Raw genomic sequence first — 47189 nt, 5'->3', positions numbered from 1 at the left:
TATCCCTATGCCCTTCTATACTAGGCCATAACTGAGCAACGATCTCTCCCTCGCTGGGGGAGGTCACTCCAGCACATCCCCCTCCGACCAGCAACTGCACCAAAACCACTGGGGCACTAAACGGGGGCATTCCGGCACAACTGGTGCCCGGATCCGCATGTTCCATTCTCAGGGAGAGTACTGGCTGGGGTGGTAGGAAGCCTTGCCCTCCGATGATTGTTATCGGCTTTTCTCGGTCGGTGGACGGTCTGGGGCGGTTACTGGGGCAAAACGAGACCGAAGGACGAGTGAAGCTGTGGCTTGGGGCTGTGTGGGGTAGTAAAAGGCAGGACCGCTCACCTGCGCTAGCTACGGATGGTTTTCGCTTAGATTAGCCACGTGAAAGTCAGGCCGGTTACTCTGGCAAACCTTGGCTCTTAAAGATTGAAGCGCATGTCGTGTTGGTCAAAGCGACGAAACGATCCTTGTGGTACATGTCTCTGCAAACTTCAATGGTGGCGAGCCAGTATCGCCGCTCCCTCTTTTCCTGTTCAATTCGCTCCAAAAGCGCAAGCCTTTCTTGCTCCGCTGTTTTTTTCTCGGCCCTGCGCTCAGCCTCTTCAATTTGACGCGCTAGGTCTGCATCTTTCTCTCTTGATATGAATCTACCGCCTTCAAAGGTATACGTGAATCCGAATGCGCCTTTGAGGCATCGCCTACCTCTCTCCGCATTCTCTGGACCTAAGTTAAACCGGCTCCGCGAGATCAGTTCCTTCGCATAAGCATCAACGCTTTGGCCAAGTTCAAGTGCTTCCACACACGCGTTAACCAAATCGCCATGCGAGATTTGTTCAAGGTCATCAGCGGCACGCGCCGAAGTTGCCAATGCCACGGTAAGAACCGTGATGTGAAGTAAGTATCTCATCGAGTTTCCTTTGGTGTGTCGAGCGAAGCGCCGGTGAAGCCATGCTCCCATGTCGCGTGTAGTCTGTCTTTGAAGATCAATCGTACCTGAAGTCAGCTTCCACAAGGTGATCAAAACCGGTGTGATTAAAGAGCATTTCGCTAGTCGCCACATGGCGGCGCTCGTCCGTAAGGTCAGTTTGGGTGGGTGTTTAGGGGAGTGAACTAGCTGGATCCGGTGAGACGGGGCGCTCGCGAGTCGAGTAAATTCAGCTATTCATGACTTTGTTCCAGTCTACTTCTAGACCAGCCGCTTGGAGCTCTTTGGCGAGCGCCTGTTTCCATCCGCCGCTTGGGTCAAATTCAGTCCAGACCAATCCAAGAATGTCAGAAGGAAGTTCCAATTGCCCGACCTTCAAAGCACATACTCGGTCTCTCCCAAGTCGGCCCGTAAAATAACCTAGTTCGAGGATGACGTTCTGCCGCGCTCGCTTGGCGAACTTGACACCGTTGGCTTCCATTTCATCATCCGGCGTCAGGAGCACTACAGCGAAACTAACGTCAGCATGTGTTTCAAACTTTTCAATTATTGTTTTACCTTGATTTGCTTGCTCGTGAAGAACTACGGGTTCAAAACCACATCTCTCCAAAAATCGGCAGACCGCTTCCCTAACTGCAATGTCGTGACCATGCACCACAAATATCTTGCGTGTATCTGTCACGGTCGGCCGACGGGGGGGTATGCTCAGGTCCGAGGGAATTCCAGCTTCTTCAATCTACTCTTCGAGTGAAGATACAGCGGCCTTAAGCAGCACAGCTGACTCTTTTTTGCTTTGCATCAGACGCTCTATGATCTCCCGCAGAGTGGGCTCATCGTAAAAGCTGATCGGTAGACTGAAATCTGAGGCACGCGCATACCTTTGATATTCTATTGTATCCGAACCAAAAGTCCGAATTAAAGCATCTTCAATGGTGGCAGACAGTTGGGACGATAGCGCCGATGCTTCTGACTCAGAGCTGATAGCTTCAGGTTGAAAGTTTTCGACTTGATCTACGCGCTTCTTCAAGCGAACGACTGCTTTCTGCATCTGCTCAACGGGAATTTCGGCCCTTATCATATCCAGCGTTTCTCTCTGCTATAGGTACTAAACTTCTCAACTATCGTTCGATAATCCGACTTCACCGGACACTCCGGCAGACGCGATGATAAGTCAACGCAAGCAAACCCTGCAGTTCCACCAAAACCGAGGAACCCTCCGTATCTAATTTGATAGCAACTACGGAGGTTTATCATGCTGTCTCAAGTGCTTAAGGCGCTCCGCTGGCTCTTCACACCGGACAAGCCAAAAAGGGGCAAGCCCCGGTTCACCGCTGGCGACTACGTCTTCTTCTATCTGATCATCATCGTTCTGCTTTCATGGCTTCAATGACCATGGAACTCAGAGCTGGAAGCGTCGTGGTCATCGCGGCCTTTGATGACGTCCCCGAACACCTGTTCCGGGTCGATACTGTCTATGACGACTGTGTGGGCGGACACGCACTCACCGGACCCTTCGCTGGCGAATACGGCGAACCAGAGCTCGACCAGATCCTCCGGATCGAGAGCGAGTAACCCAATCCCAACAACAAACAAGAAAGGAGGAGGCATCATGTCTGCTCAAATTCGCTATGCCTATCTGAAAGGGCGTATGTGGCTTTACCGCCGCAACTACCCCAAGGACGTGTCCGTCGTTCTCGGTCAGCAGGCCCTCAAGCAGTCGCTCAAGACTGGTGATACAGCCACTGCTCGGGTTCGGGCAGCGGAGATCAATGCTCGCTATGAGACACTGGTGGCGGGAGTTCGGTCAAAGGCGGAAGAAGCTCTCAGCGGCACGGAGAGCGCGCACAACTCTCCTGCATGGGCAGAGGACACGGAATCCGTCCTCGATCACCTACGGACCACTCTGGAGGCCTCCGGAGCTGTTCTGGAACGTCCCAGGTTCAACCGTTTGGTGTCTCGCCAGAAAGTCCTGATCAGCGACGCCAGTCGGGTCTACCTGAACCGAAGAAGCGACGAGTTGCGTCCGGGCGGGTTCAAGTCCGTCCGGTACTCTGTGGGCCTGTTCGTCAGCCGCTACCGGGACCGTTCGCTTTGCAGCCTGTCCAGAACCGAAGGCCGGGAGTTCCTGACAGCGATAAGCCAGCTGTCTCCGCTCATCGGGAAGTCAGAAAGAACGAGAGGGATGGGGCTGGATCAACTGATCGTCTACAGCAGCCGCAGTCCGGTAAAGATCACGGTGCGCACCCAACGCCGTATCTGGTCTCAGGTCAATCACTGGCTCGACTGGTGTGTCTACGAGGGGCATCTGGAGGCCAACCCCTTCAAGTCTGTCCTGTTCGATCAGAAGATCAAGCCACGTCCCTATGCCGTCCCGACAGATGACGAGGTGGTTCGGTTGCTGGGGGCTCAGGATCCAGAGTTGAACGGAGTACTGCTGACCTGCTTGTTGACGGGCATGCGGGCCGGAGAGGCTGCTGGGCTGCTCAGAGAGGATCTGGTCGCCAAGGGGAACCTCGGTTGCTTCGTTCATGTCCGACCGAATGACCTGCGACTGCTGAAGACCGAAGCTGCGGAACGGCTGGTGCCGCTTCATCCCGTGCTGGAGGACCTGTTCCGGTCGCTTCCCGGCGATGGCCCTTTGTTCCCGGAGTTATCGGTTGACCGGATCACCAAGGGGTTCGCTGTGCTGAGAAAGCAACTGGACCTAGAGCGTCCGGGGCTGGTCTTCCACTCCACCAGAAAGTGGTTCGTTACCCAGTGTGAGAGGACGGGCGTCCCGGAGCACTTTACCGCGTCTCTGGTGGGGCATCGGTCCGCTCGGTCAGAGAACGGGATCACCTACGGGATATATTCCGCAGGCATCTCCGACGAGCAGAAGCGGGCCATAGTGGACCAGATACGACTTCCGGCGGCCTAGTGGGCGGCCATCCTCGGCGGGCTCTCAGTGGGCTCGCCGGGGAGTGTGCACTTTGCTATTCTTTTGCGGTCAACTTCACAGGCCTTCGATCTCATTAACCCCCACAATGTTTCGCTGCGGTTGCTTAGCTTCTTCAGGTTCATTGGACATACGGACTCCTATGACCCTACCTAGTTTGTGCAATTGTCGGATTTCATCGATAGTCGCAAAAGAGATCTCAGCTCGATAGGGAAAGCGACCTCCATACCGATGCTCGGTGAATACCGTCTCCTCATCACCCTCTTCTTTGCGAACTCTTCGTAGTACCATTCTCTGACTTCCCTAGTTGAAATGAATAAGCCAAACTTTGCATGGAAAATTGCTTGTTAACAGATGTTTCAGCATCTCCAATCCCCACAGACGGCCTCACTCGTCCTTGGGTCTCGTTTTGCCCCAGTAACCGCCCCAGATCGTCCACTCGCTGAGAAAAGCCGATACCAGTCATCGGAGGGCAAGGCTTCCTACCACCCCAGCCAGTACTCTCCCTGAGAATGGAACATGCGGATCCGGGCACCGGTTTTGCCTGAGCGTCCCTTTTTAGCGATCCTAAGGCTTAAGCCGCGAGCAAAGCGCTGATGGAAGCACGGCTTTTGAAGGATTCGGTAAGGACTCACGCTGTAAGACGGACGGACTTCCGTCAGGCTACCGTTCCAAACATTTGACTTTCTCGAATTCTCCGGGTCTGCCGGCTTCGTTCCATTGCTCCAAAAGCATTTGGGCCGCATATAGCAACCCGGCCACTTCGGTCAGCGCCGGATGATCGCCCAGGCTATCGACCTCCGCCCTTGCGTATTCGATCAACCGTTCCTCCGGGGATAGCGGTTGTTCTTTCTTCTTTTCCCTATTCATATTCCCTCCCGCTTGCGTTCCCCATCAACACGCGCGATCCGATAAACTATTTTTATTACAATTAGTTAGTTACACACTTAGGGAAACGCTAAATCTCTCTCATCAAATGTACGTTTGAAGATTTCTGCTGGATCAATGTTTGCGCAGAGTCCGGTGAGGCTGGTCAAGCACAGCAATTGGCCCGCAAAGCCCCCCGAACCTCACCAGAGGTGTCCTGCCTTTTGCAAAAACGGCGCAGCCATTCTGCGGCCACAAGCCTCGAGACCGGGTGCAGCCTTTGGCGACAATCCTGAAAACCGTTAAAGGCCCTTCAATCCACGCGGGTTTTTCTTTTTTCATCCAAAGTGGCTTAGATCCACGCCCCGGCCACGGTGACCCGGAATGAATATACAGAAGGCAGCCTGTGTATGACGTCCAGCCTGATCCTCTTTCTGGCCTCTGCCGCTGCACTGCTTGCGACCATGATGATCCCGGGCTGGGCCGAATTCCTCCTGCTGTCGGCTCCCTGTTTCATTGCCGCGAGCATCCTGTTGATCCGAAACGGGATGCTCAGGAATAGGCGCAGGCAATGGGTCGTCGTGGACGGATCGAACGTCATGCACTGGCGCGACGGGAAACCGCGACTGGAGACGGTAAAGGAGGCCGTCGCCCAGCTCGAAGCCTCGGGTTTTACCCCCGGCGTGGTGTTCGATGCAAATGCCGGGTACCTGCTTTTTGACAAGTACCTGCACCACCGGGCTTTCGCCAAACTGCTGGGCCTGCCCAAAGAGCGTGTGATGGTGGTGCCCAAGGGGACACCGGCCGACCCCACGATCCTTGCCGCGGCCCGCGACCATGGCGCGAGAATCCTGACAAATGACCAGTTTCGGGACTGGTCCGACCAGCACCCGGAGATCAAAGATCCCGGTTACCTTATCACTGGACGATACGCGTCGGGTCGTCTCAAGCTGGACCTCTAAGAGACGGCGAAAAGGATCCGTTTCGTCTCACGGCAAGTTTTCGCGAAAGATGATCTCCAGTTTCATCGGCGCAACGGGACGATCGGGTTTTTGGATCGCGTCAATCGCCCGGTCGATCAGGGTGCCGGGGTCGGTGTTGAACACCGCGTCCATTGCACCCTCGACCAAAGCGTTGCGCGTGTCGCGCGTCAATCCGTGACCGATAAAGACAATGTCCTGCCGCGCCCTTTCGGTCAGCGCCCAGGCGATCCCGCCGGATGAACCGCCCACGTTGTAGATGCCCAGGAGGTCGGGGTTTTGATCAAGCAGTGCGATAGTATGGCGATAATTCTGACCGCTGTCGTCATGCCCTTCGCGCATGCCGACGAGGCGGAGATGCGGAAAGAGTTCCTCTTGGATCGAAAGAAACCCGGCCTCTCTTTCACTATGCGCTCGATAGTGGCGCGACCCGGCAACCAGTGCGACGGTGCCTTCCCGCCCGTTCACGAAACGACCGATCAGCAGGCCCGCCGTGCGTCCGACCGAGCGGTTTTCGTGCCCAACGTAAGCGTCACAATCGGCATGGCCGAGGTCGGAAACGATGGTCACAAGCTTGACGCCTTTAAGGGCGACCTCGGCCACGGCCTCGCGCACTTCGGGATGGTCGATGGCGAAAAAGGCGATTCCATCCGCCCAGGCCGCATTGCGCCGGACCGCCTCGGCCAGCGCGGCGGCGTTGAAGCCTTCGATAAAGAAACAGCGGATGCGGGGGCTGCTTTCTTCCTGCGCCGCCACCCTTTCGCGCAGGTGCTCACCGAGATCGCGGAGGTATGGATTGGTGCCGGCCGGAAGCAGAAAAACGATCTTGGGCTGCTGGTTTGTGGTCAGCGCGCGCAGATCCGCCGAGCCGAGAAACCCCAAGGCAACCGCCGCATCTAGCACCTGCTGCCGGGTGCGTTCCTTGACCCCTTTGCGGCGGTTAATCACACGATCCACGGTCGCGAGCGAGACACCGGCCCGCGCCGCCACGTCCACCATCTGCACCCGACCGGAAAGGGAAGTTTTTTCACTACACATCAATACACCTCAAAAAACCTCATATGTTTTTCTTTGACACAGGATGCAGCGGAAACCTAATTTGGTCAAGAAATACGGTGTTTTATTGTGATCTAGATTAAAAACGCCGGGAGGGGATGGTAGATAGCCATCAAAACACATCAGAATTCTGAGGGAGGAATTCATATGACCAACACCTTGACCCGTCTGGGCCGCCGTTCGGTTCTGGCCCTTGGCGGCGCCGCGGCCGTCAGCGCCGCGCTACCGTTGCGCGCCCGTGCGCAAACCGTTCTGCGCTATGGCCACAATAACGAGCCCGCTTCCGTCGCGGGCGCTCAGGCCGACTGGTTCGCCGAAGCGCTTGGCGCATCGTCGAACGGTGACATCAAGGTCGATGTCTACCCCGCCAGCCAGTTGGGCAAATTGCAGGAACTGGCCGAAGCCGTTTCGCTGGGCACCATCGCCTTTTCGCATAATACGGCAGGGGCGCTCGGCTCGCTTTACGAACCCTTCGCCGCGCTCGACACGCCCTATCTGTACCGCGACATCGATCACCTGATGGCGGTGACGGATGTGAATTCGCCGGTCATGCAGGAGCTGAACGAAGGCCTGATCGCCGCCGCCAACGTGCGGGTGATCTATGCGCATTACTTTGGCCGCCGCAACCTGACCTGCAACAAGGCGGTGATGTCGCCCGAGGATCTCGCCGGTGTGAAAATTCGCGCGGTGCCCTTCCCGATCTACACCACCGCTGTCGAAGGCATGGGCGCTGTCGCGGTTCCGGTCGACTGGTCCGAAGTGCCGACCGCCCTTGCCACCGGCGTCGTGCAGGGTCAGGAGAACCCGGTGAACGTGGTGCTCAAGGTCAAACTTTTCGAGGTCCAGTCGCACCTGATGCTGACCGGGCATATGTCCAACGCCGAAGTCGTCGTGATGAACGAAGACGTGTGGCAGGGCATGAGCGACGAACAGAAAGCTGCCGTCGAACAGGCCGCAAACGAGACCCGCGAAAAGGCGACCAAGGCCATTCTTGACAATGAAGAGGCCGAAACTCAGGCGCTGCGAGATGCGGGCATGACCGTGATCGGCGAAGAGGACGGGCTGGACCTCGCGGCCTTCCGCGAAGGCGTGGACAAGCTGGTTCAGGAACGCTTTGGCGACAAGTACGGCGATCTCTACGAAAAGATCGCGGCTATTTCCTGATGACATCTGAAAGCAAAGGTCGCGCGGTGCTCGCGCGGCTTTCCCTTGTCGGTATCTGGCTGGGCATGGCGCTGCTTGCGCTCATGGCCGGGCTGGTGGTGCTGCAGGTCGGCGCGCGCAATTTGGCTGACCTTGGCCTGCCATGGGCCGATGAGCTGGCGCGGTTCTGCTCCATCGGGCTTGTCTTTATCGGCATCCCGGCGCTGGCCGGGCGCCAAGCCCTGGTATCAGTCTCGATCCTGCCCGACATGCTGGGCGCGCGCGGGCGCAAGGGTCTCACGCTGGTGTCAGACCTTGCCACTCTGGGCTTCTGCATCCTTCTTCTCTGGGGCTTTGCCGAGTTCCTGCCCCGCGCGGGCAAGTTCATGACCCCTGCCCTGCAGCTGCCCAACTATTTCTACTATTCGCTCGCCCTGCTCGGCTCGGCCTTTCTGTGCCTTGTCTCGGTCTACCGGGTTGCGAATGTCCTGCGGGGCCGCGCGCCCTCGCATGGGTTCCCCGACGCCGCCGACCAGATCGGACCCATCGAATGACTGCCCTTCTCCTTCTTATCTTTGTCGCGCTGCTGGTCTGCGGTGTGCCGATTGCCGTTTGTCTTGGCTTGTCTTCGGCGGTCGTAATCGTGACGCAGGGGCTGCCGGTTTCGGTTCTTGCCCAGCGCAGCCTGAATGCGCTCGACAGCTCTCCTCTGCTGGCCGTGCCGCTGTTCATTCTTGCCGCCAGCCTGCTGAACGCCATCGGCGTCACTACGCATCTTTTCGACCTTGTACGGATGATCTTTGGCCGCATCCGCGGCGCCGTCGCGCAGGTCAGCATTTTTGTTTCCCTGATCTTTTCCGGGATTTCAGGCGCCGCACTTGCAGATATCGGTGCGCTTGGCGCGGTGCAGATCAACCAGATGACCGCGCAGGGGTATCGCAAAGAGTTCGCATCCGGCCTGACGATCGCCGCCGCCACCATCGGGCCGATCTTTCCGCCCTCGATCCCGATCATCATCTATGCCTCGGTTGCCAATGTCTCGACCGTTCAGCTGCTTTTGGCGGGTATCGTACCGGCGCTGGTGATCACCGCGCTTTTAATGATCCAGGTCGCGATCATCGCCCGCGTCTCGAACCTGCCGCGTGATGACATCCGACCGCAGGCAAGCGACGTGGCGAAGAAATTCGTCATCTCCTTTCCGGCCTTGCTGGCCCCTGTGCTACTGATCGGCGGGCTGATGTCGGGCTGGTTCGGCCCGACCGAAGTGGCGGGGATGACTGTCGCTTATGCGCTGGTGATTGGCATCTTCATCTATCGCAGCCTGTCCTTCCGCGCGACGCTGAGCGCGCTGCGTGAAACCGTCGAGGCGACCGCCAACATCCTGTTTATCGTGTCGGCCGCTGCTTTGTTCGCATGGGTGCTGACGCTGGATCAGGTACCGATGAAGGCGACCGGGTTCCTGCTGTCGCTCTCGGACAACCCGCTGGTTCTGCTGTTGCTGGTCAATATCCTGCTGCTGGTCGTCGGTATGGTGCTTGAAAGCATTGCCGCCATCCTGATCATCGCGCCGATCATCGCCCCTGCCCTGACGGCGGCCGGTGTCGATCCGCTGCAGCTTGGTATCGTTTTCGTGCTGAACCTGATGATCGGGTTGCTGACGCCGCCGGTGGGCATGAGCCTTTATATGGTGTCGATCATCACCAAGATGCCAATCACCCGCGTGATTGCCGGAGTGATGCCCTTCTTTATTCCGCTGTTCCTGTCGCTGCTGGTTGTCTCCGCCGTTCCGGCGATTTCGACCTGGCTGCCCAACCTCTTAATGAAGTGAGCCTCTCATGAGCACTTTTCTCGGCCCTATCCGCCAACTCGGCTATGTCGTGGACGACATCGAAGCCGGTATGAAACACTGGTCCGACGTCATGGGGGTTGGCCCGTGGTTCTACAATCCACAAGTGCCGATCGAAGATTATCTTTACGACGGGAAAAGCTACCAGCCGCATAACTCTGTTGCGCTGGCCAATTCCGGCCCGATGCAGGTCGAGCTGATCCAGACGCGCAATGACGTGCCCTCCATGTATCGCGATTTCAAGAAAAAGGGGCTGCGCGGGCTTCAGCATGTCGCTTTTTGGACCACGAAATACGACGAGGATCTGGCGATGATGCTGGATCGGGACTTTACGCTGAAAATGTCGGGTTGCGTCGGTGTGAACGGGCGGTTTGCCTATTTCGCCGAAGAGCATCACCCCGGCACCGTGATCGAACTGTCCGAGGTCATGGGCCCAAAAGGCAAGATGTTCGACATGATCCGCGACGCCTCGGAAGGCTGGGACGGCTCCGACCCTGTGCGCCCCTTTCCTGACCTGAGCGCGCTCTGATGTCACGCGTCACCGCCGAATACCTGCTGGAAACCCCATTTCCGCCCGACGAGGTCGCCGCAACCATGGCGGGCGAACAATCCAGCGGAACCTTCGTCCGTGTCGCGGGCGAGACCGACGAATTGCGCGCCCGATCTTCGGCAGAGGTGCTTTCGGTTGAGTCCCTAGGCGAAAGTGACGAACCGACGCTGGCCTCGGCCTATCTGGAACGCAAGCAGATCGGCGGGCCGTATCATCTGGCTCGGGTTCGGATCGCTTATCCGACCGGCAACATCGGCAAGAACCTTGCGACGCTCGCCTCGACCGTTTCCGGCAATCTTTACGATCTCGGCGAGGTGACCGGGCTGAAACTGATCTCGCTGGACATTCCCGCAGAGTATCGCCGCCGCTATGCCCTGCCGACCCAAGGTATCGAAGGCTCGCGCAAAACGATGGGGGTTATGGGGCGGCCCGTTTTCGGCACGATCATCAAGCCGAATGTCGGCATGCGACCTGCGGAGATTGCCGCGCTGGTCGATCAACTTTGCGCGGCGGGCGTGGATTTCATCAAGGATGACGAAGTCTGCGCCAATCCGGATATCGCCCCGATAGCCGAGCGGGTGCCCGCCGTTATGTCCGTGATCCGCAAATGGCAGGAAAAGACCGGGCGCCAAGTCATGATGGCCTTCAACATCACCGATGAGACCGATGCCATGCGCCGCCATGCCGATCTAGTCGCGACTGAGGGCGGGTCCTGCGTGATGGCAAGCCTCAACTGGTGCGGCTTGTCGGGAATGGAAACGCTGCGCGCCCATACGCCGCTGGCCATTCACGCCCACCGCAACGGTTTCGGCGCGATGAGCCGTCATCCCCGTCTTGGCATGGAGTTTCAGGCCTATCATGCGCTTTATCGTCTGGCCGGGATCGACCACATGCACGTCCACGGTATCGGCGGCAAGTTCGTCGACAGCGCGGAAGAAGTCACCGAGGCTGCGCGCGCCTGTCTTGCGCCGCTGTCCGAGAACGGGCCGGATGACCGCGTCATGCCCGCGTTTTCCTCGGGCCAATGGGCGAGTACGCTACCGCGTACTCTGGAAGCTGCGCAGGGGCCTGACCTGATGTTCATGTGCGGCGGTGGCATTCTGGCCCATCCGCAGGGACCCGAGGCCGGAATAGCATCGCTGCGCGAGGCTTACGAGGCGCTGACCGCCGGCGAAACGCTGGAGGCTGCTTCGGCCACCCGTCCGGCGCTTGCGGCAGCGCTCGACTTTTTCGGCAGCCGGTGATGGTGCGCGCCGTATTCATCGGTGACGATTTCACCGGCGCGTCGGATACGCTCGCCACCTATGCGAGCGCGGGCTGGCGCACGCGGCTGTTCCTGCGCCCGCCACAGCCCTCGGAGTGCGAAGGTTTCGACGCCATCGGCATCGCCACTGCCTTGCGGGCGCTGACGCCCGAGGCGGCACAGACTGTCATCGAGGAAATCTGGCCTGCTATCGCGGCGCTTGATCCTGAAACCCTGCATTTCAAAATCTGCTCAACCTTCGACTCCTCGCCCCAGATCGGGTCCATCGGTGCCGTTACCAATGCTCTTGCGCTCCGTTTTGCGCCCGAGCATCTTGCCGTGATTGGCGGCCAACCGAACCTTGGCCGGTATTGCGTATTCGGCACGCTGTTTGCCAAGGCCAGCGACGGAAACGTGTACCGCATCGACCGGCATCCGGTCATGGCGCAGCACCCTGTTACCCCGATGAGTGAAGCCGACCTGCGTCTGTTGTTATCAGAACAGGGACTTGAAGACCTGACACTGGTGCGAGGGGATAGGCCCGCCGAACTCCCCCTGCGCGCCCTGTTTGACGTTTACGACAATGGCGACATCTCTCGAATTTCGGAAACTTTTGCCGGGTTGCGCGGGCATCGCCTGTTGGTGGGGGCAAGTTCCGTCGCGCAGATACTAACCCATGGCCCGACCGGCTCGGCCAACACTCTTCCACCCGGTGCCCCGCCCAATTCACGGGTTCTGGTCGTCGCAGGCAGCCGATCCTCGGTGACCAGTGCTCAGGTCGCCAAGGCCGAGGGATTTACCAAGATTCGGATTTTGCCCGAAGACATGGAGAATGCGCCGCAGATTGCTGAAAAGGCTGCGGAACTGTTGAAGGCTAATGTTCCAACCCTTGTCCATATCGACCCACAGCTTGATTATGGCATGTCGCCCGATGCGCTTGCGCTTGCCCTTGCAAAACTGACCGCGCGCATCATAGCGCTTGCGCCGGTGGGATGGCTGGGTATCGCGGGTGGCGATACATCGAGCCGCATCTGCGATTTGCTGGACTTTTCGGCCATCGATTATCTTTCGGATTTCCAACCGGGGATCGGTTTGAATTGCGCGCAGCATTCCTCACCCGAAATCAATGCCATTCGGCTGATCCTGAAAGGCGGCCAAATGGGTACGCCGAACCTTTTCAGTCAGTTCCTTGGGACCGCTCAGGCTTAGCCGACAGGACGGGCGGGAAAGGAACCGCTTTTCTAAAGTCGTCAGACGGATTCGACCTGGCTGGTCTCGAGGTATTTCTGCACGAAATCCCGACTGCTTTCGAAATGTGCGGCGAGCAGATCAGGCGCGCGGGGATCACGCGCGATGATGGCATCCCGAAGCAGGTCATGTTCGCGAATGAAACTGCTGATGTCCTTGGGCCCGAAATGGGCCAGGCGCAGCGCCCGGTAGCGTTCGGTCTGGTCCACCATCTGGGCAATCAGCCGTTTCAGCCGGGGCGCGGGGGCCGCCGAGATGAGACTGTTGTGGAAAGCACGATGCCGGATTTCCCAATCGCGCAGGGCTGCCGCATCATGCGGATCCTCCGGCAAGGGTGCATTTGCAAGCCGGTGCGCTGCTGAGAGGATCTGCCCTTCCCAGTGATCATCGCCGTGCTGCATGGCCAGCACCAGCGCCTCACGTTCAAGCGCGATGCGGATGCGATAAATGTCGTTCAGGTCTTCGACTGTCGGGAGCGGCACGCGCACGCCCTTATGGCTTGCCGCCTCGAGCAGACCCTCGGCCACCAGCTTGGCAAGGGCTTCGCGGATCGGGCTGATTCCGCATCCATAGCTTTCGATCAGCTCGCGCGTCAGCAGGGATCGTCCCGGCAAAACCGCCCCGGACAGGATATCTTCTTTCAAGGCGACATAGGTCGCTTCGGCAACGGTTCTTGGCGGAATCGTCTGCGCCGGAGTGGAGGCGGAACTGTTCATATCTGACATAAGCCGCAGTGCGCCTATGAAGTCAACGTTCGAAGATCCACTTATTTTCCAAAATCCAAAAATGTTGGAAAATGTGTTGACCCCGTCCTAAAATCGCCTCTAGCATCACGTCACAAGCCGGTTCGAAGAACGCTGTTCAGGCGCGTCCGGCGGGCATGCATCTAACAAGGAGTTTTTCATGACACGCCCCAAATTCCTGCTTTCGCGGCTGGCCGGTATCGGCACCGCAATGCTGATCGCCACTACGGCCTATGCCGACGACGTCACCCTGCGTTTCTCGACCGCCGGTCCCGCTGCCGATTTCCTTGCCAAATCGATGGAGAGCTTTGCCGAAAAGGTCGCGGCGGCGGATGTTGGCGTCACCGTCGAAGTCTATCCCGGCTCCTCGCTCGTGCGCCAAGGCGCCGAAGTGCCGGCGCTTCAGCGTGGAAATATCGAGATGAGCACCATGTCGACCTTTGAAATTGCCGCGCAGGTGCCTTCGATGGGCTTTCTGAACCGCGCGTTCCTGTTCGACGATTACGACCAGATGATGGAGGTCATGCAAGGCCCCATCGGCGAAACGCTTCATGATGCGGTTGCCAGCGACATGGGGATCAAGATCCTCTCGACAGCTTACCTTGGCTCACGCCAGTTGAACCTGCGCGAAGTAATCGAAGTAACCGGGCCCGACGATCTTGAAGGCGTCCAGATGCGTATGCCCGCTTCGCCCGAGTGGCTGTTACTGGGTGAGAGCCTTGGTGTTTCGCCCACGCCGCTGGCCATGTCGGAAACCTATGTCGCCTTGCAGACCGGCACCGTTGACGGGCAGGAAAACCCGCTGACGATCCTCAAGGCCGCCAAATTCGACGAAGTGACAGCCCAAGTGATCATGACAAGCCACCTTGTGCAGCCCGTGTTCTACGCTTTGGCGAAACCTGTGTGGGACGAGATGAGCAAAGAACAACAGGAGGCAGTCAAGGCTGCAGCCGTGGAAGCAGCCGCCGAAAACAACGAAGCGCGCTTTGCGGATGAACAGAAGGTCGCCAAGATATTGGCAGACGAAGGGCTTCGCGTCGACGAAATCGACCTGACACCGTTCCGTGAAAAAGCTGATGCCGTCTATTCGGAATCGGATCTGGCCAAGGAATGGGATCAGGATCTGATGTCCCAGATCATGGGCAACTGAGCCGATTGAGATGAAGGAAACATCTCCTGTCCTGCGCCGGCTGGGTCTGGCCGGCGCATGGATTGAACGTATCGCTTCGGCCCTTGCGGCGGCGGGTTTCGCCGTCGTGACAGGTGCTTTTATCTGGACGGTGTTCTGCCGCTACGTGCTGAGCGACCCATCGACCAGCAGCGAAGAGCTTGCCATCGTCGTCTACCTCTGGGTCGTCACGCTGGGCGCGTCGCTCGCCATGCGGCTTGATGCGCATATATCGTTCGATCTGCTGACGTCCCTTCTGCCCCGGCGGGCGGGGGCCGTACTGGCCGGGTTGGGTGCCCTGATTGCGGGTGCCGTTTTGCTGATCGCCCTGCCCTACACCATCGATTACATCAATTTTCTCTGGAGAGAGAGAACGACCGTGATGCGTCTGCCGCTGAACTGGCTGTACCTCTGCTTTGGCATCATGCAGGGCGCGTTTGCACTGAAGCTGCTGGTCGAAGCCGGGCGGCAGGGCATGATCGTTCTCGCACCGCGCGAGGCCACCCGATGAGCCTTGAACTTGCCGTTTTGCTGGCCGCTTTCGCGGGACTTTCGCTTTGCCGCGTTCCGATTGCCGTGGCTATGCTGGTTTCCGGTTTCCTGTACCTTGCGGTCGCCGGTCAGGACCCCGGCATCGTGACCGATCAGGTGATGAATTCGCTCTACGGCAGCTATGTGCTGCTGGCCGTGCCGATGTTCATCTTTGCCGCCAACATCATGACGATCAGCTCTATCGCCGACCGGCTGTTCCGTGCCGCCAATGCGTTGGTCGGAAGCCTGCCCGGCGGTCTGGGGCATGTTACTGTGACGACGTCGCTGCTTTTTTCCTCAATGTCAGGGAGTGCGCTGGCCGACGCGGCCGGGCCGAACCTGATTGCGTTGAAAATGATGCGCGACATTGGCGGGTTCCGGCCCGGTTTTGCCACCGCGCTGGCCGCAGCAGCGGCGGTGATCGCGCCGATCATACCGCCTTCGGTTCCGATGATCCTTTATGCGCTGAATTCTGGCGCTTCGGTCGGTGCCCTTTTCTTGGGCGGGATTGTTCCGGGGCTGATCATGGGGTTCGCCCTGATGGGCGGGCTTGCGATCATTGCCAAGCGAAGCGACCTGCCACGGGGCGAGAAGCTGCCCAAAGGCGAGCTTGGCCCGGTTCTGGCGCGCGCGATCATCCCGCTGTCGATCCCTGTCGTGTTGCTGGGCGGTATCTGGACCGGGGTTTTCACTCCGACCGAGGCCGCTGCGGTGGCCGCTCTCTATTCGCTCGCGATCGGGGTGCTGGTCTATCGCGCCATCACATTCGCAAGCCTATGGGGCGCTATCGTCGAATCCATGCGCACCTCTTCCTCGGTGATGCTGCTGATCGCCGGGGCGTTCATCATGAACTATGCCATCACGTCCGAGCGGCTCGACCGGCTTCTGGCCGACTATGTTCAGGGCGCAGGCTTTTCCCGGCTCGAATTCCTGCTGATGATCAACCTTGTCTTTCTGGCTCTTGGCTGCCTGATCGACACGGGCACGCTGATCCTTGTCTTTGTGCCGATGCTGCTGCCGACGGTCGTGGCGCTGGACATCGACCCGGTTCATTTCGGGGTGCTGGTGACGATTAACATTATGATCGGGCTGATCACGCCGCCCTTTGGAATGTTGCTATTCACCCTCTCAAAACTGGGAGAAGTCCCTTTGCGGCAGGTGATTTCCGAGATCTGGCCCTTCATCGGCATCCTGATCCTCGTGCTGCTACTTGTCACCTATGTTCCCGGCACCGTGCTATGGCTGCCCGGCGTTTTCGGGTTCTGAGGAACTGTCATGATAGAAAAATTCGATCTCGCCCCGCAGCCACCGCTGCCGGTTGCTGCTGCCGAGGATTACGCCAAGGCGGCTCTCGACGCCTCGCGCGGCGGCTGGCCTGGAGTGGACGAACACCGGGACATCGCCTTTGGACCGGGTGACTGGCAACGGTTCGACCTGTTCACGCCGACGGTTCCGGTCGAGGGCGGTGCTGACGTGGTCATCTTTTTCCACGGGGGCGGCTGGACCAATGGCTATAGGGAGTGGTGCGGGTTCATGGCGCCGGCGCTGGCTGCGCGCGGCGTGGCGCTGGCGGCGCCGACCTATCGGCTGGCACCGGAGGCACGATTCCCTTTGTTTTTTGAGGATGCGATGCAGGCGGTGGGCGCAATTGGCGCGCGGGTCTCGGATTACGGATGCAATCCCCGCCGCCTGTTTCTCTCCGGGCATTCTGCCGGGGGGCATATCGCGGCGTTGATTGCCCTGCGGCCTGATCTGTGGAAACGGACTGGCATCGGTGAAACCTCAGTTCGTGGATGCCTGCCGATCAGCGGCATTCTGGACCTACATCATCCCGCGCCTCCCCCCGGGAGCCTGGAGGAGCGGGTTTACCTCGACGTGCTGGCTCACGCCGATGATGACCGTGCGGCCTCGCCGCTGAACTGGCTGGACACCCTTTCTGTCCCGCTGGCGCTCACGTGGGGCGAAAAGGATACCGAACGGGTTCGCCGCAGCAACGAAACCGCGCGTATCGTTCTAGAGGGCAAGCCGGATTGCTGGTTCAGGACTTGGGACGAGGACCATTTCGGCACCCATCTCATGCTGCGCGATCCGTCGCACGGTTGGTATGACATTCTGGATGAAATGCGGAAAGGGACGGCATGAAACGCGAAATCGACATGGGACTGCCGCGACCGGGGCAGCCGTTTTCCTGGGCCATCGGATCAGGCGACATGCTGTTTACAACACACGGTCCCGTCACGCCCGAAGGTGGGATTTTGCAGGACACGACCGAGGCGCAGGCGCATCTGACCTTTCAGCATTTTCGCACTACGGTCGAAGCGGCAGGCGGTACGATGGATGACTATCTGCAATTGCAGATTTTCCTGACCGATCCTGCCGATGTCGGCCCGGTCGACGAGGTCTATCGCCAGTATTTCCGCGCGCCCTACCCCAACCGCGCCACGATCATCGTCGCCGGACTTGTCGCGCCGGGCATGAAGATCGAGGTCACAGGAATCGCGCGGGTCGGTTCGGATTGAGGTTTTCGTGACGTGGGATGCATAACCAGCAGCCAAGGGAGGCTGCCGTTTAACCGTTCAGGCCAGTTCGACATTCCAGGCGTCGTAGCCATAGACCCAGTCGGCGTTCCCCTGACCCTTCATGAATTCATTTGCCAGAGAATTTTCCTGAATCCGGGCTGTCCGTGGCTTGCGTGCCGCCTCGAAGACAGCAAGCGCCGCTGGGACGTCAGAGGTTTCGGCACCTTTCAGGCTGCGCCCCAATACAACTGCGTCCTCGATCGCCATGCAGGCTCCCTGGGCCATGAACGGCACCATCGGATGTGCCGCGTCGCCAAGAATGGTGGCGTGCCCCTGCGACCATGTCTGCATGGGTTCGCGTACGTGAAGGGCCGAGCGTGTGACTTCCTTGCAGTGCGACAGAAGCCGCTGGGCGTCCTCGTGGAAATCGTCGTATTGCGCGCGCAACTCGTCGGGGTCACCGGCGAGAGTCCAGCCCTCTTCAGTCCAGCCTTCCTGCGGCGTCGTGGCGAAAACAAAGATCTCCTCGCCACGCGTCAGGGGGAAGGTGACGATCTGCTTTTGCGGCGTTTGCCCCCACCACTTGGTGAAAGCGTCGAGATCGGCAAGATCCTTGGCCATTTCCTTGGGAAAGACCGACCGATAGGAAACGAGCCCGGTAAAGGTCGGGTCGTCCTCGCCCCAAAGGGCGGTTCGCACGACAGAGTGGATACCGTCGGCACCGACAACCAGATCAAAGTCGCGGGTAGTGCCATCGGCAAATGTCAGCTTTGCGCCGGCGTCCAGCAGTTCGATGGATTGGGCCGCCTGGCCGAAATGGATCTTCTCGGCAGGGATGCGGGCAAGCAGCGCATTCAGCAGATCGGCGCGGTGAATGGCAAGCTGCGGTGCGCCGTATTTCTGTTCTGCGGCGTCCGAGAGGGGAAGCCGCGAGGTTTCCTCTCCGGTCACGCCATCCCGGCTGATCCGAAAAGTGGGCCTTGCAGCGGTTTCGCGCAACACCTCGCCGACACCAAGACCGTCGAGCGCAAAGACGGCATTTGGCGTAAGATTGATATCGGCGCCGATCCGGCCAAAGTTTTTCGCCTTTTCAAAGACTTCGACATTATGGCCGGATTTCCCCAGCGCGATGGCGGCGCACAGGCCACCGATACCGCCCCCGCAGACGGCGATTTTCAATTCAGACATTTTTGGACCTTTCCGCTGCCGGTCGTCTTGAACCCGCCCCTATTGATTTGGGCGGGTTCAGTTTTTGCGCCTGATCAGGCGGCTTCGAACTTGACGGCTTCGGGTTCGGCGGAGCCGACGAGGTACCAGACAGTCGCGGCCTGCGCGCCGTTGTTGCGGAACCAGTGCTTGCGGCCAGCGGGTGTCTTGACCAGATCGCGCGGGCCAAGTTCGGTTTCAACCGTTTCACCGTTTTCTTCCCAGCCCACGATTAGCGAGCCTTCGAGCACGAGGAAGGCGTCTTCGACATCACGAGTGAAGGGTTTCACGCCGACGCGCGATGGGATGCCGAGCATTTCCTTGCGGCAGGTATCGGTTTCGACACCGCCGGGACCGCAGTAGATCTTGCGCGTGAAACCGGCGTCTTCCCAGTGAGTTTCCAGCTCGCTGTGGCGCACGACATATTTTGCCATGAGCTGTTGCAGCGCGTGATCACCCTTGGGGTCGAATTTCATCGTCTTGCCCGGCTCGGCACCAAAGGCACGGGCGAGTTCCGGCGCGTGTTCCTTGGGGTGATAGTGGTAAACCGGCGGCAGCGGCTTGCCCACGTCGACCGAGATCGACATGACGACCGGCTCCGGCCCGTCAACACGGAAACCATGGCCAATTTCGCGGGCGTTAAGGATCATGTCCTTGGGGCCGAGGTTAACCTCGACAACTTCGCCGTCCTTTTCCCAGCCGACGATCAGAGCGCCGTCGATGATCAGAAAGCTTTCTTCGATTTCGTGGCTGTGGCAGGCGGCGTACTTTCCGGTCTCCTTGTAGATCAGGGAAAGCGTGAAATGATCGGGCTTGAGCGTCGACGTGTCATTCACCTTGGGCGAGCCGCCGGCACCGATATAGCGCATCTGTGCCCGTGCCAGTTCGTCGAAACCGGCGTTGGAAGGAAAGGCATTCCAGTCGAACTGCTTGTCGGTAAAGCGTCCGGTCTGCGATTTCAGCTCATCTGCGAGGGTAGCGAAACCCGTTTCCTGTACGGTCATCTCTGGTTCCTTTCACGGTTGATTCTCGATTTCGGTTGAGAGAAGGATACGCCGACAGCGTTTTACTGAATACAAGGCGTTTTATATATGAAGCAGGAAGAGCCACCGAAACCGGATACCGGCAACATGGACAGGTATCTTGTGCCGGGCCTTGTGCGCGGGCTGAACGTGCTGAAGCTGTTTACCCCCGCGCAGCCGAACCTGTCGTTGCGGGATATTGCCGATGCGCTTGGCGTGACCCGGTCGGCGGCATTTCGTTCGGTCTATACGCTGGTTGAAACCGGATGCCTTTTGCATGACCAACGCGCCCAGACCTATTCGCTGGGTCCGGGCGTTCTGCGCCTGACCTACGGGTATGTTGCGACCCGCGAAATTGTCGAAATCGCCCAGCCCGAACTGGAACGGCTGCGCGACCGGACCGGCTGGTCCGCACATATGGGCATACTCGACGGATCTTCGGTTTTGTACGTTCTGCGCGCACCGGCGCGAGAGGCGAATGCCTCGATTGTTCAGGTCGGAAGCCGCTTGCCCTCTCGCAGCACGACGATGGGTCGGGTATTGCTTGCCGATCTGCCAGATGCGGAGATCATCGAACGTTTCCGCGCCGACAGACCGGGTGCCACAAAGGGCAAGGGGCCGTCGCTGCCCGGCTTGCTTGAACAGGTAAAGGGCGATCGCAAGGCCGACGTCATCTGGCACATGGGGGATTTCGAAGCAGGCATTGCCTCGGTCGCAGCTCCGGTCCGGGATCTCACGGGTCGCGTGGCGGCGGCGATCAACCTGACATCTGCAAATGGCCCGCAATCAGGCGCGCAACTGCCGCCGGAAATCATCTCGGACCTCAAAGCGACCGCAATTCGCATTTCCCGACTGCTGGGGCATGACGGGAGCGGTTGAGAGGGGTCAATTCGTGGGGATATGCCCCATCATGGCTGACAAACGCCGCGCTGCGTCGACCACGCCGGTCATGATCTGCTGGCGCTTTTCCGAGCCTTCCTCGAAATTGGCCTGCGGTCCGGAAAGGCTGATCGCGCAAACCGGCGCGTTATTCTGATCCAAGACAACGCAGGAGCAGGACCCGATACCTTCTTCGAAAAAGGCGACGGACCAAGCGATGCCAGCGGCACGATCCAGCTTTAATTGGCCTAGCAGGCTGTCCACCGTTGTAGGGGTCTGATCGGTGAAGGCAGAAAAGTTGTAATCGTCGAAGATGCTGCGTACCTCATCTTCGCGCATGTGCGACAGGATCACCCGCCCCATCACGGTCGCATAGGCAGGCAGGCGGCTGCCCACGCGGATATTCGACACCAGTTGCACCTCAGGCGTTTCCCGGACGAGCACGATGACATCCGTGCCAGCCAAAACCCCCAGATGCGCCGACAGTCCCGTTTCCGCAGCAAGATGATGCAGTACGGGTTGTCCGGTACGCACAACATCGCGGCTGCTCAACATGCCCGACGCCAGTTCCAGCACGCCATAGCCTAGAACGTAGCCGTCGCCCCCCGGTGTCTTTTCTATCATCTCCTCACGCTCGAGCGTATGCAGCAAACGGATCAGGGTCGTACGGTTGATGCCCACGGCGGCCGATGCCTTAGCGATGTTCCTGCAACGATTGCCCGCCGCAATATAGCGCAGCAGCGCCATCGCGCGGGTAACGGGGGGCACGTCATAGGAAACGGAGCGCGGTGCTTTTTCGTCGCTTTCCTGGGGCATGGGAGAGGTCGTGTTCATCTATACATTAAGTTCCTTTGACTGACGACGTGGCACCCATTCTGGGCAAGCACGGCTGAATATGGAATGTCTAACTTACAGGTGCGCGACGGCTTCGATTTCGACGAGAAGCGCGGGATCCACGAATGCCGAAACTTCCATCATCGTGGCTGCGGGCAAAACGCCCTGAAAGGTTTCGCGACGGGCGCGCCCGACCTCATCCTTGCGCGCCATGTCGGTTACAAAAACCGAAATCTTGGTTATGCGCTCTTTCCTACCGCCTGCCGCTTCGACAAGAGCGACAACGCGGCGCAAGGCCTCTTGCGCCTGCTCGTACATGGTTTCACCCACGACCCCTTCTGGGCCGCCAGCATGCTGGCCAGAAACATAGACGATACCGTCACAAACGATGGCGTTTGAAAACAGTCCCGGAACGGGTCCGGGAATGCCTTCGGCAGTTACGGCGACAGGATCACTCATCTGCAGCGGCCTCTTTTCTTTCCTGCCATTCGCGGGTCAGACGCTCGCGCACCGGGACGAAATCGTAGGTCGGGAAGAACTCGGTCGAGAAGACTCCCCAGGCCCGGCGTTCGAGTTCGACGTTAACTTTAGGCAGTAATTCCGGCGGCATCCGTAGGGTGACGATCTGGCCGATCCCCATCACCACGTTCCAGCTCACTATTTCTACGCCTTCGGGCGGGAAACCGGTCCACCAATCCTGTTCGCCCAGATGTGTCTGAATTTGCTCCAGATTCTGAGACTGATCGTGCTTGAGAAACACGGTGAGCATGACTGTTTCGGCCATCGGTCATCCCTTTTTTCATCATCGCGACACCGGCGTGTCATCGAAACTTCTTGAACATAGTACCGCGAATCGGCATGATTGCAAATAAGAACCATACGTTCAAATTTGAACAATCGGCAGAAAGGGAGAATTTGGGGATGCAAGATCCAGCCCTGAAGAACCAATCCAAAGGCCGCCCGCTCAGCGATGCCGAGCGCGCTTTCGCAGAGGCGCTCGAGCGCATTTACGAAACCGGTGAGCATGATTTCGCAAAAGTTGCTGAGAAGCTGAATGAACGGGGCGCTCCGCGCCCGTCCGGAGAGAGCGGCGCCTGGACGCTGGAAATTCTCGATGCGGAACTGAAAGCCATCAATGCATCCCATGACGCGGCCCACGCCGAACATGGCATCGGCGCCTGAGAGGAGTACGAGACATGGAAGCCACCGCAAAAGGCCGTGACCGGGTCGACGACTATATCAGCCTTGGTCTCCGGGGGTTCTGGATGCCGGTTGCCACATCGGTTCAGTTGAAAGCCGGTAAACCACTGGCCCGCAAGATTGCCGGCGAGAACCTCGTGCTGTGGCGCGATGGGGCTGGCAAGGTTCGCTGCGTCGAAGATTTCTGCCCGCACCGCGGCGCAAAGCTGAGCCTTGGACATGTTCAGGACGGCAATATCGCCTGTGGTTATCACGGTGTGACGGTCAATGGCGAAGGGACGGTCGTGCGCGTTCCTGCCATGCCCGACTGCGCGCTCGAAGGCCGCAAGGCGCTGACCTATTACGAATGCAACGAAGCTGGCGGCGCTGTCTTTATCTACCTGCCCTCGGCAGATCGCCCCGACGCGCCGGAATTCTTGCCGCCAGAAGAATTCACCAGCGACGAATGGCAGGTTTTCCCCTGCATGACCTACTGGGATTGCTCGTATCGCTTCAGCCTCGACAACGCGGCCGACCCGATGCACGCAAGCTACCTGCACGCCAACAGCTTTACGCTGGCCTACGGCTCCAAGCAGGACACGATGAAGCTGGAACGCCGCGAAAAAGGCTTTCAGATCGAACGAGTCAACCAGAAGGGTGTCAACTTTGACTACACCGAAGTTGTCATGGATGAAGGCACGATGTTCTTCCGGCTCGACATTCCCTATCCCGATGGTGCCGGTCCGGGCGGCCCGTTCCGTATCGTCGGTTTCGCGACGCCGGTCGATGAACACACGCATTACTCGTTCTTCTGGCGCTGCCGCAAAGTGCAGGGCACAGCGGCGGAGAGCTGGCGTTTCCTGTATCGCGCTTTCCTCGAAGACCGTCACTGGCACGTTCTGGAACAGGACCGCGTAATGCTGGAATCGATCCCGGAAGACGCCCGTCGCCGCGAGATGCTGTATCAGCACGACATTGGTGTTTCCCGTCTTCGCCAGATGATGGTGCGCCGCGCCAAGGAACATTTCAAGGCACTGGACGCAGAAGAATCCGCAGGAAAGCAGACGGCGTGATGAAAGACGCGACCCTCACCCCGATCGAGCCGGAGGCGGTAATTGCCGCCTTGACCGCGCCGTTCGAGCCGAAGGTCGCGGCGGATCTTCGCGGGCATCGCGTCAGCGGTGAGCTTGACCTTCGGGGGCGCGAGCTTTGCGGGTTCGACCTGTCGGGTTCCGTGTTCGATGGCGCGGTCCTTCTGGATCGCTGCACGACGCTGGGGCTGAGCTGGTTCCGGGGCTGCACCTTTCAATCGCAGCTCTCTGCACAGGACAGCCGGTTCGGCACCGATCTCAGGCTCGACGAGGCCCGGATCAACGGCAACCTGACGCTCTCCAAATCCGAATTCTGGGGGGCGCTGGTGCTCGACAAGGCACGTATCGCCAGCACCGCCTTTCTCGACAACATGCAGGTCCTTGGGTCGCTTTCCTGCGCCGATACCTGCTTTGACGGGCCGGTCAGCCTTGAACAGACTGACGCGCTTGGCGGGCTCTGGGCAGATGCGACGCACTTCGGGTCGCGGGTGACCGCGGCCGGTATGGAAATTCACGGGCGCACATGGCTACGGCATGTGCGTTTTGGCGACGGGTCGGGCAATCCGATGGCGCGCCTTCTGCCCCAGATCCGCCGCTACGGCTATCTCTGGAACTGAAAACATCTCCGCAAAGACAGGGAAACTCCATGACCTCAAGCCTTGAACTTCGGAACATCACCAAGGTCTTTACCGACCGCAATACGGGCAATTCCGTCACCGCCGTCGAGGATATGAGCTTTTCCGTAGGCGCTGGTGAACTGGTTGCCGTCGTCGGCCCGTCGGGCTGTGGCAAGTCCACCATTCTGAACATGGTATCCGGCCTTTATGGCACGAGTTCGGGGCAGGTTCTGATTAACGGTGACGAAGTGACCGGCACCCGTCCCGAAGTCGGTTTTATGCTGCAGAAAGACCTGCTGCTGCCCTGGCGCAACATCGTCAAGAACGTCGAGTTCGGACTTGAAGAACGCAAATTTACCCGAGCCGAGCGCCGGGAACGGGCCATGCAGGAACTTGAACGCATGAAGCTGGCCGAGTTCGCCGAACACTATCCGCACCAGCTTTCCGGCGGGATGCGCCAGCGCGCGGCTCTGGCCCGGACCCTGGTCATCGAACCCGATATCATTCTTCTGGACGAACCGTTTTCCGCGCTCGATGCGCAGACCAAGCTTGTCTTGCAGCGCCATTTCGCCCGTACCATCGCCGAGGCAGGCGTTACCTGCGTGCTGATCACGCATGATCTGAACGAGGCCGTTATCATGGCCGACCGGGTCGTGGTCATGTCCGGGCGTCCCGGCACCGTCGTCGACGAATTCGCCATCGAACTTCGCAACCGCCGCGACCCCCTCGCTCGTTCGATGGAGGCCCAGACCGGCGTCTACGTCAAACGGCTGTTCGACACGTTGCACCTAGAAAACGAAGCGGCCTGAAGGCCGTCCAACAAGGAGAAGTAAATGCGTTTTGGATTTGTAAAAGCGGCGACAATAGCGGCCGCTACCGTGCTGGCGACCATTCCGGCCGTCTCATATGCACAGGAAAAAGTCAGCTACCTGTTCCCGGCCCCGGACTTCCTGCCGGCGTTCACCCCGTTTCAGGTTGCCCGTGTAAAGGGTTACTACGAAGACGCCGGGCTTGATGTAAGCTGGGCCATCGGCAAAGGCGGCGCGGACGTCGCCAAGCAGGTCGCCGTGGGCAACTCGGACCTTGGTGGCGGCATCGGCGACACGCCGATCATCATCCGCCCCAACGGTCTGGACGTCAAAGCGGTTGCCGTTCTGGGCGGTAAGGCCCTGACCCAGCTGGTCATCCGCAACGACAGCGGTGCGACCGATGTTTCCGGCCTCAAGGGTCTGAACATCGGCGTCATGGCATTCCAGGACACCACCTATTACAACCTGCTCGCAGCGCTCGCTTCTGCCGACATGACCAAGGACGATGCAAATATCCAGGCCGTCGGTCCGGCAGGCATGGTCCAGCTGATGATCTCGGGCGATCTCGACGCGATCTCGGGTACGCCCGACTGGGCCGCCGCGATCGAAGGCGCGGGCATCGACCTGACCATCGTGCCGATCAACGATCTCTTCCCGGCAATGGCGCAGGCGATCATCGCCTCGGATGAAATGATCGAGGAACGTCCCGAAGTGGTCCGCTCCTTTGTTCAGGCGACGCTTCAGGGCATGCGCGACGTGATGGAAGATCCGGAAGGCTCCTCCAAGCTGCTGGCTGCCAACATTCCGCAGTTCGAAGGCAAGGCCGCGATGCTGGAAGACATCATGAAGCGCTACACCGAGCTCGTCTATGCCACGCCGGATATGGCCAAGCTTGGCATGATCGATCCCGAACGGATGACCGCCGTTGCCGATTTCTATCTTGAGAACGGAATCGTCAACGAAACGCTCGCCACCGAGGATTACTACGACAACCAGTTCGCAGCACCAACGGAGTGAAAATGGCCGACACGAGTGCATCCCTGAAAAATGGCGCGCCGGAGATTTCCTCCGGTGCCCCCGTCCACAAAGGCAGCAAGATGGCAAACCCGTTCAAGAAACTGACTGCGGGTTCCGGGTCGCGCACGGAAATCCTCGCCATGATCGGTGTAGGTTTCGTGTTTCTCGCGATCTGGGAATTCCTGCCCCCCCTGCTGGACGTGCCTCGCTATATCATTCCGACCTTCAGCAATTGTCTTGAAGAGTTCGGGCGCATGATGCAGCGCGAAAACCTGATGGGGCACTTCATGTCGACCTTGATCTCGGCGCTCGTCGGGTTTGCCCTTGGCGGGCTGCTTGGCGCGGCGTCGGGATACCTCCTCGGGCTATCGAGCCTTTGGGAGCGGGTTCTGTCCCCCTATATTCTTGCGCTGCAAATCGCGCCGAAGGTCGCCTTTGCCCCGCTATTCATCATGTGGTTCGGCTATAACGCCATCCCCAAGCTGCTCGTCACCGTGTTGATCGTGTTTTTCCCGATCCTCGTGAACGTGCTGCAATCCATGAAGACGGTCGACCGCGATCTTGTGAACCTCGCCCGGGTCTATTCGATGAACCGGCTGACGATCTTCCGCAAGATCGAGGTACCCTCCTCGCTTCCCAACCTGTTTGCAGGTCTGCGCATCGGCGCGACGCTGGCCGTGATCGGTGTCACCGTGGGTGAGCTTGTCGGTGGCAACACCGGTCTTGGCTTCCTGATCAGCTACGGCGAAGGACAGGCGAATACGGCGATGGTCTTTAACGCCATCTTCCTTTTGACCGTCATCGGTATCGCGCTCTACTTCGCCGTCGCGGCAGTCGAAAAACGCGTGCTGCACTACCTCGTGCGCGAGGATCACTAAGCCATGTCTGCCCTGCCCCTTTCCGTTGCCCATGACACCATCGCCGGTATCAGCTATTGGCGGCGGACAGGTCACGGGCGGCAGCTTGTCTGCCTGCATGGCATCGGTTCGAATGCCGGAAGTTTCCTGCCGCTGCTGGCCGAACTCCCCGAAGACTGGGATGTGATCGCGTGGAACGCGCCGGGGTATGGGGCATCGGAACCTCTGGCCGCCGACTGGCCGGTCGAAAGTGACTATGCCGAGGCGCTAAGTCGGTTTCTGAACGCGCTCGGCCTTGATAGGGTGACGCTGCTCGGCCACTCGCTTGGCACGCTGATGGCGGCCAAATTCGCGGCGCTTTACCCCGCGCGGGTTACCGAGATGATCTTGGGTGCCTGTGCCTGCGGGCATGGTCAGGTCCCCGGCGGCAACCTGTCGGATGCAGCCGCAGCCCGCTTGGCGGAACTGGACGATCTCGGCGCGCGCGCCTTTGCCGAAAAACGCGGCCCCCGCCTGCTGGCCGATCCGGATGGAAACCGCGAAGCCCGCGAACGCGTCATCGACGCGATGGCTTCGGTGAAACAGCCCGGCTACGGGCAAGCGGTTCGCATGCTGGCCTCGGGTCAACTGGTCGAAAACCTGAAAGATATCCGCTGCCCGACCCATATCATCTGGGGAGATGGCGATGTCGTCACCCCGCGTATCCAGAGTGAGCGTGCTTCGGCCGCCCTTGGCGGTGCGCCGATCACCGAGATTTCCGGGAGCGGGCATGCGCTGCATGTCGAGACCCCGGCAGAATTATCCAGGGTCATCCTGTCCTGCCTTGAGAGCACGAACGAGGGACCTTGCAGCGACAAGAAAGAGGAGACCGTTCAATGAGTGCCGATATGGTACGGGTCAGTCATCTGCGCGGCATCGTGATGCGCGCACCGGGCATGACGGCCACCAAGAACTTTTACGTAAACGACTGGGGCCTTCAAATTGCCAAGGAAGAAGACGGCATCGTCTATCTGGCCGGCACGGGCAAAGAGCCCTTTATCTATGCGTTAAAGGATGGCGACAATTACGGCGTCGAATACATCCATCTTGGCATGCCCGACCGGGCGTCGATGGATGCTCTGCACGCACAGGTCGTTGAAAAAGGCGCGCATGTGCTTGGCACCCCCGCCGTGTTCGACGATGCCATCGGCGGGTACGGGTTCGAGATGCTCGACCCCGATTTCCGTCGGCTGCGGTTCACCACCGATCTTGAACCGGTCGAGCGCGAGACCAAGTTCGCCTACCCCCGGAAGGTGACCCATTGCGTGCTGAACACACCCGATATGGAAGCGACCGAAGCGTGGTATGGCGACGTCCTTGGCTTTCGCGTGTCCGATTATTCCGCCGACCAGATGGTATTCCTGCGGTCCGCACAGGACATGGAGACTGTTGACCACCATTGCATCGCGCTGGTCCGCGCTCCCTATGCAAGCGTGAACCACGTGGCCTTTGAAATGGCCTCGCTGAACGATTTCATGCGCGGCATCGGGCGGATGAAGCAAAAGGGTCAGGTCCCGTCATGGGGTCCGGGCCGTCATGGACCGGGCGACAACCCGTTCGCCTATTTCGTATCGCCCTCGGGCTTTGTGATCGAATTCACCTCGGAAGTTCAGCAGATCGACGAGGCAACGCACGAGGCGCAGGTCTGGCCGCGCGACGATCCGGAAAAGATGGACCAGTGGATGACCGCAGGCCCGCCCACGCCGGCACAGCGGGCCGTCATGATGGGCCGCCCCGACCCGGGCTTTCCGCCCTCGAACGCCGAGTGACGCATGGATCTTGGACTGAAAGATAAACCTGTTGTCGTCACCGGCGGCTCTTCGGGCATCGGGCTTGCCACCGCGCGGCTGCTGCTCGAAGAAGGTGCGCAGGTCGCGATCTGCGCCCGTGGAGCCGAACGGCTCGACAAGGTTGCGGCCGATTTCGCCGATACGTTTGGTGTCGACCGCGTATTCGCGCAAGCCGTCGATGTGCTACAGGAAGAACAGATCAACGGTTTTGCAAAGGCTGTTGAAGACAGGTTCGGCGGCGCGGTCGCGCTGATCAACAATGCCGGACAGGGGCGCGTTTCGACCTTTGCCGACACCACAGACGAAGCATGGCGGCAAGAGCTGGAGTTGAAGTATTTCAGCCAGATCCGCCCGATCCGCGCGTTTCAGGAAATGCTCGCGGCAAGCGGCAGCGGCGCGATCGTCGCCACCAATTCGCTGCTCGCCCTGCAGCCGGAACCGCACATGGTCTGCACCTCCTCGGCGCGTGCCGGGATACAGAACCTGCTGAAGTCACTGGCCCGCGAACTGGCCCCCGACATCCGGGTCAACTCGATCCTCGTGGGGCTGATCGACAGCAATCAATGGCAGCGCCGTTTCGAGGCGCGCGATGACAAGAACCAGACGCGAGAGGCATGGTACGCCGATCTCGCAAAGAACAAGAACATCCCAATGGGGCGGCTCGGAAAACCGGAAGAGGCTGCGCGACTGCTCGCGTTTCTCGCCTCGCCTGCCGCGTCCTTTATCACAGGAGCACAAGTTGAAATCTCTGGCGGCATATCCCGATTCATTTGAACCCACCGAGGTCGATCCGGTCCGCGCCGAAATCGTGGGCGACCAGATTGCCCGTGCGCTTGCGGACCTTGGCGTAACCACGGTTTTCGGTGTCATTTCCATTCACAACATGCCGATCCTCGATGCGCTTGCGGAACAGGGACGGATCCGTTTTGTCCCCGCCCGGGGCGAGGCCGGTGCGATGAACATGGCCGATGCCCATGCGCGGGTGACCGGGCAGCTTGGTGTCGTGATGACTTCGACGGGCACGGCGGCGGGCAACGCGGCCGGTGGACAGGTCGAGGCGCTGACGGCGGGCACGCCTCTCTTGCACATCACGACACAGGTGGACCTGAAGTTCGCCGATCGCGACCGTGCGCCGATCCATGATGTTCCCAAGCAGCGCGAAATGCTGCAAGGCATGTCCAAGCAGGTTTTCCGGATCTGGGATCCGCATGCCGCGATGGGTGTCATGCAGGCCGCCGTGTCTGCCGCACTTTCCGCACCCTCCGGACCGGTCAGCCTTGAAATTCCGGTCGACATTCAACGCAGTCTGATTTCCGGCACAAAGCATGCCGGTTGGCCCGCGATCACCCGTCCATTTGCCAGCGACGCTGCTATCGAGGCGCTGGCCGAGCGTGTGCTTCAAGCGAAACGGCCGATGATCTGGCTGGGCGGTGGTGCGCGGGGCGCATCGGAACAGGCGCTGGAACTCGTCAATCGCGGCTTTGGCGCCGTCACTTCGACCAACGGCCGTGCGGTCGTCCCCGAGGATCACAAGGCGACGCTTGGGGCGTTCAACATGACCCCGCAGTCGGAACAGCTGTTCCAGTCCTGCGATCTCATGCTGGTGGTCGGCTCTCGCCTGCGAGGAAACGAGACGAAGGATAACAACATGGCGCTGCCGCCGATCTGCCAGATCGACGCCGAGGCCAGCCAAGGCGGGCGCAACTATCCTGTCGAGCTGTTCGTTCATGGCGATGCGGCGGACACATTGAAGCGTCTGCTCGATTGCCTGCCGGAAACGCTCGATACCGATCCGAACCTGCCGCATGAAATCTCGACCGCGCGCGCATTGGCCGAAGGCGCATTGCGCCAGCGGCTTGGGCCGTATCACGTCGTGGCGGATGTTCTGCTCGAGAAGGTTTTCAACGGTCGCCACCCCTGGGTTCGGGACGTGACGATTTCCAACTCTACCTTCGGCAATCGCTACGTACAGATCGCCGACCCGAAACTGGGCGTCCACGCGCTTGGCGGCGGTATCGGACAGGGTATTTCAATGGGGATCGGTGCCGCGCTTGCCTCGGAAGGGCCCAAGGCGATCACGCTGCTGGGCGATGGTGGCGCGCAACTTGGGATTGCCGAGTTGATAACCGCGGTGCAGGAAAACTGCCCTCTGGTCTACGTGCTGATGAACGACGCAGCCTATGGCGTAATCCAGAACATTCAGGATGCGCAATATAGCGGTCGGCGGCACTATTCGGCACTTAACACGCCCGACTTCGAATTGCTTTGCCAGTCCGTGGGCATGCCGCACATGAAAGTGTCGGATACCGCAGAATTCGCGGGCGTCCTGGATGCGGCCATCGAACGCGAAGGCCCGGTCCTGGTCGAAGTCGATATGATTGCCATCGGTCCCTTTGCCCAAGCCTTTGCCGGTCCGCCCGCTGGCGCCGCCGGAAAGGCCGACTAATGCGTCTCGCGCTGATCGGATACGGCAATATTGCCACCTCTCTGCTTGGCATTCTTGCCGAGCAGGGGCTGGTGTTGGACAGGCTGGATATTCTGGCCCGTCCCGGCGCGGAAGATCGCGCAAAGGACAAGCTGTCTGCCTCGGCATCAACACTGGGCGGCGGCTTGCACGTTCACGGCTCGGTCGAGGCGCTGATCGACGGCAAACCGGATCTGGTTGTCGAGGTCGCAACCCATGACGCCGTGCGTGAAAACCTTTTGCAGTGCCTTGAGGCCGGAATCGACGGTGTACTCGTATCCGTCGGGGCGCTTGCTGATGGAGAGACGGAAGCCGCCCTGCATGACGCAGCCAAGACGGGCGGAGCGCAGCTGCGCATCGTGCCCGGCGCGGTCGGCGGGATCGATATGCTGGCCGCAGCGCGACTGTCGGGCGGGCTGGAAGTGACCTATATCTCGCGCAAGCCGCCACGGGCTTGGCAAGGCACTCCTGCCGAACAAAAACTCAATCTTGCCGCACTCGAAACAGCCGAAGTTTTCTACGAAGGCAGCGCCCGTGAAGCCGCGCGCGATTACCCAAAAAACGCCAATGTAGCAGCGACCATTGCCCTTGCAGGCGCGGGGTTCGAGGCCACCCGGGTCAAGATGATCGCAGATCCGCAGGCACCGGGGAACATTCACGAATACACGGTCCGGTCGAATGCGCTGGACTTCTCCATCCGGCTTGAAGGCAAGCCTTCTCCGGACAATCCAAAGACTTCTTTGTCGACGGTTTATTCGGTAGCGCGGGAAATCCTGAACGCTGCCGGGCCGGTCGCGATCTGAGGACGATATGAAAGATATGACGAACGAATTGCCTGATGGACGCCTGTTTGTTGGCGGCGTCTGGGAAGAAGGCCACGGCGCGCCGATCACCTCGGTATTTTCACATGACGGCTCCGAAAACATGACCTTCAACGGCGCGTCGCGGGAAGATGGCGAGCGCGCTATAGCACGGGCCAAGGCGGCACAGGCCGACCCGGCATGGCGCGATATGCTGCCCCATGAGCGCGCAAAGATCCTGCACCGCATCGCGGATGGGATCGAGGCGAACATCCCGCGCATCTCGCGGCTGCAATCGCGCGATACAGGCAAGACGCTGACCGAAACGGCGGCGCTTGCGGCCTCGGCTGTTGGTACGTTCCGCTATTTCGCTGCCGTTCTGGAAACCTCTGACGACGCACTGACGACCCGGCGCGGCGGTTTCCTAACCGCTTCAGTGCATGAACCCATCGGTGTTGTCGGTGCGATCACCCCGTGGAATTCCCCGATCGCCTCGGATGCGCAAAAGCTGGCCCCCGCCCTTGCGGCGGGCAATGCGGTAGTTCTGAAACCATCAAGCTGGTCGCCACTCGTCGCGCTGGAACTAGCGCGGATCGTCGATGAGGCCGGGCTACCCAAGGGGTTGCTCTCGGTCCTGCCCGGCGCGGGCCGCGAGATTGGCAACCTGATCGTCGAACATGCCGACATCGGCCGTATCGCCTTTACCGGCGGCACCGACACTGGCCGACGGCTTGGCGAACAGGCAGGGCGCAAGCTGATGCCGATCTCACTGGAACTTGGTGGCAAGTCGCCCACAATCGTGTTCGAGGACGCCGATCAGGATCTTGCCGTTGCGGGCATTCTCTTTGGCATCTTCTCTTCCTCGGGGCAAAGCTGCATCGCCGGTTCCCGGCTTTTCGTGCAGCGTTCGATCTATGACGTGTTCGTCGCGAAGCTGGTCGAGGCAACGAAAGCGTTGCGCGTCGGCGATCCCTTTGCCGACGGGACACAGGTTGCGCCACTTATCAACCACGAACACCGTGAGGCGGTCGAGGCGTATATCGAAGGCGCAAGGGGAGAAGGCGGCGAGATCCTGTGCGGCGGCAAACGCCTGTCTGGCGCGGAATATGACAAAGGCGCCTATCTTGAACCAACGATCATCGCGGGCCTGCCGAACGATGCAAAGACTTGCCGCGAAGAGATATTCGGGCCGGTTCTCGTCGTCCTCCCCTTCGACACCGAAGAGGACGTGATCGCGCAGGGCAATGACAACGAATACGGTCTTGCCTGCGGCATCTGGACCCGTGATTTCCCCCGCGCATGGCGGGTTGGCGGGGCGATCCGGGCGGGCACCGTCTGGATCAACACCTACAAGCAGTTCTCGATTTCGACGCCCTTTGGCGGTGACGGCGCATCCGGCATCGGACGTGAGAAAGGCCGCGAGGGCTTGCGGGTCTGGCAGCGGCAGAAAGGCATCTACTGTGACCTTACCGGCCAACCCCATCCATGGGCAGGAGTAACACGATGAATTCTCTGGAAGGTCGCCGTGTCGTTGTCACCGGTGCCGGTGGCGGTCTTGGCAAAACCATTGCATTGGCGTGCGCCTCTGCCGGGGCCGAGCTGATCCTGTCGGATCTGAGCGACGAAAGCCTTGAACCCACCATGGCGGCGGTGTGCGAAACGGGCGCGACGGTGGAAAGCAAGCTGATGGACCTGTCTGACCCTGACTCCATTGCGGCTTTCGGGGCATCAATCAGCGGCCCGGTCCACGGGCTGGTCAATAACGGCGCAATCGCCACCGGTATTGGCGGCATCGGTTTCGAAGACATCGAAATCGAAAGCTGGGACAAGGTCATGGCTGTCAACGTGCGCGGCACCTGGCTTGCGATCCGGGCCTTGGCACCTGCCCTGCGGTCCTCGGGATCGGGCCGGATCGTCAATCTCGCCTCGGATACCGCGCTTTGGGGCGCGCCGAACCTGATGAGCTATATTTCATCCAAAGGCGCTGTCATGGCCATGACACGCGGGCTGGCACGGGAACTTGGCCCCGACGGCATTGGCGTCACGGCAATCGCTCCGGGTATACTGACGACTCCAAGCACGGAGTACGTGCCCGAAGCGCGGCATAAACTCTATGAAACCCAACGCGCCGTCCCCGGCCCGCAGGGCACCGATGAAGTCGCGGACGTGGCCGCTTACCTTTTGACCAAGGCGGCAATCACACTGACCGGTCAGGTCCTGCCCGTGGATCACGGTTTCGTTTTCAACTAGGAGGGCGCATGACACGCAAAATTGCCATCATCGGCGCTGGCCCGTCGGGATGTTATCTCGCTCAGGCGCTTCTGAAGCAGGACGCAACGGTCGAGATAGACATCATCGACCGTCTGCCCGTGCCCTTTGGTCTTGTCCGGTATGGCGTTGCGCCCGATCATCAGGGGACCAAGGCGGTCTCGCGCCAGTTCGCCCGCCTGTTTGAACGGCAGGGTGTCAATTTCATCGGCAATCTCGATATCTGTACCGGCGCGCATGGTGGTGACATTTCGCTGGATGATTTGCGTGCGATGTACGATGTCGTCGTGCTGGCCACCGGGCTTTCGTCAGACCGTAAACTGGGCATCGCGGGCGAAGACCTGCAGGGCGTCGTTGGTTCTGGCGTCCTGACTCGCGCGTGGAACGATCATCCCGATAGCAAGGACGCAGAGCTGCCCGCCCCCGGCAAACAGGTTGCGATCATCGGCAATGGTAATGTCGCGATGGACGTACTGCGGATACTCTCCAAACAGGACCATGAATACGAGGGGTCGGATTTCGGCTCGCATCACGCCGAAAGCATCGCCGCGGCCAAAGTTGAACGGATCGAGGTGATCGGTCGCTCGCCTGCCAGTATGGCAAAGTTTGACCCGGTCATGGTCAAGGAAATTGGCAAGAGCGCAGGATTGAAGTTTGAAATACACGATCTCGACTTTGACGAAGCTTCCGACAGTGAAAACCCCAAGATCGCCGCACTGAATGGACTCGCAGAAATCGAACCTGACGAGAAACGTTGCACGATCTCGTTCCGCTTTGGCTGGTCGCCGATCAGCTTTGTCGGGGCTGACGGCAAACTGAACGCCCTGCATATCGCGCGGGCCGACGGGTCCGAAACGCTTGAACTTCCCTGCGACATGGCCGTGACCGCTGTCGGGTTCAGCGATGACCAGCGCCTTGGACGCATGGACCTGATCGAAAGCGCGTCCGATCTGGCCAACGGGCGGTTGGATGACGGACTTTACGCCGCCGGATGGTTCCGTCGCGGCCCTCAGGGAACCATTCCGGATAACCGCAGCGACTCGCAGATTGTGGCCGCAGCGATTGGGCAAGACCTCGCGACCATGCCCGAGAGCGACGCGACCGGGCGCGAGGCCTTGTTCGCCCGGTTTGATCATCTTACGGACTATGCCGCATGGCAGCGGATCGACGAACATGAACGCGCGTCCTGCGCCGAGGGCCGCCTGCGCAACAAGCTGCGCACCCGGCGGGACATGCTGAAACTGGCTTTGAACGTGACGGAGACGACACAATGAAGATCAATATCCTCTACGGTACCGAAACCGGTAATTCCGAAATGCTTTGCGAAGACCTCGAAAGCGAATTCGGTGGCGATCACGAGCTGGAAATAATGAACCTTGCCGAGGTCGACCCGGCGGATCTGGATCTGTCCGTGTTCCATGTCTTCGTCAGTTCCAGCTATGGCGATGGCGAACTTCCCGCTTCAGCCAAGCCCTTTGCCGAAAAGCTTGAGGGATCAGACACCGATCTGGCGGGGCTCAGCTTTGCGATTTTCGGGCTGGGCGACAGCGACTACGAAACCTTTGGGCACGGTTCGGAACAACTTGCGGACATGCTGGTCAAGCACAATGCAAAGCAGATCGGCCCGCGCGTGATCCACGATGCCCAAAGCGACGATCTCGCGGAGGATGTGGCTTTCCCGTGGTTCGCCGAACGTGTTGCCGAAGCCGAGGCCATGTCTGACGCAGCTTGAGCGCATAGGGATGCGGGCAGGCTTGCGCCTGCCTCTGTTCTCTCAGTCCAACACCCGAATGCCGGGGATCCGGCATTCGACAAACCAGTGATCAAGGTAAGTCATCCGCCTGAACGGCGCTTTCTGATCCGATACGATCAGTCGCGAGAATGCTGGCCCGGTACGACCAGCCCGTCGATGAACACGTCGAGCAAGCGAATAACCGTCTGCTGCCAGCCCTCCTGCTCCCGCGTGTAGCAAATCCCCAGAAACGCCCGCATTAACTCTTCTGACGTGATGTCATTGCGCAACCGGCCTTCCGCGACGCCCCGCTGCATGAGCGTGTCTATCGACGAAAGCAGGCGCGCGGAAACATCCGCATAGAAATCCGATGAGCTGTCGAGCGTCGGGGTGAGCGCGTTGAGCATCCCCCGTTTCGTAGCAACCATGCGAATGCTTGCATGCATCCACTTGCGCAGGGCCGTGACCGGGTCAGGATCATTGGCAAGTTCACCCGCAAGCGCAACCATCTCGTCCACTTCGCGGCTGTAGACCGCCTGAAAGAGCGCCTCGCGGGTCGGGAAGTGCCGGTAGAGCGTTCCTATTCCAACCTCGGCCCGACGGGCGACCGCTTCAAGGCTTGCCTCCGGCCCGCCTGCCGAAAACACATCGCGGGCCGCTTCAAGCAGACGTTCGCGGTTCCGGATGGAATCCGCGCGCGGTTTTTTACCTGTTTTCTGCACTTCTCCGCCCATGATGCCTTTGGGTCACCTTTACTCTTGCTAAACGGAGGATGCCTCCGTATATATGTTTTAGCGGACCACAGGCCCGTACCGAAGATTGCACCTATCGGACCTCGGGCGAAAGAGCTCCCGCTAAATACCCGCAAATAAATCCAACATTGGAGGGACCATGACCCTTTCCATAAGCCTCAGCGTGAATGGCGAAAGCCTGAACGTGCCATTGGAAGACACCCGGACCACCCTGCTTGACCTCTTACGCGAACATATCGGACTGACCGGCACCAAGAAAGGCTGCGATCGCGGCCAGTGCGGTGCCTGCACCGTTCTGCTCGACGGCAAGCGGATCAATGCCTGCCTGACACTCGCCGCAAGCGTCGACGGCACGGACGTTACGACGATCGAAGGTCTTGCACAGGGCGATACTCTGCACCCTGTGCAAGCCGCCTTTATCGAACATGACGGCTTTCAATGCGGCTACTGCACCCCGGGCCAGATCATGAGCGCCGTGGGTCTTCTTTCAGAAGGAGACGCAGGTGCCGACCCTGAGCGGATCCGCGAAGGCATGAGCGGCAATATCTGCCGTTGCGCAGCCTATCCCGGAATCACCGCCGCCGTTCTGGACGCCCAGCGCCGACAATCCGAAAGCGAAGGAACCAGCGTATGAACCGTTTTGATTATGTCCGTCCCGGCTCGGTCGCCGAAGCTGTTGCAGCCGCCTCCGAGCCGGGTGCCGCCTATCTGGCCGGGGGCACAAATCTGCTGGACCTGATGAAGATCGGCGTCGCGGCACCCGGCAAGGTCATCGACATCACGCGGTTGCCGGAACTTGACCGGATCGACTGGCTTGAAGACGGGTCAGTCCGGATCGGAGCCATGGTGCGCAACGCGGAACTGGCCCGTAACACGGCCTTTTCGGCTGCCTTTCCCGCCATTTCAGAGGCCCTGCTATCCGGCGCGTCGCCGCAGCTCAGGAACGCGGCGACGGTTGGCGGGAATCTCATGCAAGAAACGCGCTGTGCCTATTTTCAGGATCCGCTCAGCCGTTGCAACCGACGCGCGCCGGGTTCAGGATGCGATGCGCTCGAGGGTCATAATCGCTCTCATGCAGTGCTGGGCTGGACGCCCTCCTGCATCGCAACGCACCCGTCGGATTTCTGTGTTCCGCTTGCGGCCTTGGGCGCAATCGTCGAGATCGAAGGTCCGGATGGCAGCCGCGAAATTGACCTCGCGGCGCTGCACGAATTGCCCGGCTCAGAGAGCGCAGGTGGGATTGCCCTCAAGCATGGCGAAATGATCACCGCCCTGCGCCTGCCGGCAGAGGCATCCTCATTCGCGGAGCATTCACGCTACCTGAAACTGCGCGAGCGGACCTCATTTGCCTTTGCCTTGGTTTCAGCTACGGCCATGCTGCGCATGGAACAGGGCACGATAACCGAGGCCCGCATCGCCCTTGGCGCTGTTGCCGCCCGGCCTTGGCACGCGACCGATGCCGAGACCTTTCTGAAGGGTAAGAAGGCCGAAGCCGACGTTTTTGCCGAGGCCGCTGTAATCGCTTTGAAAGAAGCGTCACCCTCTGGCGACAATGCGTTCAAGATCACGCTGGCAACGCGCGTGCTGACTCGCGCTCTGACCCTTGCCGCCAAGGGCACGCCGGATCGCATCCCTGCTCTGCCCGCTTCTGTTTTCACGTCTTCCGAAGGAGCCACCGCCCATGCCTGATACACTTCAGACACCTCCGGGCCATGTCCGCCTCGGGTCGAATTCCGGCCAGCCGATGACCCGTCGTGATGGGATTGCCAAGGTCACCGGCACGGCCACCTACGCCGCTGACAATCGCCCCGACAGGCTTGCCCACGCGGTTTTTGCTTCCGCCGGCATTGCTCGTGGTCGGGTGGTTTCGCTGAATGTCGAAGCCGCAAAATCGCACCCCGGGGTGATCGAGGTCATTACGCCCGACAATCGTCCGGCGCTTCACCTCGACCCCGATGGAAAGTCGCACCCGTTTTCATGGCGGATCGAAGCACTGCAGGACAATACTGTCCGTTACGCGGGCCAGCCGATAGCGCTCGTCGTGGCTGAAACGCTTGAGGCCGCGACCGAAGGTGCCCGTCTCCTCGCACCGGAATATGATACCGACCCTGCACGCATCGGATTCGAAAATGGCGAGGCTTATGATCCACCCGCCGTTGGCATCGGGGGTAATCCGTCCTTCAGCAAGGGCGATTTCGACACTGGCTTTTCCGATTCCAAACATCGGATTGGCGCCTCGGTCGACACGCCCGCTCAATATCATAACGCGATGGAACCCCACGCAATTGTTGCCGAGTGGAGCGGCGATCACCTGACGATCGACACGCCGAACCAAGCCATTCATTTAGCAAGAGGCGCCTTCGCAGGGTATTTCGGTATTCCGCCAGAGAATGTCACGTTGCGCAGCCCGTTCATTGGCGGGGGCTTTGGATCTAAAGCCATTCTCGTTGGCCCGCAAATCCTGGCGATCATGGCTGCGCGGATGCTGGACCGGCCAGTGAAGTTGGTGCTTCGCCGGGACCAGATGTTCGGCCCCGTGCAACATCGCGGCGCGACCCGCCAGAAACTGCGGATTGGCACGGATGGGAACGGCCTGATCAAGGCGCTTGAACACGAAGCCACCGCGTCTACAAGCAGCTTCGATGACTTCATCGAAGGCGCGGGAAACGCATCGCTGAACATGTACGCCAGCCCTGCAATCGTTGCTCGGCACTCAGCCGTCAGGGTCGACACCGGCACGCCCGGCCCAATGCGCGCGCCGGGCGAAGCCTCCGGTTCCGCAGCGCTGGAAATCGCGATGGACAAGGCGGCAGAAGCGGTCGGCATGGACCCGCTGGAATTCCGGCTGCGCAACTATGCCGAAACCGATCCGGCCAGCGGCAAACCATTTTCCGCCAAGTCCCTGCGAGAGTGTTATGAGCTTGCAGCGCAAAAATTCGGATGGTCGGATCGCCCTCTGGCGCCGGGACAGATGCGAGATGAAAACGGCATGCTCGTCGGCTGGGGCATGGGGAGCGCCCTTTTCCCAGCGCCAATGTTCGCCGCACAAGCCCGAGCGACGCTTAGGCGGGACGGAACGGCACTGGTCGAAACCTCCGGCGCAGATATGGGGCAAGGCGCCTGGACCGCTCTTGCCCAGATCGCCGCGGACGGCGTAGGGCTGCCGGTCGACAGGATCGAGTTCCTGTCCGGCACCACCGATCAGCCCGACGCTGGCGTCGCTGGCGGCTCGGGCCATACCGCGTCTGCCGGAGGCGCGCTGTTCGAGGCGGGCAGCAACGCCGTGCAAAAGCTTGCCGATCTGGCCACCGCCGACCCGGAATCCCCGTTGTTTGGCGCAGGGAATACAGGCGTCGAGGCGCGCGAGGGCCGATTATTCCGCGCTGACGACAAAAGTCGCAGCGAAAGCTACGCCGACATTCTCGAACGCGCTGGGTTAGAAACGATAGATGCGATGGGCTCCGGCGGACGCGATCCAGCCAACGCAGAGGCGCGGGCGATGTTTTCGCACGGTGCCGTTTTTGCCGAGGTCAAAATTGATCCAGACCTGTTCCAGATCCTCGTGTCGCGATTGATCGGTGCCTTTGCAGCCGGGCGGATCATCAACCCGCACCTCGCCAAGAGCCAGCTTACCGGCGGGATGATTTGGGGTATCGGCTTCGCCCTGCACGAGGAAAGCATTCACGATCTACGCTCAGGTCGTCCGCTGAACGCGGATCTCGCTGGCTACCACGTGCCTGTGAATGCCGACGCCCCGCATGTCGAGGCGTTGCTCGTGGATGAGGACGATCCCTATGTCAACGCGCTTGGCATCAAGGGGGTTGGCGAAATCGGCATCACGGGAAGCGTCGGCGCAATCGCCAACGCGGTCTGGCATGCGACCGGAAAAAGGATCAGTTCCTATCCTATCCACATAGACGCATTGCTGTCCTGACCGCCACCAAGCTGGTTCTGTAAGAAAATTGCGCGCTGCCTTTCGGGGTGGCCCGCATTTTTTTTGACTTATACTGCGGGTCCCGCATCCCGACAGAAAGCGTCGTAAAGCGCGGTCATGAGCACATCGAGATCAGGGTCCGTTATGCTGTAATAGATCGTCTGCCCCTCTCGGCGCGTGCCGACCATCCCGGCCTCGCGCAGCCTTGCGAGATGCTGGCTTAGGGCAGATTGACTTATCCCCACCGCCGATTGCAGCATTCCCACGGACTTTTCTCCCTCTACCAGTTCGCACAGGATCAGCAGTCGCTTGGCATTGGAAACAAGCGACAGGCGTGATGCGACATGCTCGGCCATCTCCTGAAGAGCGGCAACTGACATTTCTTTTCCATTCGCCATTACATTACCATTGCCTTATTTAGATATCGCTAATATATGACGGTTGCGCAAGGTGATGCAAGCCCGGCGTGTTCGATCTTTCCAACCGGAACGGAGAACCAGAATGAGCACTTCGAAACTCAAACAGCGGATCGTACGCAAATCGGCGTCGAACGGTCCTGCAAGCCCGGATGTCTGGGGCATCTATGAACCGGATACCGGCTCCATTCAGTATATCTGCGCGGACCCCGCCACGAAGAAAGCGGCGCTGATTGATGTCGTGTGGAATTTCGACCCAAAGAACTATCGTTTCTCAAGTGAAAGCATGGATCAGGTTCTTGATCTGGTCGCTGAGAACGGTCTGACGGTAGAATGGGTGCTCGACACCCATCCGCACGCGGACCACGTGATGGCCTCGGCGCACTTGAAGGAACGCACCGGCGCGCCCAATGCAATCGGGTCCAAACTGCCCGACATTGCAGCCATCTGGTCGAAAATCTACAACTTGCCCGATGCATTTGATCCCGGTCGCGACTTTGATCGTCTGCTCGCAGAGGGCGACAAAATCCCTCTCGGCAATCTGGAACTTGGCGTGATCCTGTCGCCCGGGCACACGCTCGGCTCGATCACCTACGTTTGCGGCGACGCAGCTTTCACGCATGATACGCTCATGCAGCCGGATGTGGGCACGTCACGCGCCGATTTCCCCGGCGGCAGCACCGAAGAACTCTGGGACTCGATCCAGGAAATCCTGTCTATGCCTACGGATACCCGGCTTTTTGTCGGACATGATTATGGCACCAAGGACCGGGACGAACCCATGTGGGAAGCCACGGTCGCCGAGCACAAGGCAAGTAACGAGCATGTCCGCGACGGGACGTCGCGCGAAGAATGGATCAAACGGCGCAACGATCGCGATGCGACGCTTGCCCTGCCCGACCGCATTCTGGCTGCGCTTCAGATCAACCTGCGCGGCGGACGTCTGCCCCCTGCCGAGGATGACGGCCTTTCCTATCTTAAATTGCCAACGAACAAATTCTAGGAGCACCACATGACACGCACGATGAAAGATCTTGTTGCCGACGCCAACACGCGCGTCGAAACCATAAGCCCTGACGAAGCCAACACGATGGCCGCTGGCGGCGGACTCATCCTCGATGTCCGGGAACCCGGGGAGCTCGAAACGGTTGGCAGCATCGCCGGCGCCCTTAACGTGCCGCGCGGCATTCTTGAAACCCGGGCGGATTCCAGTCTGGATACGGCCGAGGCGGAGCTCGTCGACCGTCGTGGTAGCGCGCCGATACTGGTGCTCTGCGCCGCTGGTGGCCGCGCCGCCCTTGCCGCCGACACCCTGCGCGACATGGGCTATGACGCCAAGGTCATTCAGGGCGGCATTGCCGGCTGGAAATCGGCAGGCCTGCCGGTGGAAAAGTAAACAATGAGACGTCTGGCGACCTATCTGCCGGTTTTCGAATGGGGAAGCCAGTACACGAGGCAGAGCTTTTACAACGACGGGCTTGCCGCCGTCATCGTGACGGTCATGCTGATCCCGCAATCGCTGGCCTATGCCATGCTCGCGGGGCTTCCGCCCGTCGTCGGGCTTTATGCTTCGATCCTGCCCTTGGTCGCCTATGCTATTTTCGGAACCAGCCGAACGCTCGCCGTCGGGCCCGTAGCAGTGGTTTCGCTGCTCACGGCGACAGCGGCCGGAACTGTCGCCCCGCCGGGGAGCGAGCGCTATATCGCTGCGGCCATCGCCCTTGCGACCCTGTCGGGTCTGATGCTCCTTGCCATGGGAATTTTCCGGCTTGGCTTTGTGGCCAACCTGCTGTCGCACCCGGTCATTTCGGGGTTCATTACCGCTTCCGGCATCCTGATCGCGGCCAGTCAGTTGCGTCATATCCTCGGGATTGACGCGGGCGGTCACAACCTGCTGGAACTGGCTGCCTCCCTTGGCGGGAATATCGGTGAAACGAACATTCCAACACTCACCATCGGCGCACTTGCCACCGGTTTCCTGTTCTGGTCGCGTTCGTCGCTGAAACCTGTGCTGGAAAGAATTGGATTGTCCGCCGGCGCCGCAGCCCTGCTCGCACGGACGGGACCGGTTCTTGCCATCGTGGTTTCCATTCTGGCGGTTGTCTTGCTGGGTCTGGAAGAGCGCGGTGTTTCCGTGGTCGGGGACATCCCGCAAGGACTGCCAAACCTGAGCCTTCCCTTGTTCGACGCGGCTCTGTGGCGAGATCTTCTCCCCGCTGCGTTCCTGATATCAGTCATCGGGTTCGTGGAATCCGTCTCGGTCGCGCAGACCCTCGCGGCCAAGCGCCGTCAGTCCATCCGGCCCGATCAGGAACTGATCGGACTTGGTGTCTCGAACCTCGCTTCGGCTTTTTCCGGCGGCTACCCTGTTACCGGTGGATTTGCCCGCTCGGTCGTGAATTTCGATGCCGGGGCTGAAACGCCTGCAGCAGGCGCTTTTACCGCCATCGGCATCGCGCTGGCCTCGCTCTTTCTGACGCCCCTGCTGAAACATCTGCCTACCGCAGTTCTCGCGGCGACCATCATCGTCGCCGTGCTCAGCCTCGTCGACCTGGGCACCCTGCGGCGGACCCTGCGCTATTCGCCCTTCGACTTCGCCGCCATGCTGGGCACGATCCTCGTGACACTCGCCATCGGGGTTGAGGCCGGGATTATCACCGGCGTCGGGCTATCGCTCCTGCTGCATCTCTGGCGCTCTGCCCGCCCGCATGTCGCGGAAATCGGACAGGTCCCCGGCACTCGGCATTACCGCAATATCCTGCGCCATGACGTCGCCTGTTCCGACACGGTTCTGTCCCTGCGGATCGACGAAAGCCTGTGGTTCGGCAATGCCCGCGCGGTCGAGGACATCATCCAGCGCGCCGTCGCCGAGCGCCCCAATTTGCGTCACCTCGTGCTGAACCTTGTCGCGGTGAACTCGATCGACGCGAGTGCGCTGGAAAGCCTTGAACTCATCATCCACCGGCTTGCGGACCAGAAGATCGACCTGCACCTGTCCGAGGTGAAAGGCCCGGTGATGGACAGGCTCGCCCGCTCCGCGCTCATCGACGACCTGCCAGGCAATATCTTCTTGTCACATCACGAAGCGATGGCCAAACTGGCGCCAGAGGTCACCGATAGCGCCGACCGCTCGCAAATGCCCGATATCGATGCCTCACGCCCCTCGCCTGAACGTCCCCTCCGGCAAGCCCGGTAAAGATCGGTGTCAATCCGCGCCAAAGAACTGGTCGGCCGAGCGGATGTCGGCGGCGGCAAAGTCGATCAGCATGCGCACCTTCCGGGGCAGCGCGCGCCCTTCAAGATAAACCGCGTTCAATACACCAGTTTCGCCGTCATAATCCGGCAACAGATGCACCAGATCACCTCGTTCGACGGCATCGAACAGCGCGAAACGCGGGACATAGGCGATGCCCATGCCATCGCGGGCGAGCCCCGCAGCCGCCTGCGCGGAATTGACCATGAACTGGCCGCGCACATTCGCCACATGTTCGTCCGCCCCCTGCCGAAAAGTCCAGCGACGCGGATTCCGCCGGTTCGTGTCGATGATACAGCTATGCCCCGCAAGATCTTCGGGTCTCTGAGGCGCATCATGCTTTTGCAGATAAGCGGGGCTGGCGACGACGATACTCGAAAATGTCGCAAGCTTGCGCGCCTTGAGGGAAAGCATGTCGGACCGCCCCAGCCGAAAAGCAAGATCGATCCCCTCGGACGCAAGATCAACGAATTGATCCCCAAGCCGTAGATCCAGCGTCAGGCCCGGATTCGCTCGGGCGAAACGCCCAAGCATGTCACTGACATAGACTTCGCCCAGGGTGACCGGTGCCGAAATCCGGATTGTCCCCGACAGTCCCCTCGATTCTTCCGCCACCTCTGCCAGAAGGTCATCGAGATCATCGAGCAAGGCCGGCGCCCGCGCCAGCAGGGTTTCTCCGCCGGGCGTCAACCCGACTTTCCGCGTCGTGCGTTGCAGCAGCCGCACGCCAAGACGTTCTTCCAGCTCGGCGACATATTTCGATGTCAGCCGGTTCGATACGCCAAGTTGATCGGCCGCAGCGGTAAAGGAACCGGTTTGCGCCGTCGCAACGAAGGCCCGCAATTCATCTACAAGATCCATACCGTGCCTTTTGAGAATGATTTATGGATAGTCATTCACCAAATTCGCCATTTCATTGAAAGCGTTCAAGCCTTAAATCCTGTGCAGAACAGACAGCCCAAGGGCGGGCGAAAAAACTCAAACCGGCCCGGCGGATGCCGAGCTAAGATCAGGAGAAGACATATGAATTCTCAGACTTCGGCGGATTTAGCCGCCTTCGCACTGCGCGTCAGCACCGGCATCCTTTTTGTTGCCCACGGCTTGATGAAAGTACTGGTATTTACCGTTCCCGGTACGGTGGGATATTTCGAAAGTCTCGGACTGCCGGGCTTTCTTGCCTACCTGACGATCCTTGCCGAACTGGCGGGCGGGGCTGCGCTGATCCTAGGGATCGGCACACGAGTCGTATCGCTCGCCCTTATCCCTGTGTTGCTGGGAGCGACCTGGGCGCATTCCGGCAACGGCTGGAGCTTTTCCGGCGAAGGCGGCGGCTGGGAATACCCGTTGTTCTGGACCGTGGCACAGGTTGCCGTGGTACTGCTGGGCAGCGGGGCTTATGCTATGCGCGTCCCGGCGCTCGACAAGGCACTGGGCCAGTTCGCCTGAGAATACCACAAAATGGGATATCGGGGCTGCGCAACCGCGGTCCCGCATAGCCAAGGGGACAAAAAATGAGCACCAGGCAAACATTGAACGATTTTTCCGAACGGCTCTCCCTTTCCGACAGAATGCCGGTTCTCTTTCTTGGGCACGGCAGCCCGATGAACGCCATCGAGGACACCGAATTCAGCAGAGCATGGATCGAGATCGGCAAGACCCTTCCCCGTCCGCAGGCGATACTGGTCGTCTCTGCCCACTGGATGACACGGAACACCACCCTCGTGGATGTCTCTGCGATGCCGCGCACCATCCATGATTTCTATGGCTTTCCAGACGCCCTTTACGAACAGCGATACGACGCACAGGGCAATCCAGAACTGGCCCGCGAAGTTGCCACCCTGCTGGCCAGCCATCACGCGGAAACCGATGACACCTGGGGGCTGGATCACGGCGCATGGACCGTCCTCAAGTTCCTGTTCCCGGACGCCGATGTTCCGGTGTTTCAGCTTTCCATCGACATGTCGAAGGACCTCGACTACCAGCTTGAGATCGGACAGCTGCTGTCGTCGCTGCGGGATCGTGGTGTGCTGATCCTCGGCTCGGGCAACGTCGTGCACAACCTTCGCGCCATGCGCCCCGGCGGCAGACCGCAGGATTTCGCGCTCGAATTCGACAGCCTGTTTGCGGATCGCCTTGCCCAGCGCGATTTTGGCACGCTGGCTGATCGCAAGGGACTTGGTTCGCTTTTGACCATGGCCCACCCATCGGTCGATCACTACCTCCCGGCGCTGACGGTGGCTGGTGCATCCGACGACCGAGATTCGCTGACCTTCATGACCGACTCCATCGACCTAGGGTCCGTGTCCATGCGTTCCTTCCTGTTTCACGCGACTTGATCAAAGCGCGTGAACGGCAGACAAGAACGTTTTAGGCGACGCTGAAACGCCCGGACTGCATGATATAGTCGACACCACCCTGCACGTGTCTTGTCAATAACTCGACGGCGTCATCTGCTTTTCGCTCGATCACCAGATCTCGC

Annotated in this window: 54 protein-coding genes (1 of these 54 only partly in view); 39 read left to right on the top strand and 15 right to left on the bottom strand. The window is 59.9% G+C overall.

Going from position 1 to position 47189, the window contains the following annotated elements:
• Nucleotides 1-394: 394 nt before the first annotated feature.
• The 3 genes from ACU0FH_RS11650 to ACU0FH_RS11640 form a co-directional block, all read right to left on the bottom strand.
• Nucleotides 395-904 carry a hypothetical protein gene (locus tag ACU0FH_RS11650; RefSeq protein WP_446194781.1) on the bottom strand — a complete coding sequence of 170 codons (510 nt, stop codon included), beginning with the start codon at nt 902-904 and terminating at the stop codon, nt 395-397.
• Between the two features lie 247 nt (nt 905-1151).
• Nucleotides 1152-1604 carry a TIR domain-containing protein gene (locus ACU0FH_RS11645; protein ID WP_446194780.1) on the bottom strand — a complete coding sequence of 151 codons (453 nt, stop codon included), beginning with the start codon at nt 1602-1604 and terminating at the stop codon, nt 1152-1154.
• A 54-nt stretch (nt 1605-1658) separates the two neighbouring features.
• On the bottom strand, nt 1659-2000 hold the full coding sequence (locus tag ACU0FH_RS11640; RefSeq protein WP_446194779.1) for a hypothetical protein: 342 nt from the start codon (nt 1998-2000) through the stop codon (nt 1659-1661).
• A 174-nt stretch (nt 2001-2174) separates the two neighbouring features.
• Between ACU0FH_RS11640 and ACU0FH_RS11635 the strand changes: the two genes are divergently transcribed.
• From ACU0FH_RS11635 to ACU0FH_RS11625, 3 genes are read left to right on the top strand one after another with little or no spacing between them, the layout of a single operon-like run.
• Nucleotides 2175-2312 carry a hypothetical protein gene (locus ACU0FH_RS11635; protein WP_446194778.1) on the top strand — a complete coding sequence of 46 codons (138 nt, stop codon included), beginning with the start codon at nt 2175-2177 and terminating at the stop codon, nt 2310-2312.
• Nucleotides 2313-2314: 2 nt separating this feature from the next.
• Nucleotides 2315-2494, top strand: coding sequence for a hypothetical protein (locus ACU0FH_RS11630; protein WP_446194777.1), 180 nt, complete (start codon nt 2315-2317; stop codon nt 2492-2494).
• A gap of 37 nt (nt 2495-2531) precedes the next feature.
• Entirely contained in the window at nt 2532-3839 is a 1308-nt protein-coding gene (locus ACU0FH_RS11625) for a DUF6538 domain-containing protein (RefSeq protein ID WP_446194775.1), read from the top strand.
• 681 nt (nt 3840-4520) lie between these two features.
• Here the strand turns inward: ACU0FH_RS11625 and ACU0FH_RS11620 are convergent.
• Entirely contained in the window at nt 4521-4727 is a 207-nt protein-coding gene (locus ACU0FH_RS11620) for a hypothetical protein (protein WP_446194773.1), read from the bottom strand.
• Nucleotides 4728-5134: 407 nt separating this feature from the next.
• On the opposite strand from ACU0FH_RS11620, the gene ACU0FH_RS11615 reads away from it, so the two are divergent.
• A complete protein-coding gene (locus ACU0FH_RS11615) occupies nt 5135-5686 on the top strand; it encodes an NYN domain-containing protein (RefSeq protein WP_446194771.1) in 552 nt (183 codons plus the stop codon).
• Between the two features lie 27 nt (nt 5687-5713).
• Here the strand turns inward: ACU0FH_RS11615 and ACU0FH_RS11610 are convergent, their stop codons facing one another.
• Nucleotides 5714-6742, bottom strand: a complete 1029-nt coding sequence (locus tag ACU0FH_RS11610) for a LacI family DNA-binding transcriptional regulator (protein ID WP_446194769.1) — start codon at nt 6740-6742, stop codon at nt 5714-5716.
• Nucleotides 6743-6907: 165 nt separating this feature from the next.
• On the opposite strand from ACU0FH_RS11610, the gene ACU0FH_RS11605 reads away from it, so the two are divergent.
• The 6 genes from ACU0FH_RS11605 to ACU0FH_RS11580 are packed head-to-tail and all read left to right on the top strand — an operon-like array spanning nt 6908 to nt 12751.
• Entirely contained in the window at nt 6908-7924 is a 1017-nt protein-coding gene (locus ACU0FH_RS11605; RefSeq protein ID WP_446194767.1) for a TRAP transporter substrate-binding protein, read from the top strand.
• Complete coding sequence (locus ACU0FH_RS11600) at nt 7924-8457, top strand: TRAP transporter small permease (RefSeq protein ID WP_446194766.1); 534 nt, start codon at nt 7924-7926, stop codon at nt 8455-8457. Before ACU0FH_RS11605 ends, ACU0FH_RS11600 begins: the two co-directional genes overlap by 1 nt.
• Entirely contained in the window at nt 8454-9731 is a 1278-nt protein-coding gene (locus ACU0FH_RS11595) for a TRAP transporter large permease (protein ID WP_446194764.1), read from the top strand. The genes ACU0FH_RS11600 and ACU0FH_RS11595 overlap by 4 nt, the downstream gene beginning before the upstream one ends.
• 7 nt (nt 9732-9738) lie before the next feature.
• Nucleotides 9739-10278: a VOC family protein gene (locus ACU0FH_RS11590; protein ID WP_446194762.1), complete on the top strand. Its 540-nt coding sequence runs from the start codon at nt 9739-9741 to the stop codon at nt 10276-10278.
• Complete coding sequence (locus tag ACU0FH_RS11585; RefSeq protein ID WP_446194761.1) at nt 10278-11543, top strand: ribulose-bisphosphate carboxylase large subunit family protein; 1266 nt, start codon at nt 10278-10280, stop codon at nt 11541-11543. The genes ACU0FH_RS11590 and ACU0FH_RS11585 overlap by 1 nt, the downstream gene beginning before the upstream one ends.
• Nucleotides 11543-12751: a four-carbon acid sugar kinase family protein gene (locus ACU0FH_RS11580; protein WP_446194760.1), complete on the top strand. Its 1209-nt coding sequence runs from the start codon at nt 11543-11545 to the stop codon at nt 12749-12751. Before ACU0FH_RS11585 ends, ACU0FH_RS11580 begins: the two co-directional genes overlap by 1 nt.
• A gap of 41 nt (nt 12752-12792) precedes the next feature.
• Here ACU0FH_RS11580 and ACU0FH_RS11575 read toward each other — a convergent pair whose 3' ends face one another.
• Entirely contained in the window at nt 12793-13515 is a 723-nt protein-coding gene (locus ACU0FH_RS11575; RefSeq protein WP_446194758.1) for a GntR family transcriptional regulator, read from the bottom strand.
• A gap of 178 nt (nt 13516-13693) precedes the next feature.
• Between ACU0FH_RS11575 and dctP the strand changes: the two genes are divergently transcribed.
• The 5 genes from dctP to ACU0FH_RS11550 are packed head-to-tail and all read left to right on the top strand — an operon-like array spanning nt 13694 to nt 17751.
• Nucleotides 13694-14683: a TRAP transporter substrate-binding protein DctP gene (gene dctP / locus ACU0FH_RS11570; RefSeq protein ID WP_446194757.1), complete on the top strand. Its 990-nt coding sequence runs from the start codon at nt 13694-13696 to the stop codon at nt 14681-14683.
• 10 nt (nt 14684-14693) lie between these two features.
• A complete protein-coding gene (locus tag ACU0FH_RS11565; RefSeq protein ID WP_446194756.1) occupies nt 14694-15212 on the top strand; it encodes a TRAP transporter small permease in 519 nt (172 codons plus the stop codon).
• The gene (locus ACU0FH_RS11560) at nt 15209-16498 is read left to right on the top strand and encodes a TRAP transporter large permease (protein WP_446194755.1); all 1290 of its coding nucleotides are present in this window, start codon (nt 15209-15211) and stop codon (nt 16496-16498) included. Before ACU0FH_RS11565 ends, ACU0FH_RS11560 begins: the two co-directional genes overlap by 4 nt.
• 9 nt (nt 16499-16507) lie before the next feature.
• Nucleotides 16508-17374: an alpha/beta hydrolase gene (locus tag ACU0FH_RS11555; protein WP_446194753.1), complete on the top strand. Its 867-nt coding sequence runs from the start codon at nt 16508-16510 to the stop codon at nt 17372-17374.
• Entirely contained in the window at nt 17371-17751 is a 381-nt protein-coding gene (locus tag ACU0FH_RS11550) for a RidA family protein (RefSeq protein ID WP_446194751.1), read from the top strand. Before ACU0FH_RS11555 ends, ACU0FH_RS11550 begins: the two co-directional genes overlap by 4 nt.
• Nucleotides 17752-17808: 57 nt before the next feature.
• Here the strand turns inward: ACU0FH_RS11550 and ACU0FH_RS11545 are convergent, their stop codons facing one another.
• Nucleotides 17809-18939, bottom strand: a complete 1131-nt coding sequence (locus tag ACU0FH_RS11545) for an FAD-dependent monooxygenase (RefSeq protein ID WP_446194750.1) — start codon at nt 18937-18939, stop codon at nt 17809-17811.
• 74 nt (nt 18940-19013) lie between these two features.
• Nucleotides 19014-19961, bottom strand: a complete 948-nt coding sequence (locus tag ACU0FH_RS11540; protein ID WP_238369641.1) for a cupin domain-containing protein — start codon at nt 19959-19961, stop codon at nt 19014-19016.
• Between the two features lie 87 nt (nt 19962-20048).
• On the opposite strand from ACU0FH_RS11540, the gene ACU0FH_RS11535 reads away from it, so the two are divergent.
• On the top strand, nt 20049-20858 hold the full coding sequence (locus tag ACU0FH_RS11535) for an IclR family transcriptional regulator (RefSeq protein ID WP_446194749.1): 810 nt from the start codon (nt 20049-20051) through the stop codon (nt 20856-20858).
• Nucleotides 20859-20864: 6 nt separating this feature from the next.
• Here the strand turns inward: ACU0FH_RS11535 and ACU0FH_RS11530 are convergent, their stop codons facing one another.
• From ACU0FH_RS11530 to ACU0FH_RS11520, 3 genes are all read right to left on the bottom strand, one after another.
• Nucleotides 20865-21692: an IclR family transcriptional regulator gene (locus tag ACU0FH_RS11530; RefSeq protein ID WP_446194748.1), complete on the bottom strand. Its 828-nt coding sequence runs from the start codon at nt 21690-21692 to the stop codon at nt 20865-20867.
• A gap of 75 nt (nt 21693-21767) precedes the next feature.
• Nucleotides 21768-22151 carry a RidA family protein gene (locus ACU0FH_RS11525; RefSeq protein WP_446194746.1) on the bottom strand — a complete coding sequence of 128 codons (384 nt, stop codon included), beginning with the start codon at nt 22149-22151 and terminating at the stop codon, nt 21768-21770.
• Nucleotides 22144-22476: a hypothetical protein gene (locus ACU0FH_RS11520; protein WP_446194744.1), complete on the bottom strand. Its 333-nt coding sequence runs from the start codon at nt 22474-22476 to the stop codon at nt 22144-22146. The genes ACU0FH_RS11525 and ACU0FH_RS11520 overlap by 8 nt, the downstream gene beginning before the upstream one ends.
• 74 nt (nt 22477-22550) lie before the next feature.
• Here ACU0FH_RS11520 and ACU0FH_RS11515 point away from each other — a divergent pair, with 74 nt between their 5' ends.
• From ACU0FH_RS11515 to ACU0FH_RS11445, 15 genes are read left to right on the top strand one after another with little or no spacing between them, the layout of a single operon-like run.
• Nucleotides 22551-22874 carry a recombinase-like helix-turn-helix domain-containing protein gene (locus ACU0FH_RS11515; protein ID WP_446194743.1) on the top strand — a complete coding sequence of 108 codons (324 nt, stop codon included), beginning with the start codon at nt 22551-22553 and terminating at the stop codon, nt 22872-22874.
• 14 nt (nt 22875-22888) lie between these two features.
• Nucleotides 22889-23944, top strand: a complete 1056-nt coding sequence (locus tag ACU0FH_RS11510; RefSeq protein ID WP_446194742.1) for a Rieske 2Fe-2S domain-containing protein — start codon at nt 22889-22891, stop codon at nt 23942-23944.
• Entirely contained in the window at nt 23944-24579 is a 636-nt protein-coding gene (locus ACU0FH_RS11505) for a pentapeptide repeat-containing protein (RefSeq protein ID WP_446194740.1), read from the top strand. The genes ACU0FH_RS11510 and ACU0FH_RS11505 overlap by 1 nt, the downstream gene beginning before the upstream one ends.
• Before the next feature lie 29 nt (nt 24580-24608).
• The gene (locus ACU0FH_RS11500) at nt 24609-25388 is read left to right on the top strand and encodes an ABC transporter ATP-binding protein (protein ID WP_446194738.1); all 780 of its coding nucleotides are present in this window, start codon (nt 24609-24611) and stop codon (nt 25386-25388) included.
• A gap of 24 nt (nt 25389-25412) precedes the next feature.
• A complete protein-coding gene (locus ACU0FH_RS11495; protein WP_446194737.1) occupies nt 25413-26405 on the top strand; it encodes an ABC transporter substrate-binding protein in 993 nt (330 codons plus the stop codon).
• A 2-nt stretch (nt 26406-26407) separates the two neighbouring features.
• The gene (locus ACU0FH_RS11490) at nt 26408-27283 is read left to right on the top strand and encodes an ABC transporter permease (RefSeq protein WP_446194736.1); all 876 of its coding nucleotides are present in this window, start codon (nt 26408-26410) and stop codon (nt 27281-27283) included.
• A gap of 3 nt (nt 27284-27286) precedes the next feature.
• A complete protein-coding gene (locus ACU0FH_RS11485) occupies nt 27287-28141 on the top strand; it encodes an alpha/beta fold hydrolase (protein ID WP_446194735.1) in 855 nt (284 codons plus the stop codon).
• Nucleotides 28138-29070, top strand: a complete 933-nt coding sequence (locus ACU0FH_RS11480) for a VOC family protein (protein WP_446194734.1) — start codon at nt 28138-28140, stop codon at nt 29068-29070. Before ACU0FH_RS11485 ends, ACU0FH_RS11480 begins: the two co-directional genes overlap by 4 nt.
• Before the next feature lie 3 nt (nt 29071-29073).
• Nucleotides 29074-29865 carry an SDR family oxidoreductase gene (locus ACU0FH_RS11475; RefSeq protein ID WP_446194733.1) on the top strand — a complete coding sequence of 264 codons (792 nt, stop codon included), beginning with the start codon at nt 29074-29076 and terminating at the stop codon, nt 29863-29865.
• Entirely contained in the window at nt 29831-31537 is a 1707-nt protein-coding gene (locus tag ACU0FH_RS11470; RefSeq protein WP_446194732.1) for a thiamine pyrophosphate-binding protein, read from the top strand. The genes ACU0FH_RS11475 and ACU0FH_RS11470 overlap by 35 nt, the downstream gene beginning before the upstream one ends.
• On the top strand, nt 31537-32358 hold the full coding sequence (locus ACU0FH_RS11465) for an aspartate dehydrogenase (RefSeq protein ID WP_446194731.1): 822 nt from the start codon (nt 31537-31539) through the stop codon (nt 32356-32358). The genes ACU0FH_RS11470 and ACU0FH_RS11465 overlap by 1 nt, the downstream gene beginning before the upstream one ends.
• Nucleotides 32359-32365: 7 nt before the next feature.
• Nucleotides 32366-33862 (top strand): aldehyde dehydrogenase, encoded by a 1497-nt coding sequence (locus ACU0FH_RS11460; protein WP_446194730.1) that lies wholly within the window; start codon nt 32366-32368, stop codon nt 33860-33862.
• Nucleotides 33859-34605, top strand: coding sequence for an SDR family oxidoreductase (locus ACU0FH_RS11455; RefSeq protein WP_446194729.1), 747 nt, complete (start codon nt 33859-33861; stop codon nt 34603-34605). The genes ACU0FH_RS11460 and ACU0FH_RS11455 overlap by 4 nt, the downstream gene beginning before the upstream one ends.
• A gap of 8 nt (nt 34606-34613) precedes the next feature.
• Nucleotides 34614-35897, top strand: coding sequence for an FAD-dependent oxidoreductase (locus tag ACU0FH_RS11450; RefSeq protein ID WP_446194727.1), 1284 nt, complete (start codon nt 34614-34616; stop codon nt 35895-35897).
• Nucleotides 35894-36355, top strand: coding sequence for a flavodoxin domain-containing protein (locus tag ACU0FH_RS11445; RefSeq protein ID WP_446194725.1), 462 nt, complete (start codon nt 35894-35896; stop codon nt 36353-36355). Before ACU0FH_RS11450 ends, ACU0FH_RS11445 begins: the two co-directional genes overlap by 4 nt.
• 137 nt (nt 36356-36492) lie before the next feature.
• Here ACU0FH_RS11445 and ACU0FH_RS11440 read toward each other — a convergent pair whose 3' ends face one another.
• Nucleotides 36493-37089: a TetR/AcrR family transcriptional regulator gene (locus ACU0FH_RS11440; RefSeq protein ID WP_446194723.1), complete on the bottom strand. Its 597-nt coding sequence runs from the start codon at nt 37087-37089 to the stop codon at nt 36493-36495.
• A 157-nt stretch (nt 37090-37246) separates the two neighbouring features.
• Between ACU0FH_RS11440 and ACU0FH_RS11435 the strand changes: the two genes are divergently transcribed.
• From ACU0FH_RS11435 to ACU0FH_RS11425, 3 genes are read left to right on the top strand one after another with little or no spacing between them, the layout of a single operon-like run.
• Nucleotides 37247-37741, top strand: a complete 495-nt coding sequence (locus tag ACU0FH_RS11435) for a (2Fe-2S)-binding protein (protein WP_446194722.1) — start codon at nt 37247-37249, stop codon at nt 37739-37741.
• Nucleotides 37738-38796 carry an FAD binding domain-containing protein gene (locus ACU0FH_RS11430; RefSeq protein WP_446194721.1) on the top strand — a complete coding sequence of 353 codons (1059 nt, stop codon included), beginning with the start codon at nt 37738-37740 and terminating at the stop codon, nt 38794-38796. The genes ACU0FH_RS11435 and ACU0FH_RS11430 overlap by 4 nt, the downstream gene beginning before the upstream one ends.
• Nucleotides 38789-41041, top strand: coding sequence for a xanthine dehydrogenase family protein molybdopterin-binding subunit (locus tag ACU0FH_RS11425; protein WP_446194720.1), 2253 nt, complete (start codon nt 38789-38791; stop codon nt 41039-41041). The genes ACU0FH_RS11430 and ACU0FH_RS11425 overlap by 8 nt, the downstream gene beginning before the upstream one ends.
• Before the next feature lie 68 nt (nt 41042-41109).
• Here the strand turns inward: ACU0FH_RS11425 and ACU0FH_RS11420 are convergent, their stop codons facing one another.
• Entirely contained in the window at nt 41110-41421 is a 312-nt protein-coding gene (locus tag ACU0FH_RS11420; protein WP_238369617.1) for an ArsR/SmtB family transcription factor, read from the bottom strand.
• 121 nt (nt 41422-41542) lie between these two features.
• Here ACU0FH_RS11420 and ACU0FH_RS11415 point away from each other — a divergent pair, with 121 nt between their 5' ends.
• From ACU0FH_RS11415 to ACU0FH_RS11405, 3 genes are read left to right on the top strand one after another with little or no spacing between them, the layout of a single operon-like run.
• Complete coding sequence (locus tag ACU0FH_RS11415; RefSeq protein ID WP_446194719.1) at nt 41543-42460, top strand: MBL fold metallo-hydrolase; 918 nt, start codon at nt 41543-41545, stop codon at nt 42458-42460.
• Nucleotides 42461-42469: 9 nt separating this feature from the next.
• Nucleotides 42470-42853 (top strand): rhodanese-like domain-containing protein, encoded by a 384-nt coding sequence (locus ACU0FH_RS11410; protein WP_446194718.1) that lies wholly within the window; start codon nt 42470-42472, stop codon nt 42851-42853.
• Between the two features lie 3 nt (nt 42854-42856).
• Complete coding sequence (locus ACU0FH_RS11405; protein ID WP_446194717.1) at nt 42857-44653, top strand: SulP family inorganic anion transporter; 1797 nt, start codon at nt 42857-42859, stop codon at nt 44651-44653.
• A gap of 9 nt (nt 44654-44662) precedes the next feature.
• On the opposite strand, the gene ACU0FH_RS11400 is transcribed toward ACU0FH_RS11405, so the two are convergent.
• Nucleotides 44663-45571, bottom strand: a complete 909-nt coding sequence (locus tag ACU0FH_RS11400) for a LysR family transcriptional regulator (protein WP_446194715.1) — start codon at nt 45569-45571, stop codon at nt 44663-44665.
• A 162-nt stretch (nt 45572-45733) separates the two neighbouring features.
• Between ACU0FH_RS11400 and ACU0FH_RS11395 the strand changes: the two genes are divergently transcribed.
• Complete coding sequence (locus ACU0FH_RS11395; RefSeq protein WP_446194714.1) at nt 45734-46156, top strand: DoxX family protein; 423 nt, start codon at nt 45734-45736, stop codon at nt 46154-46156.
• A gap of 65 nt (nt 46157-46221) precedes the next feature.
• Nucleotides 46222-47046: a 4,5-DOPA-extradiol-dioxygenase gene (gene ygiD / locus ACU0FH_RS11390; protein WP_446194712.1), complete on the top strand. Its 825-nt coding sequence runs from the start codon at nt 46222-46224 to the stop codon at nt 47044-47046.
• 31 nt (nt 47047-47077) lie between these two features.
• On the opposite strand, the gene ACU0FH_RS11385 is transcribed toward ygiD, so the two are convergent.
• Nucleotides 47078-47189, bottom strand: partial view of a GntR family transcriptional regulator gene (locus ACU0FH_RS11385; RefSeq protein ID WP_446194710.1) — the final stretch only. It continues 581 nt past the right edge of the window; only the last 112 of its 693 coding nucleotides appear in the window; its start codon lies beyond the right edge, outside the window; the stop codon is at nt 47078-47080.

This window comes from Heliomarina sp., assembly GCF_052826185.1.
The sequence above is the reverse complement of the archived record's forward strand: the minus strand, read 5'-3'. Positions and strand labels throughout refer to the sequence as shown.

Coding starts and splice junctions, on each gene's coding strand:
- ACU0FH_RS11395 (WP_446194714.1), top strand. CDS start 45,734: ATGAATTCTCAGACTTCGGCGGATTTAGCCGCCTTCGCACTGCGCGTC.
- ACU0FH_RS11555 (WP_446194753.1), top strand. CDS start 16,508: ATGATAGAAAAATTCGATCTCGCCCCGCAGCCACCGCTGCCGGTTGCT.
- ACU0FH_RS11460 (WP_446194730.1), top strand. CDS start 32,366: ATGAAAGATATGACGAACGAATTGCCTGATGGACGCCTGTTTGTTGGC.
- ACU0FH_RS11420 (WP_238369617.1), bottom strand. CDS start 41,421: ATGTCAGTTGCCGCTCTTCAGGAGATGGCCGAGCATGTCGCATCACGC.
- ygiD (WP_446194712.1), top strand. CDS start 46,222: ATGAGCACCAGGCAAACATTGAACGATTTTTCCGAACGGCTCTCCCTT.
- ACU0FH_RS11430 (WP_446194721.1), top strand. CDS start 37,738: ATGAACCGTTTTGATTATGTCCGTCCCGGCTCGGTCGCCGAAGCTGTT.
- ACU0FH_RS11650 (WP_446194781.1), bottom strand. CDS start 904: ATGAGATACTTACTTCACATCACGGTTCTTACCGTGGCATTGGCAACT.
- ACU0FH_RS11590 (WP_446194762.1), top strand. CDS start 9,739: ATGAGCACTTTTCTCGGCCCTATCCGCCAACTCGGCTATGTCGTGGAC.
- ACU0FH_RS11630 (WP_446194777.1), top strand. CDS start 2,315: ATGGAACTCAGAGCTGGAAGCGTCGTGGTCATCGCGGCCTTTGATGAC.
- ACU0FH_RS11440 (WP_446194723.1), bottom strand. CDS start 37,089: ATGGGCGGAGAAGTGCAGAAAACAGGTAAAAAACCGCGCGCGGATTCC.
- ACU0FH_RS11595 (WP_446194764.1), top strand. CDS start 8,454: ATGACTGCCCTTCTCCTTCTTATCTTTGTCGCGCTGCTGGTCTGCGGT.
- ACU0FH_RS11575 (WP_446194758.1), bottom strand. CDS start 13,515: ATGTCAGATATGAACAGTTCCGCCTCCACTCCGGCGCAGACGATTCCG.
- ACU0FH_RS11550 (WP_446194751.1), top strand. CDS start 17,371: ATGAAACGCGAAATCGACATGGGACTGCCGCGACCGGGGCAGCCGTTT.
- ACU0FH_RS11535 (WP_446194749.1), top strand. CDS start 20,049: ATGAAGCAGGAAGAGCCACCGAAACCGGATACCGGCAACATGGACAGG.
- ACU0FH_RS11410 (WP_446194718.1), top strand. CDS start 42,470: ATGACACGCACGATGAAAGATCTTGTTGCCGACGCCAACACGCGCGTC.
- ACU0FH_RS11605 (WP_446194767.1), top strand. CDS start 6,908: ATGACCAACACCTTGACCCGTCTGGGCCGCCGTTCGGTTCTGGCCCTT.
- ACU0FH_RS11530 (WP_446194748.1), bottom strand. CDS start 21,692: ATGAACACGACCTCTCCCATGCCCCAGGAAAGCGACGAAAAAGCACCG.
- ACU0FH_RS11450 (WP_446194727.1), top strand. CDS start 34,614: ATGACACGCAAAATTGCCATCATCGGCGCTGGCCCGTCGGGATGTTAT.
- ACU0FH_RS11490 (WP_446194736.1), top strand. CDS start 26,408: ATGGCCGACACGAGTGCATCCCTGAAAAATGGCGCGCCGGAGATTTCC.
- ACU0FH_RS11485 (WP_446194735.1), top strand. CDS start 27,287: ATGTCTGCCCTGCCCCTTTCCGTTGCCCATGACACCATCGCCGGTATC.
- ACU0FH_RS11635 (WP_446194778.1), top strand. CDS start 2,175: ATGCTGTCTCAAGTGCTTAAGGCGCTCCGCTGGCTCTTCACACCGGAC.
- ACU0FH_RS11405 (WP_446194717.1), top strand. CDS start 42,857: ATGAGACGTCTGGCGACCTATCTGCCGGTTTTCGAATGGGGAAGCCAG.
- ACU0FH_RS11515 (WP_446194743.1), top strand. CDS start 22,551: ATGATTGCAAATAAGAACCATACGTTCAAATTTGAACAATCGGCAGAA.
- ACU0FH_RS11540 (WP_238369641.1), bottom strand. CDS start 19,961: ATGACCGTACAGGAAACGGGTTTCGCTACCCTCGCAGATGAGCTGAAA.
- ACU0FH_RS11475 (WP_446194733.1), top strand. CDS start 29,074: ATGGATCTTGGACTGAAAGATAAACCTGTTGTCGTCACCGGCGGCTCT.
- ACU0FH_RS11610 (WP_446194769.1), bottom strand. CDS start 6,742: ATGTGTAGTGAAAAAACTTCCCTTTCCGGTCGGGTGCAGATGGTGGAC.
- ACU0FH_RS11435 (WP_446194722.1), top strand. CDS start 37,247: ATGACCCTTTCCATAAGCCTCAGCGTGAATGGCGAAAGCCTGAACGTG.
- ACU0FH_RS11445 (WP_446194725.1), top strand. CDS start 35,894: ATGAAGATCAATATCCTCTACGGTACCGAAACCGGTAATTCCGAAATG.
- ACU0FH_RS11585 (WP_446194761.1), top strand. CDS start 10,278: ATGTCACGCGTCACCGCCGAATACCTGCTGGAAACCCCATTTCCGCCC.
- ACU0FH_RS11565 (WP_446194756.1), top strand. CDS start 14,694: ATGAAGGAAACATCTCCTGTCCTGCGCCGGCTGGGTCTGGCCGGCGCA.
- ACU0FH_RS11480 (WP_446194734.1), top strand. CDS start 28,138: ATGAGTGCCGATATGGTACGGGTCAGTCATCTGCGCGGCATCGTGATG.
- ACU0FH_RS11425 (WP_446194720.1), top strand. CDS start 38,789: ATGCCTGATACACTTCAGACACCTCCGGGCCATGTCCGCCTCGGGTCG.
- dctP (WP_446194757.1), top strand. CDS start 13,694: ATGACACGCCCCAAATTCCTGCTTTCGCGGCTGGCCGGTATCGGCACC.
- ACU0FH_RS11620 (WP_446194773.1), bottom strand. CDS start 4,727: ATGAATAGGGAAAAGAAGAAAGAACAACCGCTATCCCCGGAGGAACGG.
- ACU0FH_RS11505 (WP_446194740.1), top strand. CDS start 23,944: ATGAAAGACGCGACCCTCACCCCGATCGAGCCGGAGGCGGTAATTGCC.
- ACU0FH_RS11455 (WP_446194729.1), top strand. CDS start 33,859: ATGAATTCTCTGGAAGGTCGCCGTGTCGTTGTCACCGGTGCCGGTGGC.
- ACU0FH_RS11415 (WP_446194719.1), top strand. CDS start 41,543: ATGAGCACTTCGAAACTCAAACAGCGGATCGTACGCAAATCGGCGTCG.
- ACU0FH_RS11625 (WP_446194775.1), top strand. CDS start 2,532: ATGTCTGCTCAAATTCGCTATGCCTATCTGAAAGGGCGTATGTGGCTT.
- ACU0FH_RS11580 (WP_446194760.1), top strand. CDS start 11,543: ATGGTGCGCGCCGTATTCATCGGTGACGATTTCACCGGCGCGTCGGAT.
- ACU0FH_RS11615 (WP_446194771.1), top strand. CDS start 5,135: ATGACGTCCAGCCTGATCCTCTTTCTGGCCTCTGCCGCTGCACTGCTT.
- ACU0FH_RS11640 (WP_446194779.1), bottom strand. CDS start 2,000: ATGATAAGGGCCGAAATTCCCGTTGAGCAGATGCAGAAAGCAGTCGTT.
- ACU0FH_RS11520 (WP_446194744.1), bottom strand. CDS start 22,476: ATGGCCGAAACAGTCATGCTCACCGTGTTTCTCAAGCACGATCAGTCT.
- ACU0FH_RS11465 (WP_446194731.1), top strand. CDS start 31,537: ATGCGTCTCGCGCTGATCGGATACGGCAATATTGCCACCTCTCTGCTT.
- ACU0FH_RS11500 (WP_446194738.1), top strand. CDS start 24,609: ATGACCTCAAGCCTTGAACTTCGGAACATCACCAAGGTCTTTACCGAC.
- ACU0FH_RS11545 (WP_446194750.1), bottom strand. CDS start 18,939: ATGTCTGAATTGAAAATCGCCGTCTGCGGGGGCGGTATCGGTGGCCTG.
- ACU0FH_RS11510 (WP_446194742.1), top strand. CDS start 22,889: ATGGAAGCCACCGCAAAAGGCCGTGACCGGGTCGACGACTATATCAGC.
- ACU0FH_RS11600 (WP_446194766.1), top strand. CDS start 7,924: ATGACATCTGAAAGCAAAGGTCGCGCGGTGCTCGCGCGGCTTTCCCTT.
- ACU0FH_RS11560 (WP_446194755.1), top strand. CDS start 15,209: ATGAGCCTTGAACTTGCCGTTTTGCTGGCCGCTTTCGCGGGACTTTCG.
- ACU0FH_RS11525 (WP_446194746.1), bottom strand. CDS start 22,151: ATGAGTGATCCTGTCGCCGTAACTGCCGAAGGCATTCCCGGACCCGTT.
- ACU0FH_RS11495 (WP_446194737.1), top strand. CDS start 25,413: ATGCGTTTTGGATTTGTAAAAGCGGCGACAATAGCGGCCGCTACCGTG.
- ACU0FH_RS11400 (WP_446194715.1), bottom strand. CDS start 45,571: ATGGATCTTGTAGATGAATTGCGGGCCTTCGTTGCGACGGCGCAAACC.